This is a genomic window from Nonomuraea sp. B19D2 (genome assembly GCF_040137845.1).
Taxonomy (GTDB): Bacteria; Actinomycetota; Actinomycetes; order Streptosporangiales; family Streptosporangiaceae; genus Nonomuraea.
Genome location: NZ_JBEFAK010000016.1, coordinates 164764 through 220583, shown reverse-complemented (window position 1 = coordinate 220583; position 55820 = coordinate 164764). Strand labels below are relative to the sequence as shown.

The following is a 55820-nucleotide window of genomic DNA, read 5'->3' as shown; positions in this document are numbered from 1 at the left end:
TTAACGGGCCATTAGCTATCAGCTGAGATCTTCCTCTCCGCCTCCACTCGTGCGCTGAGAGCGTTCGCGATGCGTTGATCAGCGTCCTTGGTTGCGTGCTGATAGATCATTGCGGCCCGATCGCTGTCGTGCCTCATCCGTGCCTTGAGATCGGCCAGGCTCGCCCCTGACTGCGCGGCCAGTGTGTTCCCCGTGTGGCGAAGATCGTGAAAGTGCAGCCCCGTGAGCCCCATCTCCTTGAGCGCATCTCCCCACTTCGTGGCACGCCGGAAGTTGCCTCCGCGCAGGAACCCGCCCTTCGTCCCGAGGAACACGAACGCGTCGTCTTCGTGCGAGACGTACCGGAGATGACCATCACGGGTTGCCAGTGCCGCCGGTATACCCAGATGAGCCGCCACCAGGCCAGCAGCCGCCAGCCGATCCAGCGGGCGAAACTAGCCTGGTCGAGGAAGCCCCAGACGACCGTTCCGGCGAGCATGGGCGTGATGAGGAGCAGTGCGACGCGCCACCCGTAGAGAGCGGACAGTACGCACGGGACGTTGGCGATCAGCACGGCGACTGGATGCCGCCACACTGTGCGGACCAGACTCGCAACGGCTCGCCACCCGAATATGACGAGCGTGACGATCGCGGGCGTCTTGAGGACGGTCGGTTTGAAGACCACTGCCGTATCAGGTGTGGTCGAGACGATGCGATGTGGCTCTTCGCCAGGCATCTTCTTGAACATTAGGCTGGAGCCCTTCCAAGCATTTGGAGTGTGTGGAAGACCGAGGGGCCGCCGGAAGTTGCCGCTTCCTGCGGCCCCGCTTGCGTGTCAGACCGCCGCATCAGGGACGGCGCCTTTGGCCGACTGTTCGGAGTGCAGCCGCTCGCAGTCGGCGAGGTAGCGAGCGGCAGCGTCGAAGAGTTGGCGGGCGTTGTGGAGGTCGGCGTCGGTGACGTGGCCGGCCCCGGTGGTCGAGATCGCCACGTCTGCCTCAGGGGAGCAGATCTCCAGGTACGGGCGCGGCTTGTTGAGCACGCCGGCGCGGATGCGCAGGTCGGCCGTGTGGAAGGAGACAGCGAGGTGAGGCGCGGAGTCCGGCTTCATCGAGAGCGTCACGTAGGTGTACGGCCCGAGTGTTCTCATGCTGCCGTCACCCCGCGCCGATGGATCCGTTCCACACACCGCGCGAAGTCCTGCGTCTGCTTGGCAAGCTGCCGAGCGAACTCCACCTCAGCCGCCGTGACCCGGTCCGACGCCGCCGTGGTGATCTGCACCTGGACCAGCCCGAACGCCAGCGCCAGGACCGGAGTTCGAAGCTGGTAGGCGTGGTTCTCGGCGACCGCGCCGGAACCGGTGTTGAGAGTGATCACGCCGGTCGGCCGAGTCTGCCCCCGCCGCCCCATCACGCCGCGTCCTTCGCTGAGCTGGGCTTGCCGACCGGCCGCGGAGCCCGCATCTCGCGAACCCGGATCGAGTAGGCGAGCCTGCCGTTGCCGTTCACGTACGGAGTGGCGGTCATCTGGTCGAACTCGACCGGCGTGAACGGCAGCCCGGGCATGGGCGCCGGCGGAACAGGCTGCATGGGGGAGAGGATCTTCACCGCGACCGTCTTCTGTGCGGCCTTGACCGTCGGGTCCGCGTCCATGACCGAGACCTGCCAGACCAGCTCACCGGCCAGCTTGTCCCGTGCCTGTACGAACCGCCCGTTGGTCGAGGCGTCGAAGTCCTTGACCGGCTCGACCTCCCGACGATGTAGCAGCAGCGGCGCCGGCCCTGGACCAGGATGCTTCCCTTCACTCGTAATGAAGGGGGCTGGGGTTCGAATCCCCAAGGCGGCTCCAGGTTTGACCAGAAAAAATGCCTGGTTCGAGATCAACTCGGACCGGGCGCTCTTGATCGAATGCGATGAGAGTGCGATCGATCTTGGTTTTCAGGCCTCCGCCGACACCAGATCGACCACGTCCGCGACGGCGGAAAACGGCGGTATCGGGTCCCGCCTTCCCTCCCGGAACGGCTTCAAAAGATCGTCGAGCATCGCCACTGGCGAGTGCAGAGCGAACCAGGCGCGCTCGGCGAGCGCCTGCTCCCATACCTGTTGAAGATCCTTCCTAAGCTGGGTGCGCCACTCCTTCGCGATGTGCGTGTACCGGTGACGCATATCGCCCCGCTTCATCCCCGGCGACGCGTGCCCGATCCGGTCATCCCGCAGCCGCACCGGCGTCCCCAGCCCATCCAGCAGCGTCGAGTGGCCGTGCCGCATCCCATGCGGCGTCAACCACTCCTTGACCGGCATCCACGACGCCAGCGGCCCATCGTCGGCCTGACGGTGCGGGCGCACGAACCGATCCAGGATCTCCTGGCGCGTCAAAGCCTCCGCCACCGCCCGGCTCAGCCCCTCCTCCACCGCGAACGCCACCAACTTCTCCTTCGACGACGCCGCGTTCACCCCCAACACGACCGGCCGCGGCTGGTAGCCGCGTCCGACCGGCCGCTCGTACGACTCGCCCGGCACGGCCCGCGGCCACGTCGGCACCGGCTCACCCGGCCACACCTCGTCGACGACGACCAGCACCGGCTTGCCATCAGCAGAGCGCTCGCCTTGCGGGCCCGCATAGCGGCCGTCCGCCGCCGGGTTGAAGAACCGCCGCGCATAGTTGGCGTCCTTGATGTGCGCCCCGTGCGGCCCCAGAAACACGAAAGCGCCGCCCTGGCATGGCTGCTCCGGCTGCCCCTCGATCCGCACCGGCTTGCACGGGCAGCGCTGATCCGGGTGTGCGGCGATCTGGCGGGCCAGCAGATCCTGAAGGAACGGCGGAATGTCGATGTCGCGATTGGAGTCGTCCTTGGGCGGCAGCATGTACCACGTCTTCCGAGAATCTGCAGTTGCCAGTCGACACGGACAGTGCCGAGCCTGACATAGTTCCGCTGCAGCCCGAGAGCCTCGCCCAACCGCATCCCTGTGAAGTCGAGCAGCACGCCGAGCACGAACTCGTCATCGCGCCCGGACAAGATCGCGAACCTCTCGGCGACGAGCAGCCCCTCAAGCGGGGTGCTCCACACCTTCTCATCCTCGGGCGGCCGAACACCGGAGCGGCGCCCCCGGTTGCGCTGACACAGAGCGGGGTTACTGTCGAGCAGGCCCTCCACGACAGCGTCGCCGAGCAGCGTGCACAGCGCGGTCCGAGCAACCGCCGGGACCCCGCCACGCTTGTAGCCGGCACCGATGAGGCGCTGCTCCCAGGCGTTCACCTCGCTGGCGGTGATGTCGGACAGCTGCCAGTGTCCCCACTCCGGCAGGACGTAGACGCGGAACTTGTACGCGTACGTGCCGCGGCTGTTGAGACCGACGTCGAGCCCTTGCCACCATCGGGCAAACCACTCCGCGACGGCACGGCGGCCGCCTCAAGGGCCGGGGCGGCTATGGGTGGCGTGGGGTCTGCATAGTCGCGAACGTCAGGCTTCGTCGTCGTCCCACAGGTCGTAGTCGCAGGGCTCACCGCGGGCCAGGCGCTCGGCGCGTATCTTGGGGTGCCGTTAAGATGCTCCGCGGCGCCCTGGCGGCCCTCCTGGAACGTTTCCCCACCCCACGCCTCGCCACCCCCGCACCGCGCCAACCCGCCCACCCTGTCACCCGGCCGCCGCGCCGAAATCCTGCCCGTCGTCTGGTGACCCGGCTCTCCAGCGGCAAGTGCCCGGTATATGCCCTCCGAATGCCCTGGCCCGTGCTGATTCGCGACAGGAAACATGAGCATGGAAACGCGCCATCGACATGAGGGCAGGAGATCCATGCGAAGATTACTCTCCGTTTTGGCAGTGGTCGCTGCGGTCACTCTCATCGCTCAGCCGATTCCCGCCGGAGGATCGGCGGCGAGCCATCGCAAGCCGCTGTCAGGGTGCGACAACATAGAGGACAAAGACGCGGCCATCCGCGATTTAGCCGAGTACGTGAACAGCAAATGGAAGCTCGGCATCAAGGCCCAGGACTACGAGACACAATCGTTCGAAGCCGGCTGCGTCATTCAACCCAAGGGCGCCGCGCCGGTAGATCTTCGATCCACCGGTGGGTCGCTGACGGTCAGCGTCATGGAGACCCCTCCCGCGAATTCCCCGGACGACGGCGCGACCATCCAGCAGGAGGCCACATGGCGTGAACCCACCTGCCGCGAGACCTTCGACTCCGCGGGTATCGGAAAGATGCGCGCCTGCGGGCAGTGGGGCCGAATGGACTACGAGGGGGCGACGCATATCAATTACGCCTTCAGAAGCTACGCGTCATGTGGTGCGAGAGAGGGCGGCCCCATCGCCACGTATGTCTCCGAGTGTTACGTGGAGACCGATCCCCTCACACCGACTTCCACGACTCTCGTCTGGAACGATTGGAGCCCGAAGTCGACAGCTGAATTCAACCCCTGCGGGAGTCTCGGTCTCAACCTGGGAGTGGGACCGGTCTCGGCCTCCTACACCGTCAATACCTGTGAGAAGCTTATTCCGGCCTGGGGGACGTACGCCCCCGACTTCAGGGTGACCTGGAAGGGCAAGTCGTACTTCGCCGAAGACGTGCGAGAGACGGCTGCGATGGTCGGCTTCTGGAGCCGCGGCACCGGATCTCCCAGCATCTACTACAGACATGGGTACACCGTCGCCGCCGGTCCTCCGACTCGCTGAACCGCCGACGGATCTTATCCCCACCGCCTGAAACTACGTCACCGCCCGCGCCGCTCACCCTGACGTACGCGCCGAACTCCACCGCCGCCTGACCAGGCTCATCGACGGAGCCCCGCTCACCTGGCAGGTGGCGGCATGGCCCAGACGGGGTAGGGGCAGCCCGACAGGCGGTTGACCGCTACGAGCAGGGCCATCAGGAACGCGAGCTGGGCGGGCGTCTCACTGTCCGGCCTGCTCTTCCGCCGTCCGGTGGCCGCGAGGGGAGGAGGCGCGGTGGCGGTAGACGACGTAGGGGTGCCGTGTCGGGTCGGACCGGGGCGCCCTGCCGTGATTACTCCCAGTAGATCGGCCGAGAGGGTCCATCAGGTAGCTGATGCCGATTTCGTGCGCGGGGACAGCACGGTGGCCAGATGGTCGTGCAGGCGGCATGGCGGAACTGGTAGACCGGTCCGACCGCACGCAGCAGGCCCAGCCGGTGGGCGTCGTCGAGTAACGGCAACCGTGGTCGCACGCGGATGCCGTACAGCAGCCGAGTACAGCAACGCGGATGCACACGAGCACATGCCATCAGTCACCATCTGCGGCTTGACCAGGGCGAAGACTGCTCGACGGTGTGACTGGCTCCCGTTTGCAAGCAGGAAGTCGGGAGTTCGAATCTCCTAGGCTCCACACATACGAAAGCCCAGGTCAACAGCCTGGGCTTTCGATCTTTGTGGGGCCGGGTCTTCGGGTCGTGCCCGTTACGTTCTCGATGGCTTCTTGGTGATCGCACCACGGGCGAGGGCGTCAAGCCTGCGCGCCACTTCGCGCAACGTGGATGGAGTAGGCGTCGCGTCTGCCGCCGCGGGACCTTCGGAGGTCCCGAAACGGGGCAGCTGCCTGTCACAGGAAACCCTTGGCACCCTCCCAAACAGTGAATTTATTCCAGCCTCGTGTTGAGGCTTGCTGGTCACAGCGTGATCGAGAGCGTGTTGTCTGAGAAGATCGCTTTGCGCAGGCCATGCAGCCAACGACAGCCCCTTCTGGCCATCACTGCCGCGCCTGTTTGGGTTGCCGGGGCGAACAACGACGCGCGGGCCGCCTCGCCGTACCGTTCACTTCCCGGAAACCGACACTCGGGCCGTCAGCGGCATCTCGCCGGAGCTCTGCCCACACTCACCGATACAGAATCGACATACATCCGTTACTGACTCGCCATGATTTACTAGCGATCATTTTCCGACGGGGGGTGCCTGAAGTGACTGGAAGAGCACGGAGTGTAGATGATGCACCGCCCAACGCCTCCGGCCCGACCGGTTCCCTGGCCATCAAGTGGATCGTCATTCCGCCGAGCGCCACGAACCTTCCTTGTGGAGGACTCCGTGGAAGCTCGTGGACAGCATGGTCGCGCGCATTTGAGGCCTCCGATGGATGTGTTGCCCACGCCTCATAAAGGCCAACGCACGGCCCATTGCTGAGTCATTCCACCCAGCAACACCGTCGCCATTCTGCAGAAGGCTCGGGCAGTCCCTGTTCAGGATCAGGAATGCTGATCCGAATTTCCCATTAAAGATGTGATGAAACATGGTCAGACGCAAATCAATGAACCTGAAATTCGACGTTGTGGCGGAGTCACGGACAGCATCGGCGGGCGCATGTTGAACCGGCGTGGCATTCTCGCCGGACTCGCCGCTTCCCCCTTCATCGTGGCTCTGGGCGCTCCCGCCGGCACCGCTTCAGCCGCCACTCGCGCCCGATCGTCGGGCGCAGGCACAGCTGCCGAAACGATTGTGCGCGGCGGCGCGCGGCGGTGGCACGGCCCATTTCTCAGCCCCGGTGCCCGACTGCTGCTGCCGAGGGGGGTCAAAGCCACTCCCGTCGAGTACTACTTCACCAGTCCACAACTCGCGCGAACGGCGTATGCCTGGCCCCGAATGCCGGCCCTGGATGGCACGATGGTCGACGCGTCGATCATTCCAGACCATGGAGCACCGTCGCGTGTCGCGGTCCTCAGCGGCTTTGACGACGGCTGGTACGAGCTCATCAGTCGGGAAGGGAAGGCCACTCGCGTGACGTGGGATCACAGCGAGCTCCCCTACCTGCTGTTCGTCGGCGAGTTTGGCGCCACCAAGGATGTCGGCTTTATGGGCAAGTTCTTCACTCTTGCTCTCGAACCGTTCTCCCGCAACCCCGTCTTCCCGCATTCTCCCATCGCTAGAGGAGCCGCATAATGTCTCACCACACCGACATCCCGGAGTCGCAGCGGGATATCACTGATGTCTATTGCTTCGCCGGCGACAATGGCACAGTGTTCGTGATCAACGTCTCGCCGCTGCAGAGCTCGGGATTCGATCCTGAAGTTTATTATGAGTTCAAGGTCGACACGAGCAGTCCGCTTGATTACCTCGAAGACATCACCTGGCGCGTTACTTTTCCGGGCGGCGACGCTGTAAAGGTTGAACAGCTCACCGGTCCCAATGCCCGTGACCGCGATGCCACGGGCAAGGTCATTACACCGGCCGAAGCGAGGCTGGGGCAGGTTGTCACCTGCACGAACGGAATCAAGCTCTTCGCCGGCGAGCGCGGTGAGCCGTTCTTCAACGACCCGCGTTTCACTGTGGCGACGCGGGCCGCGTTGTCAACAGGCACGAGTCCCAGTTACACCGCGCTTTATCCCGCCCAGAACGCCTTCCAAAACACCAACGTCAGCGCGATCGTCCTTGAGGTGCCCAGCTCGATCACCGGCTCGGGAACCATTGGATACTGGGGAAACACCTCGGTCAAGGAGCATGGCGTATGGCATCAACTTCAGCACGCCGCAGGCCCCCTCGTCGGCTTCATATGGGACTTCTCCGGCGGCTCCGCCGGCATGGACTTTAACGCCAGTCATCCCAAGGACCACCTGAACGGCAGGCCCAAGAACCCTGGCAGCGATCCCGCCTCAGGGTTCTGGGGTCAGGTACGGGACGCCACGGCCGCCGTCGTCGCGGCACGGAAGACCTTCGACGATCCACCGCACGGCAAGGCCACCCCGAAGGCGTACGGCGCGTACGTCGCGGACACGCTCCTGCCCGACGTCTTGCGCTTCAAGGTAGGCACCTCCGCGCTCTGGGACCCCTGGAACAAAGAGATTCAGAACGGTAAGGGCCTCACCGAATGCGCCCCGGATTCCATGTATGACCTGGTGCTGAACGAAGAACTCACCATGGGGTTGACCTATAAGGACGCAACCGGCATCCTGCTCGACCACTTCCCGTATCTCAGCCGCCCGGTCACCGGCGGGTGATGCGGTCCTGAGCTGGGCGCTTTCTGTCCTCCAGAGTGGATTCTGAAGGGCCACCATCAGCAGGAAGAAGCTCCTGACCAGCGCAAACGCGAGGGTCAGGAGCCTTCTTCTTTCATGGTCGCCGACACCACCATGGCAGACGGTTCTCATCTGTCGGACTGCTGTATGCGCTGCTGCCCCCTGGTCTGGTCAAGACGTATGCCTGGCGCCAATGATCCGGATGACGTCACGTTGGCCGTCGACGACGCCGACACACCTCACCTGTACGCGGGCATGGCCGGGTTTCTGCCCGGACCGGCGCTCGCGCACCGGCTATGGGGCGGAGAGGCGATGACTGTCATCCAGGTACACGCCCTTGTACAGGCGGCCGATCGGAACATGCGAAAGGCCGTGGCGCTGGCGGAGATCCAGCAGGACTTGGCGGGCCGTCAACCCAGCTGTACAACGCGCGGTCCAGCAAGGGGCCGCTGTGAGCGCCCCTGGCCCGTCGGTTGCAAATGCGGCAGGCGGCGGCCGAGGGTCCAAGCCCCGGACGCGACCTCACGGGTGAGGAGCAGGCGCGGCGGCGAACCACACCCTGTGCCCGTCGCCGCGCCCTCATACGCCCGGCAGCCTTCCGCGGCCTCTGCCGGCGGGTCCTGCCCTTCCGGGCGGGCAGGGCCAACACTTTCCCTTGAACGTCCGGCGAGCGCAGCTGCCGGACAGGGCCGGGCTCGCGCCCGCGAGTGCGCAAGACGTCCTGCCGCTGTGAATACGAACTCTGCAGCGAGGGCGGTCAGTACTTCGTCCTTCGCCAGACCGCCGGCGGCGGGTACGAAGAGACCGCCAGGGGCTTGTACCCTCACGCCGCGAAGGGGTTCGCCGAACTCGCCTCGCAACGGGCGCCGCATCAAGCCGCTCCGCGAAGCCGACGACCAGACACCCGACAAGGAGATCATCTGTGAATGACGAGACCCTCGACCAGGCACAGGCCGCTGAGCTGAGGGACAAGTCCGCAGACGAGCTCATCGCGGCCGGGCACATCAGGTCGGCCCCGGTCGAGGCAGCGTTCCGCACGGTGCCCCGGCATGCGTTCGTGCCGGCCGACACGCCGCTGGAAATCACCTATCAAGCCGGCGATCAGTCCACCGGGGCGGCGGGCGATGTGCCAGGCCAGTGTGCGGCGGAACCGGATGAGAGATCGCGCCGTGGGGGTCTGTGGGGATTGTCTGCCCTGCCGGCAGGGCCCTGGCCTTGGCCTCGCGGTTGATTCAGGTCACGAAGTCTCTGATCCGCCTGTTCAATCCGTTGTTCTTCAGGGCTCCGGGAAGTTGACGGGCGGCCCGGAAGATCACAGACTCAGTAATGCCATCGATCTTCGCCTGCTTGAGCATGGGCACGCCTGTCACCCGCTCGAACACCTGTACCGACAGCTCGCGGCCGAAACCCCTTGTGTCGATGAACGGATGGTCGATGTCCTACGGCGCGATAATCATCCCCGACGGCAGAGTTCCGTCTGGAGACCGGTTCTCCTGAGCCCACTGGCAGACCGACATTGGCCGCTCACGTTTTCTGAGAAGCGGCATCCCGAGGTTATCTGGGCCTCTTCAGCAGACGAGCCCGCTGATGGATCCTCTCCACAAGCTCTGCGGCCCGGGCCTTGATGAACGCGACCCCCTCGGGGCCCCAATCGTGGGGCTTGGTGTCCACGACACAGATGGTGCCCAGGGTCTCCGCCCCGTCGATCAACGGGGCGCCCAGGTAGGCGCGAACCCCGATCTCGTCCACCACCGGATTGTTGGCGAAGAGGTGATAGTCCATCACTTCGTCCAACGCCATCGCATGTTTCCTCGTCACCACGTACATGCAGTAACCGTGGTCGCAGGCCATCGTCCGGAACGGATCCGTCTCCGGGTCGACGCCCCGGTCGCGCGAGGAAGGATACAACCCGGCGAAATACTGCCGTTCTGGGCCAATGATGTTGACCATGGCGAATGGCGCCTCTAGCTCCTGGGCCAGGGCCCGGGCGAACTCGTCAAACTCAGGGTCAGGCTCCTCCCGGATGCCCAGTTCCTGGAGCAGGGCAGCGCGGCGGGGCGCTTCCTGGTCTACGGGAGTCACTAGGCGGAAGGCGGGGGGAAGGCTCATCACAGGCTCCTGTCTGCTTACCTGGCCGTTCCTGTCGGATTGCGGCCATCCCGCTCGGAGGATAGCAAGGTGGTCACGGAACGGCGGCGGCGAACGGACCGGTCGGGGCCGGTCAACCTCCACGACCTCGGCCCCTTGCCTACTGCAGGTTGCGCAGCAGACCGGCGCCATATGAGCCGGTGCCTTCGATAACGGTGCGGACGTCGCCGGACGTGCGCTCCATCGCCTGGTAACCGCCTCGAGCGGAGAACGACGCGGTACCAGCACCTGGTGCCGACGCCGTCCATGCTTGGGGCTCGCCGCGGGCTGCAGTCCAGCCGCGGACTCCCGCATCAACCGCAAGCGCTGTCCCCCTGCTGACCGAATGCCGCATCACTTTAAGTGGCCGCAGGGATCGATATTGTGCTGATTGACTCAGTATGGTGACCCGTGTTGACCTATCACCCTTGTGCCAAGGACTCCCGATGTCTGCGCCTCCCCTGCCTCCCACCGCCCCCGAACGCCAAGACGCCGGAAGCCGTGGCAGGTCACGCGGCCGCGGCAAACGTCGTCCGATCAACGTGCATGCCTTCCATCTGTGCATTTCCATCCTTCCAGCAGCCCTTATGGCGTGCCTGGGGCTGATCGCCGTGACGGTGCTGACCATGGCGGGACCCTCGTCCCCGCAGGCTTGGCCGACACTGGCCGTCATTGCGGGGGGAGCGGTGGCCCTCATGCTCGTCGCGGTCGTCGCGGCGGACACGGCGACTCGGCGGGAGCGTCAGATATCCGGTCGTGCGGCCTCCCGCCTCAAGGACTTGGAGCCCCGGCTCGGCGACCTGGGTGTCTTAGTGTCCCGCGGTCGGCAAGAACTGCAAGGCCTGGCGGAGCGGATCGCGGCCGGCGAGGTTCCCGCACGACGGGGCGTCGACTTCCGGCCTGTAGCGACCGGCGACCCCATCGCGCACCTTGCGCAAGAATTCCAGAAAGCTCAGAACGAGGCCTGGAACGTTGTGATCAACGCGGCGAGCCGGAAACCCAGTGGCCGTCCCACACAGCGAGTCGAGATCTTCGTCAACCTTGCTCTGCGGATGCAGTCATTGTCCCATCGGGCGATGAAGGGACTCGACGAGCTGGAGAACCAGGTCGAGGATCCCGAACTGCTCAAGGGCCTGTTCAGGGTCGATCACCTCAGTACTCGCCTGCGCCGACAGGCCGAAAGCCTCGCTGTGATCGGTGGGGCCGTCTCGCGGCGCCAGTGGAGCAGGCCGGTAGCCACGTACGAAATTCTGCGCTCGGCCATCGCCGAGGTCGAGTACTACAGCCGGGTCAAAGTGGTGCCGCCGGTCGAAGGGCTCGTGGACGGCGGCGCGGCCGCGGACATCATCCATCTGGTCGCCGAGCTTGTCGAGAACGCCACTAAGTTCTCGCCGCCGCACACGCAGGTGCTCCTCCGGGCAGAAGCCGTAACTGCCGGCTTGGCCATCGAGATCGAGGACCGCGGCCTCGGCATTCCCCGAGAAACCCAGCGTCGGCTGAACGACCTTCTCACCGCTCCGGAACGAGTCGATGTCGAGGAACTGGTGCAGGACGGCCGTATCGGACTGCTCGTGGTATCCGCCCTCTCACGTCGGCACAAAGTCGTTGTCAGGGTGCAGACCAACATCTACGGCGGCACCCAGGCCATCGTCGTGATCCCGAATGAGTTGATCAGTTCAGAACCGCGGGAGACCGGCGTACGACAGGCAACGTCCCCCGAGCCCGCGAAACCCAAGCCCGCCCCGTCGGCCAGTACGCCAGGCTCGCTCTTCTCGCCGAGGCCTTCCTCCGGTTCCAGACCGGACACACCAGCGCTGAGCGGCCACGATGCCGGTGCCCGCCCTGACGACCCGTCCGAGGCTTGGAGGAAGCAGAGCGCCGGCGCGCCCGCCCGGCAAACGGAGAAGCGGACCGACTTCGGTCCTCCAACAGGTACCGGCCGACGTCCAGAACTGCCGAAACGTCGCCCTCAGGCGAGCATGGCGCCCGAGCTTCTCAACACTCCCGCAACCCTGGATGACGATACGGACCTCGACCTCGATCACGGGCTGATGGCGTCATTCATGAAGGGGATGCGCAGTGGTCAGGACGAAGACGTTGAAGACGGGACTGGTAACACCGATCTTTAGAACATTACAAACCTAGAAGGAGCGTCCATTGAGCGCCGTCTCGTCAAACAAGACTTCGGATCTCGCCTGGCTGCTGAAGGGTCTGTCCCAGGAGGTCCCTGCTATTCGTGGCAGTGTGCTGCTGTCCTCCGACGGGCTGGTGAAAGCCACCCACGGTCTGGACCGCGACAGCTCAGAATATCTCGCGGCACTCGCCTCCGGATTTTTTTCCATGGCACGGAGCGCCTGTGCCAAATTCGACGGCGGCAACGAAGTCCGCCAGGTCGTGACCGAACTTAAGTCCAGCCGACTGTTCATCTCGTGGGCCGGCCACAACTCGGTTATCGCGGTGCTGGCGGGGGGAGATGCCGACCCGGGTGTCGTCGGTCTTGAGATGGCTCGGCTGATCAAAGCCGTCCGTCCCTTCCTGGACACAGCGATCCGCCCGCCGGCAGCTGGTTCTGGTGACAGGAACCGATGAACATGGCCGGTGACGACGAAGTATGGCTTGATGACGAAGCCGGCCCCCTGATTCGCCCCTACACAGTGAACGCGGGCCGCACCCGCCCGACTGTGGAACTGGATATGCTCTCATTGGTGGTCACCACAGGTCGGGCCAGCCCGGACGTGGATCTGGAACATGTCAAGGTTCTCGAACTGTGCCGTACGCCGGTCTCGGTCGCGGAGGTGGCGGCGAACATACGACTCCCTGTGATGGTCACCAAGGTCCTCCTCGCGGATCTGGTGGACTGCGGAGCCATAGCCGCCTGGGCATCGTCTTCTTCGTCTAGCCACGTCACCGACCGAGTTCTCTTGGAGAAGCTGCTCGATGGTTTACAACAAATCTGAGGTGTTCCCCACCCAGGTCAAGATTCTGGTCGCTGGTGGATTCGGCGTCGGAAAGACGACCTTCGTCGGCGCGACGAGCGAGATCGAGCCACTGAATACGGAAGAACTCATCACTGCGGCTAGCATAGGTGTCGACAATCTCAGCAGGACAGAGAACAAGTCCACAACCACAGTTGCATTTGACTTCGGCCGTATCACCATCCACCAACATAATATCGTGCTCTACCTGTTCGGAACGCCTGGGCAGGAGCGCTTCTGGTTCATGTGGAACGAGTTATCCGCAGGAGCGCTCGGTGCCGTTGTGCTGGCCGATACCCGTCGGCTGCAGGAATGTTTCGCCGCCGTCGACTTCTTCGAGAATCGGGGCATCCCATTCCTCGTCGCGGTCAACGTATTCGACGATGCGTTCCCCTATGAACCGGAAGAGGTGCGAGCCGCACTCGAACTCGACTCGCGCGCGCCGGTCATGTTGTGCGACGCACGGGATACCCGTTCCGCGATGTCGGTACTCCGGTCACTGATCCAGCATCTCCTCGCCGTCGCTCCGATCTGACCGGTACGCAGTGAGGGCGATCTGCAACTGGTTTCTTGTCCCGCTCACCGCTGCCGACCAGGCCTAAGCGCCACGCGAACTCCGGGTGGCGCCCAAGACCATCACCCGGCGCGTCGACGATTACGCCACCCAAGCTTGACTTCTCCGGGCGTCGTGAAACTTGACAAAAAGCTACGGAAACCCACGACCATGGATCGCTAGCTGAGGGAGTCTCATAACCGCGCAGGCAAACCGGGGCCGCCCGCGTAAGCGGTTCCAGCGGACGCGCTGCGTATCCGTGGGAACGAAGATGATCCGTCTACCCTCCGTGCGGAGAGCACCCTGATCACCGGTGGATGGAGGTCATGGTGTCCCCGTCCCGCGTCCTGCCGTGTGCTCAGCGCTGTACAGCAGAGAAGTACAGCAACGAGGTCTTACACGATCACACCCTGCCACTCGGGAACTGCTCTCTGAACTACGCAATGCGGGCGTAGGTGGTAGCTGGCTCCCGTTTGCAAGCAGGAAGTCAGGAGTTCGAATCTCCTAGGCTCCACCAGCAAAAACGCACCCCCGCTAGTGATCGCTTGGCGGGGGGCCTACCAGGCGCGAGATGTCCTCGATTGGAATTCCCGAATCTGACAGGATCGACACGAAGCTGTGGCATCGACGCGTCAAGCATGTCCGGCAGCAGCCGGAAGAAGCAGCAGCCGGTCAACGAGCGAGGCAACGCTCTGCCAGGAAGCCGTAGCGACGGCCGAGCGGACCCCCACCATCGCCGCGTTTAGTCATCGTCGGAGAAGACCAGTTCATCGCTCGTCGCCACAAGTTCGGCAGGAGGCGGCTTGATGTCGATCGCGTCGCCCCAGCCGGAGAACCGCACATCGGCGGTCTTGAGACTGCGGTCTTTGACGTTCCAGGGGGAGTCGGGCTCGTCATAGCGCGTCTGGCACCTGCGTATGAGCTGGTCCGTGCCGAGCCACAGCCGCCATTTCACGGGGAGCTTGGCGTAGCTCGCGTACTGTCCGGTGGGCTTTTCGAAGTCGCCCACCTGCAGGCGTGGATTCAGCTTGTACAGCTCGCCGATGGTGGTGCTGCCCTCGTAGAGGGTGGTGCGGGTGCCGTCGTAGACGCCGGCGGGCCGCTTGGTCGCCGTGGTGGCCAGCACGTGCCGGAGGGTGGCGGGATCGCTCAGCCTGATCTGCCCGCACGCCAGGTACAGGTCGTTCTTCTTGGTCTCCAGGATCCAGGACTTGCCCGCCGGCAGGTAATCAGGGTGGTCGCGCTTCCAGCCGTAGGCGCGGTCGGGGAAGACGATGCTCCGGGAGTCGCCGGATGAGAACTTCGAGTAGCGGAGGTCCATAGCCATGATCTCACCGCCACCGAACTCGTGGACGGCCCGCGATCGGATGGTGACGCGTTCTTCCTTCTTCGGCCCCCAGACGCTTCGATACACCGAGGTCTCCCGCACCCCGCCGTGACCGTTGAGTTGCCGCTTCAGCGCCGCAACCGGATCTGGACGGGTGGCTGCTTCGGCGTGCTTGCCGGTGATCGAGACCCATGCTGTCAGCACGAGAGCCAGCCCGATCGTCCATCGACCCATGCTCATGCGTTCCCCGCTCGATTCCGTGCCGTCCGGAACGGAGGCTGGGGGAGATCTTCGCGTGTGAAGATCTCAACGCTGTCACGGCCGGATTTCGGCGGAGCCCGGCGAAGAGAACCGTGGGTGGTGACGTCGCCGGACGTGCCGGTGGCGGGGCTGCAGCAGGTGGGACCCGACATCCTGCACAAAGCACAGCCTGCACGAAGCCTGCACGAAGCACTGTCAGGACTCAGGACCTGTGCGACAGATCCGGCTCGGGAGGCGGGTGACACTCCGGCTAGATGATCTGTTGTTCTCCGACGCCTATCGAATCAGAAACTTGTAGTCCGAGGTTGTGGTCATATTCCGACGAGACTTCTCGATAAGCGCTGAGCCGCAGGTGAGCTGAGTGCTGGGGGTGGCGATGCCCTAGCCAGCTTTGTCCAGGCCCGCAAGCTGCGGCCGATCAGGTTCTGCGCGAGATGACCATGATGTATTCGCAGGGAGCGTTCGTTCGGTTGGCGAAGCCGTGGTCCGCGTCGGCCTGGAAGAACAGGGAGTCGCCTGTGTTCAGGGTCTCGTTGATCCCGCCGATCGCGACGGTGAGGGTGCCTTCGAGCACCACGAGTTGTTTCTCTGTACCCGGCGGATACGCGGGCAGCAGCCCGGTAGAGACGTGCGCGGGGAGGTAGTGGACGACCATCTCGGCTCCTCCCGCGCCCGGGGCCGCTGACACCATGTGCCGCTCGAAGCCGGTTTCCGGGTCACGGAAAACGGGGCGATGGTTCTTGCGCATGACAACGGCCACACCAGACGCGGCAGCAGCTGGCGCACCGATCAGGTCCGAGAGCGACGCGTCGAGCGCGTGGGCGATCCTAGACGCGACGCCGATCGTCGGGCTCTTCTCACCACGTTCGACCTTGGACAGCATCGCCCGGCTGACCGACGACTGTGTGGACAGCTGCTCCAGCGTCAGGCCCGCCTCCTCGCGGCGTCGCCGCACGTTACCGCCGAACGCGCCGGCCAGGTCGTCACCGTGCTGTGGTTCGGCCGCGTTTCCGTCTTGCTCGACCACCGTGCTCCTCGATTGATGGGTACCTCGCTGCCCCACAGTGTAGTGTTTCTTCTAAAGAAGATAGAGTCTTCTATCGGAGACACGCGATGTGCGCCCAACACGACGGAGGTTCCATGCGTTTGATCTCGAGTGGCCAGCACCATGCCACGTTCGAATTCGGCGATCTGCAGGTGATCTCGTTGCGAGACGGGTACATCGACATGCCGCCGACACGGCTCCGCGACGAGGATGGGCGCACGCTCGATGAGCTGCCGGCCGCCGTCCCGCTGGCCGGCGACAACTTGCGGTTGTCGGTCAACGCCTTCTTCGTCACCGACGGCACGCGGTCGGTTCTCATCGACACCGGCGCGTCCAACGTCTGGCACGACCCCACCATGGGATTGATCTACGACGCGCTCGACGAAGCGGGAATCGACCGCGCGCATGTCACCGATGTGGCCATCACCCACAAGCACGAAGACCACGTGAGCGGCCTGATCGCGCCGGACGGTTCAGAGGCGTTCACCAAACTTGAGCGCGTGTGGATTGGCGCGGGCGACACCTCGGTGTTCACCGGGCGGCTCGAGCCGATCCGCGACCGGGTCGTACCCGTGTCGGAGAAGGTCGCGATCAACGACTGGACCACCGCGATCCCGACACCGGGCCACACACCCGGTCACACCGTCTACGAGGTCAGGAGTGGTACCGGCCACCTTCTCGTCTGGGGCGACACCGTTCACGTTCCCACGCTCCAATTCGATCAGCCGAACGTGTCCTGGGAGCTCGACGGCAACCAGTCCCAGGCCCGCGCCGCGCGAGCGGCGCTCCTCGAACAACTGACCCAACCACACCACTTCGTAGCCGGCGCCCACCTCGACTCACCTGGCATCGCCCGCGTAACCGCCTCCGGCGACGGTTATGCGCTGGAGTACCTCGCACCACCGATCGGCTGATCGAGCCTGTCGGCTCCGGGCCGCGCTCGCGATGGCAGCCAAGGAGGGCAAGCTCGTCTGGCCCGGCTGGTCGCCCAAGAACTCGACCACCTGCTATCCGGCGCTGCTGTGATGAAGAGTCCCGTCTTCGCTGGCCAGACGTCGGCGGCATGCCGTTGACGTGAGTGGTCGATGGGTGTGGCGCTTTTGCAGTCACAGGCTGAGCTGGGCGTTCGCTGTCCTGGCTGTTTGATCGTGAAACCGCCTTCTACTGTGGGTGCAGGCGCGCGAGGCGGTGGTGGCGATGGGGTCGTTGCTGGAGGAACTGGCGCGGCGGCAGGCCGAAGCCCCCCAGCGGATCGAGGAGCTCGGCCGGCAGCTGGCCGAGGTGCAGGCGCGGCTGGAGGCCGAAAAAGGGGCTGTCTCGGCTGCTGGTCGCCTCCGAGATGGTGGAGGAAATCCTGAGCGGGCAGGGCAGTAGCGGGGATGTCGCTCCTATGGACGCCAGGGTCGTCATTTCCTCAGGTCCAGTCACCGGGCGCGAACTGTCGCAACCAATCGCGGAATCGGGCGCCGAACTCCTGTTCAGCGCGGTCGAGCATGCTGTCCGGGTCTTCCGGCGGCGCAAGCCCGAAGTTCTCCTCCAACCATTCGAGGTACGCGCTGTGGCCATCTGTGTGGCCGTCCTCGGTGTCGTAATAACCCTCGTCGGGACCTTCAAGGTCGAAGCTCTCACTGTCGAGAGCGAGGAGTTCGAAAAGCTCCCGCAGGCCCCGCGCAACGACGTCGAGGTCGCCCTCGTCACCGAACCGGATCACAGGCAGCGTGGCGAGATCTTCCCGGTCGTCGCACTTCCACAGCGCGAAGAAGGATCCTGAAGTGCTGGCCTGAGCGAAAGGGATCAGCCGGTCGAGGAACTCCAAGTCGCGCGGATCTTTCAGGTCGAGCCACTCGGCTAGCCCGGGATCATAGCCGAAGTCCCGCAACTCGAACCCGCCCGAGTAGTAACCCGGGGACCGATCCTGGAGCTCTTTGAGGAGGTTCAGCTCACGAACGGGTGAGTACGCGTTGCTCATGGAAGCCCTCTCCGTGTGGCGTGATGATCTGGTGGTTCGGCATCTTGCCAGTGACTTCAAGTCTGGAGAACAAGATCCGGAATCGTGCCCGTTGGCAGGGGTATCTACGGGGACTCACGGTCGCTTGCGGGAAGATCGGCCGGGGAGCGGAGGCCAGGGATCGCCTGGTCAGCGATCACGGGTGTGATCGGCTTTGCAAGCAGGAAGTCAGGAGTTCGAATCTCCTAAGCTCCACCAGCGGAAACACCCCGCCACTGATCTTGTGACGGGGTGTTCGTGCCATTAATGTGCCATTAGCTTGCGGGGACCAGCACTCCCGCGCCGTCGTCGTCATCTCCCCTCTTGCGCTTCTTCTTCGCCTCCTTTCGCTCGGCCTTCACCCGCGCACTGAGCGCATCGGCGGTTCTCTGGTCGGCGTCTCGGGCGGCGTGCTGGTAGATCAGCGCCGCCCGGTCGCTGCCGTGCCTCATCCGCGCCTTGAGATCAGCAAGGCGTGCCCCTGACTGTGCGGCCAGCGTGTTCCCCGTGTGTCGGAGATCGTGAAAGTGCAAGCCCTGGAGACCCATCTCCTTGAGCGCATCCGCCCACTTGGCCGCACGGCGGAAGTTGCCGCCCCGGAGGAAGGCTCCGCGCTTGCCGAGGAACACGAGGCTGTCTTCGGCCTCGTTGACGAATCGGGCGAAGTGCTCGACCAGCGACGGGATGATGACCGAGGGAATGCTGACGGTTCGTCGGCCAGCCCGCGACTTGAGCGGGCCCAGGCGCATCTCCCCGCCGTCGAGTTCAAGACGGCGGCGCGCCGCGCCGCCGTACCCGGCCCTCCGCCACCCCGCCGGCCGCGCATGCGGCCGGTCCCGGCCCGGCGGCGGCCCGGGTCGTATGCAGTCCCGCACCCCGCCGTTGACCGAACGAACCTGCCGACCTGGGCGCCACGCCGCCGTCTCGCCGTAACCCCTGCACCCGCTGCCCGACTTTCCGGGGCAGACAGAACCCGTCAAGGACGACTGTTCACGCAGGACAACCAGCACAGGCGGAAGGTCACCGGGAACATGGAACAAGCGAAGCCGACCTTGACGGAACCCGTCTGGCAGTCCCGGAGATGGGCAGCTAGCGGGAGCAGGGGGAGAGGTGGCGCAGTCTGGAGCGGTGTTACTTCCAGCCGAACCGGATGTCGTGACCTCTATTGACGGGGAAGGTGTTCATGTTGAGGAACGCATCCTTCATGTCCTTGCTGAAGACACTTGCCGCTGCCGCGGGAGCGGCCGTCAGGACGAACATGGCGACGGTGGTGAGCTGGTTGCCGAGGAACTCCGCCACCACGCGCATCGCGGGGATGAAGGACAGCGCCGCGTGCGCGACCAGCGCGGCAACCGTGATTGCCGTGGCCACGTACGCGAACTTGTGCAGTGCGTTCAACTGCTCGATCAAAGCCGCGAGCCGGTTGGACATCTCGGTAGCGAAGTCCGCCAGGTCGATCCCGCCGTGTATGAAGCGGAAGATACGGTTGTCCGCCTCGTTTTTGGCCACACCGCTCCAGTTGGCCATGGCGAGTTCCTTGAGTGCCGGGAGATCGGCCCCGAATATTGCGCGCGCCCTGGCAGCGACCTCTTCCCACCCGTGCATGGCCCGGTTGAGATCCTCATCGGATGGAATGGTGAGCAGCTCCCACACCACCCCGGCCGTCAACGCCATCAGGGAGAAGCGCTTGGCGAAGTGGAGCCGGCTCACTGTGGAGTTGCTCAGCACCCCGGACTGCGACTTCACCACGACGGCCCGCAAGGTCTTGGCCTTACGGTCATACTTTTCGAAGTAGGTGTACCCCTTGGGAATGGGGGACTCGCCTGTCACCATCGCAGCGCGGACCTTCGGGTTTTTCATTCTCAGGCCCGGGGTGCTCGTCATGGCGGCTTTGGCCGCAGCGCTCGCCTGCTTCCACTCCGGGTACCGCCGCAATGCCCACGCGTTGAACCCGAGCCCGAGCAGGCCGGTGCCGAGCAGCCCGCGAAATGCCCACGTCCCATCGTTGTCGGCATACCTGTCCTGATGAGACAGGTCCAGCTCGGGTTGCTTCTTGAACTTCCCGGATGAATCGGGGTTCCAGCCAACCGTGTACAGAAGATCGTTCAGCCTCGCGTTCTCCGTACTCAGGTAACCCCGGTCTGTCTTAGCGGACTTCTCGGCCAGCTCCCGGGCCTTGCCCATGGCGAACTCCACCTCTCCGCGCCAGGTGGAGACGAACACCTCATACTGCTTCCGGCCGCCCAACTCCGCAGCCCACCCCAGCGCTCCCTGAGGAAGTCGGCACTCCGTCTCCAGTACCCGGACGATCTTGCCGAGTTCGTCATCGACCTCATCCAGAGCGACGGCAGCACCTGCCATCGTCCCGAAGCTGTACTGATACCCGTCCGATGTCGCCACGTCTACCCCGGGGTCCATAGCTTCGTAAAGATCGCGTGCCATGGTAGTAGCACCCGAGTTGCCCGCCCAGGGCGTTGGACGCGATCACCAGCATGATCCGGAACATGTGCGGAATGATCTTGAGGTGAAGGTGTAAGGAATGCGGCTGCACGGCAGGTCAGGGGGTGGAGGTCAACGGGATCAGCGATGCCCCTGTGAAATCGTCGGCGCTTCGCGGGCGTGCCCGTTGCGTGCCTGTCAGGGCGGACAACGAGGGGGAGTCGCGGGAAGTTGCGGACAAGAGGACCCCCGTATTGACCTGCACCGCAGCAGGTCCCGAGATCGTGTGCCGAAATCTTCCAACCTGATGGCCAGGCCCGGAGGCATGTCTCCTCAGCGAGGATGACCATATGGAGCATGCGGAGATCGTCATCGGCCGAGGCAGGAAGTCCGATCATGTGCTGATCCAGGTTCGCGGTCGTATGCATCCTGGCTGTACCGACTTCTGGGACGGGAACTGGCTGACCTCTCCCATCCACGTGCAGGTCGGCGGGTTCACTGCCAAGATCGATGCAGGGCTTCGAGCTGAGGAGCTCCGCGACTTCCGGGTGGCTCTGGAGCGCATCCATGCAGACGTCAGGGGAAGCGCCACCCTGTCCTCCATGGAGCATTGGATAGAACTCACCGTCGAGTGTCATCCCACAGGCTCTCTGTCGATCTCCGGGGCCGTGGCTGATCACCCTGAGAAGCGGAACACCCTTCACTTCGCGATCGAGAGCTTGGACCAGACGGACGTCCTGCCGCTTGTCGACGCGCTCATTGCCGTAGAGGAGCGATTCCCCATCCTGGGACACGGATGACCGCTTCCTGGGAGCCACCTTAGGAGCCACTCGGACGGATGATCACGAACTCTGCCGGACGGATCTGAACGGTCGGGGCCCCGACGAGCAGCAGGGCGAACGGCTCTGAACGATCCTGGAGATCGTTTGGGGACCTACGGATCAGATGTTCCGAGCGTGTATCGCGTGTAGTGGTCGCCGGGAGAAGTGAACTCGATGCCGTTTTCGTCGAGGGCGTTGTAGATCGTCACTTGGCCGTTCGGGAAGCCGAACCCCAAAGACGCGATCGTTCCCTCTACGAGATCCCTGTTTCGCCACATCAGCAGCTCCACTGCCGAACAAGGCTGCCCGACCAGTGCAGTGAGCTCGTCTAGTGCGTCATCTCGCCATGCCAGGTGGAAGTCCGGCCAGTTCAGCGCGCGCTTCGGATCGATGGTGTTCCAGGTGATGGAGACCTCGTCGAACTTCCAGTGGTTGATCTCGACCTGTTCGCCATCGAAGCCCAGGAGGATCGGGCAGTCGGTGAACCACTGGCATGACGATGAACGATAGAACCTTAAGTTTGCTTGAGGTCAAGGGCATCAATCGTGTCCGTGCGGGCCTTGGCGTAGGCTTTGTTGATCTTCGGGTCGTAGAGATCTGGCTTGTCCACCCCGGTGCGCAGATTGTCCGGCACCAGCCGGTGCGGCGCCCCGCCGAAATAGCGGAAAGCTTCCACGTGCGCCTCGGTCCAGGCGTGCTGGTCCAGGTGCACCACCGGCCGGACGAACATGTGCCGTGAGCACGGCAGCACCATCACGAACGCCCAGATCCGATGCCGCTTGCCGGCGCGCGGGTTGCTCCACTGGCCGAGGAAGCCGTAGTCGATCTGGGCTTCGGCAGCAGGCTCGAACTGCCTGCGCAGCACCGTGACACGGGAGCGGCTCATCTCCTCCGGCAGCGTGGCGTGCACCCACCGGCGGAACGCTGAAATGGACACCTTCAGCCCATGCTCGTCGCGTAACCGCTGGTGAATGGTGGTGACTGTGACCGTCCCCAGCAGCCCTTTGATGTAGTCGCGGTGCTTGTCGATCTCCGGCCAGGTGATCTGGCGCAGCGTCGAGTCGGCCATCTCCGGGAACCAGCTCTTGATCAGCTTGGCCCAGTCCTCGGTGCTCATCGGCGGCCCGCCCGGGATGATCCCGGCAGCCTCCGCTGCGGCCAGGTACTTCCTGACCGTCTTGCGGTCCACTCCGAGCGAAGTGGCTACCGCGCTCTTGGAGCGGCCCGCGTACCAGTGGACGTAGATCTCGGTGATATCGACCACGGTGAACGTTCTCCTTGCCATTCAGGCGTCCCTCGATCTGTTGACCACTGATCGAAGGAAGCGTGCCGTTACTCGATGGCCAAGGCCACGCCCTCCGCCTCCGTCATCCCCATGGGGAATTATGCGATCGCGGGGGTGGGGAATTACGCGAAGCTAGCACCGCCTCAGGTGGGGAATTTCGTGATCGTCGACACACGCCTCGACATGCAACCCGAAGCTCTCCACCACCCACCACACCGACTCATCGGCTCCCACCGCCCGCTCCGGCCGGTAGAACCGAGGCAACACACCTGACATGCCTAAAGACCCCTGAATACTAGTGAGGCAAGTACGCGCCAACCTTACTTACCACACATGTCTGACTACTAAGAGTCATACAAGATAACCGTAGGCCCCGCTGTTGTTGACCTCGGCTATCCAGCCGACGACTCTGCGCTCAGCGCACGCCTGGCGAGCGGCGCGACTCCGCGCGCTGCCGCTTCCAGCCCCCCTCAAAGGGCGGGGACGGTGTCAGAGCTGCCGATTGGAGAGTGGGCGTTGCGATCTTTTCAAGGTCGCCGGATTCTGCCGGCGGTAAGCGCCGGGAGCGATGCCGAAGTGCCGTTTGAAGGCGGTGGCGAACGCGTACTCCGAGCCATAGCCGATCTTCCGTGCCACCGTTTCCAGCGGCTCATCGGACTCGCGGAGCGACTGAGCCGCCGCGTTCATCCGCACCCAGGTGAGATAGCTGAGCGGCGGTCGGCCGACGAGCGTGGTGAAGCGGCGGGCGAATGCGGATCGCGACAGCCCCGCCTCCGCGCCGAGGTCGTGGACCGTCCACGGTCGGCCAGGGTCGTTGTTGATGCGGCACAGCACGTGACTGATTGCCCGATCGTTCAATGCAGGCCCCCAGCCGACCAGGGCGCCATGTTCGCCGTACCAGGCGCGTAGCGCGAACAGCAGCAGTGCGTCGAGCAGCGAGCCGATCGCCGATTCCGTACCGATGCCCGGCTTGTCCAGCTCCGCCCCCAACAGGTCGATCACATGGCGCAACGGCGGCTCGTGGCCCAACTGGGCCGGCATGCGGATGAGGTCCGGCAGGTCGTTGACGATCGGATGGCAGCGGTTGTCGTCAACGGGGAACATTCCGCTCAGCACCACCGCAGAGACCGGCCGGCCGGAGAATCCCAGCGGCACGGTCTGCGGTTCGAGCCGGAAATCCTCGCCCCTCGTGAGTGGAATGTCTTCCGGCTCCGTACCGGGGCTGTCGGCCAACTCGTGACCGTGCCCGTTGGGGAGCAGCATGACGTCGCCCATGCTCAGCGCGACGGGATCGCCCGCATGGGGAATCAGCGTGCAGGCCCCCCGCAGCAGCACGTGGAACGCCACGCCCCCGACGGGCCGGAACCGGCCTGCCCACGGAGCATGCCCCGCAATGCGGGCGAACCGCGGCCGGCCTGAGCGCATGGAATCGATCACTTGACTCAGCACGTCCACCGACGCAGGGTACCGGAGTCCTTCGTCAGGCGGCAGCCGAGGACGATGACGTATTTATGAGGGAGTCTTACGCATGGATCATCTCGGTCACTCTACGTACGCTGGCACCGCCGGCGTCAGATGGCCGGCCCTGAACATGAAGCGAAGGGCAATCTAATGATCAAGGTTGGCATCATCGTGGCGAGCACTCGCCCCGGACGCGTCGGCGATTCGGTGGGCCGCTGGGTCCTCGACGAGGCGAAGGGGCAGGGCGGTGCGCAGTTCGAGCTGGTGGACCTCATGGACTACGACCTGCCGCAGCTGGACGAGCCGGTGCCCGCGCTGATGAGCGCGGACTACAGCCGACCGCATACTCGCCGCTGGGCCGAGAAGGTCGGCTCGCTGGACGCCTTCGTCTTCGTCACCCCGGAGTACAACCACAGCTTTCCCGGCATTCTGAAGAACGCGCTCGACTTCCTCTATCACGAGTGGGGGAACAAGTCGGCGGGCTTCGTCGGATACGGCATGGAGGGCGCGGGCCGGGCCATTCAGCACCTGCGCAGCACGATGGCCGCACTCGGAATCGCCGACGTCCGCCACCACGTGGCGCTGCAGATGCACCACGACTTCATCGACTTCAAGGAGTTCAAGCCACGGGTCCATCAGAACGACGCGGTAGGCACCATGCTGGAAGACGTCATCGCCTGGGGCCGCGCGCTGAGGCCCCTGCGCGATAGCTGACCTCCGAAGAAGGTCTTGCTCCCAACCTTGCCACCTGACGACCGGGTCGGCCGCGATCCGGATCGGGGGAGTGTCTGTTGAAGGAACGCTCAACGAGACACGTCTCACCACTGGTCGGTGGCGACGCGACCTGCGGCGACGTCGTCTCACATAGGTGGTCCGCGAAACTGTCCGGTGATGGGGGGCTAAACGGTACGATCGGCGAATGGGAGAACTGATCGGCTACGCCCGATGCTCGACCGTCCTGCAAGACCTCACCGCCCAGCGCGAGATCCTCGCTTCCCTCGGCGTCGCCGACGACCGCATCTACCTCGACAAGGGCCTGACCGGGACCAACCGCAGCCGGCCCGGCCTCGACCAGGCCCTGGCAGCCGTACGCGCCGGCGACACCCTGGTCGTCCCCAAACTCGACCGCCTCGCCCGCTCGGTCCCCGACGCTCGCGACATCGGCGACACCCTCCTTGCCCGCGGCATCCGCCTCTCGCTTGGCGGCAACATCTACGACCCCGCCGACCCCATGTCGAAGATGTTCTTCAACATGCTGGCGGTCTTCGCCGAGTTCGAGGCCGACCTGCTGAAGATGCGCACGCGTGAGGGCATGGCGATCGCCCGCTCCAAGGGCAAGCTCAAAGGCAAGCAGCCCAAGCTGTCGGCCCGCCAGCAGGCCGAACTGGTGCGCATGCACTCCTCCGGCGAGTACAGCATCGCGGACCTAATGGAGGTCTTCACCGTCGGCCGCGCGACCGTCTACCGGGTCCTGGACCGGGCCAGAGCCCAGCAGAGCGCATGAGCGGGAGCCGGCCGACCCCGGAGCAGTGGGAGGCGGCGCTGTATCGGCTGCGGCAGCTGAGTGATCAGGGCAGGTCCGTCACGGCCGAGGTCAAACGCCGACCTGCTGCAAGGGTGGGCGGGCGCGCCGCCGGTGGCGCTGCGCTCGTTGTACCGGGCCTTCGCCGAGGAGCTCACGCCGGCGTTCGTGGCCGGGGTGAGCGGGCCCGGCGGGCCAAGCTGGTCTACCTGCAACGACCGGCGACTTTCCGCAACCAGGTGTGGGAGGGCGATCACAAGAGCCTGCCCATCGTGGTGCTGCCTCCCCGCGGCAAGGCCGTCACCCCGTGGGTGACGATGTTCCTCGACGACGCCACCCGGCTGATCATCGGGTGGGCGATCGCGCTGGCCCCGCACGCCGGAACGGTGCTGACAGCGTTACGCATGGGCATGCTTCAGGATCCTGCCACCGGGCCCGCGCACGGTGTCCCCGGCCTGTTGCGTCTGGACCAGGGGCTGGAGTTCGCCGCCGCGTCCGTGCAGGCGGCGACCGCGGCGCTCGGGGTCGAGATGTCGCGCAGCTGTCGCCCTACCTGACGGCGCACATCAGCCGGTTCGGCCTGTACGCCACCGACGTGCTGCGACTGCGCCCCGACGATTTCGACCCCGACCTGCCCGAGGTCGACTTCACCACCCTGGCCGAGGCGGCGTAGCACTCCACCTTGCGGGCTGGAAGGGTTCGATCTCGATGGTCTTGTCGATCGGTGTGGGCGACGCCAGACAAGGTGTCGGTAGCGGCTGATATGACCGGCGGACGGAGCGCTGGGCAGGCCAGTGAGGATCTCGTTGGCCTCGGCCATGTTGCGGGCGAACCGGTCAAACGTGGTCACGGTGAAGACGCTGCCGTCCCCACGCGGCGGCGAGGGACCTGGTTGGCTGTGCCGGTGCCGTACGACACCGAATGCCGATCACTTCGACACCGCCCAAGATCCGGGGCGGGGCGTGTCGGCGAGTTTCGACGCCGGGTGCGTGATGTTCTGGTTCTCAGGGCTGTGTGACGGGCTGGTTTGCGATCGCAGAGGCTGCGCAGGAGGCAAGGTCCTCGCGTAGCCGGCGCTGCCGCTCCTGCGACAACGGCGCGAAGATCTGCCGTTCGACGGCGCGCACGGCGACACTGGCCTCGCGCAGCGTCGATTGTCCGGCTCGGGTGAGCTCGGTGGGCAGTGCACGCCCGTGAGCGGCGTGAGCAGGCCGGGTGAGCAGGCCCCGCTCTTGTAGCCGGCGAAGGACGACGTTCATCGACTGGCGCGTGACGAAGGCGCGGCGGGCTAGTTCGGAGTTGGACAGTCCCGGATGCTGACCGAGCAGTTCGAGGCATGCGTATTGGGCGACGGTGAGACCCAGTGGACGCAGCACTTCATCCATCGCGGTGTGCAGCGAGGCTTGCACCTGCTTGAGGACGTAGCCCACCGACTGGTCAAGGTCGCCAACGGCCTCTTCTTGCATCATGTCAGTAGTATGACATACCTTGTATGTCAGAAAAGCTGACATACAGAAGGGGTAAGCCATGAATGGGCAGGTCACCTACTTTGAGCTGCCGAGCAGGGACATCGAAGCAACCCAGCGGTTCTGGGGCTCGTTGTTCGCTTGGACGTTCTATGAGGGCAACTTCCCGGGTTACTCGATGATCCAGGGGCCCGAGCCCATGGGCGGAGCGCCGCACGATGATTCGTCACGACACCCGCGCATCTTCTTCGCCGTCGACGACATCACCGCCGCTGTCGCTCGGGTGCGCGAACTCGGTGGCACGGCAGAAGATCCGGTCACCATCCCGTCTGGTGCCTACGCCCACTGCAAGGATGATCAGGGCGTGGAGTTCAGCCTGTCCCAGCAGGCCGGACGTCAGGATTGACTCGCACCGAGACCACCGGGTCAGGACCGACGGGGTCCGGTCACCTCCTCAGGCCGCTACTTCCGCTGGCGCTGGCCGCCTTCGCGGTCGGCACCGACGCGTTCGTGATGGCCGGTCTCCTGCCGGCCATTGCCGCCGACCTTGAGGTAGGTCTGCCGGCCGCCGGCCAGCTGGTGACCGTGTTCGCGTTGACGCTGGCCGTCGCTGCGCCGGTACTGAGTTGGCTGTTGAGCCCACTGGATCGTCGCAAGGCCTTGCAGCTGGCGCTGATCGTGTTCATCGTCGGCAACATCGTGACCGCGCTCAGCCCGACCTACCTGCTGGCGTGGCTGGCCCGGATTCTCACCGCAGTCGGGGCGGCCACCATCACGGCCACCGCGTCGGGCGCGGCTGTCGCGATCACGCCTGCTGAACGGCGGGGACGTGCCATGGCGCTGGTCATCGGTGGGCTGACCTTGTCAACCGCGCTGGGCATGCCTCTCGGCAACTTGATCGGCAGCGTCGACTGGCGCCTGACGCTCTGGGCCGTCGCGGCCCTGGGCGTCGTTGCCGCGATCGGCATCTCGGTAGCGTTGCCCAAGGTTACGCTCCCGGCGACAAGCCTGACGGCCCGCCTGGCACCGCTGCGCCAGCCCAAGGTGCTCACCATTCTGGTGGTGACCCTGCTGGTGATGGCCGGACACTATGCCGTCTACACCTACATCGGAGCCGTGACCGCGGGCGCCACGACCGGATCCGTTCCCCAGGCCATCACCATGATCCTGTTCGTCTGGGGCGTCGGGGTCCTGGTCGGCAACTTCCTCGCCGGCCATCTCGCCGACAACCTTCCGGGACGCGGGATCGCCCTCGCAGCACTAGCCGGCGGCACTGTGCTGCTCGCGATCAGCCCACTCGCAGTCAGCCACCTGGTTGTCGCGTGCGTATGGGCCGCGATCTGGGGCACAACCGACGGGATGGTCTCCGTCGTGCAGCAACACCGGCTGGTGATCCTCGCACCTGCCTCGGCACCAGTTCTCCTTGGCCTCAACTCCTCCGCGATCTACCTCGGAGTCGCGATGGGTGGTGGACTTGGCGGTCTGGCTCAAGACTGGCTGCCGGTCACCATGCTCGGCGTTCCCGGTGCCGTCCTGGCACTGCTCGCCACCACCATCACTCTCGCCGAGGGGAGAACCGACACGGCGAAGGCCGCAGTCAGGGCAGCCGAGAACCGCCGCTGACGCAGCCAAGGGGCTGTCCAAAACTCGGCGTGGCCCGAGCCCACGTTGCCCGGGAGGCTGGTGTTCCGGTTGAGGATCTCCTTACGGAACACCAGTTCCTTCCGCCCTGTCTCCCTCACGGGGAGTCGTCTCGTAAGAGAGATGCGCGCGATCTACCGCGGTGTGGCTGGTCAGTCAGGTGAGTGGCTGATAGGGAACGCGGACGCCAGATGTGCAGGTCACCGGTGAGGTCGGCTGGGTCGAAGTCCCTTGCTGATTCGGGTGCGCAGGGAGTGCAGGGCTTGCCTGAGTTCGGCCGGTTCGATGTCTGTGATGTCGGCGTCGAAGGTGAGGAGCAGTCCTGCCAGTCCTGGCCATGACCATGCGCCGAGTGTGAGTCGGCACGTGGTTTCGGTGTCGTACCGGACTGTTGATCCGCCGGGGGCGAACCGGGCGACGGTGGAGGCGGGCAGGGCGAGGATGGCTGAGCCGCGGCATGGCCATTCGGCGGCGGCGTCTCCGCGGTCGTGTGCGGTCATGACGAAGGCGACGGGATCGCCGTGCGGGACGTCACGTCGGTCGAAGGGGGTGTGCGTGGGCATGTGTGCGGTGATGCGGTCCACGCGCATCGCGCGCCATCGGTCCGCATCCGGCTCGAAGGCGACCAGGTACCAGCGTGCGGCCCAGACCACGAGATCGTGCGGCTCCAGCGTGAGCGTGACGGGTTCACCGTCACCGGTGTAGTCCACGCGAACGAGGTGCTGCCGGTTGATCGCGCTGCCAACGGCGCGGACGATCTCGGCGTCGATCGGTGGCGCGGGGAACTCCCAGTAGTTGCGGGCCGAGGAGACGGTGAAGGCTTCGGCGTGCAGGCGGCTGCGCGTGGGCATCGCCTGGTGCAGCGTGGCGAGAGCACGGGCTGCGTTCTCGCGGATGCCGGAAAGGACCGTCGGCGCGGTCTGGAGCGCGACGGCCGTGGCGACGGCCTGATCTTCATCGAAGAAGACCGGCGGCAAGCGGGTAGCGCGACCGAGCCGATATCCTCCACCCGCTCCGCGGACGGCCTCGATCTCGTACCCGAGGTCCCGGAGCGTATCGATATCGCGACGCACGGTTCTCACCGACGCTCCGAGCCGGGCGGCGAGTTCCTCAGCGGTCAAGGTCGCACCGATCCCGAAGATCGACAGCAGCTTGAGCGTCCGCGCGGAGGTAGCAGCCATGATTCTCCGATTCTCTCCCCGATAGCGGTCACTCGATGGCAACTATGCCCGACATGGTGACCGACATGACCCATTCACCGAGCCCCCGAGAGGGCACCCGCACCGCTGAGGCTTCTCCGACACTCATCGCCGGCGCCGGCGCGACCACGGCGCTGCTGGTGGTGCTCTTCGGTTCCTTCATGGACCTTCTCGACGCGACGATCGTCACCGTCGCGACCCCGGCGATAGCCCGAGATCTGGGTGCCGGCGACGCTCAGATCCAGTGGACGATCGCCGCCTACACCCTCACCCTGGGCGCGGGCCTGATCACCGGTGGACGGCTCGGCGATCAGTACGGCCGCAAGCGGCTGTTCATGATCGGGCTGGCCGGGTTCATGGTCACCTCGGCGCTGTGCGCGCTGGCCGTCGATCCGGGGATGCTCATCGGCATGCGGGCCGGGCAGGGACTGACCGCCGGGATCATGGTTCCGCAGGTGTTCGGGATCATTCGGGCATCATTCGCTCCGGGCGAGCGTGCCAAGGCGTTCGGCGCCTACGGAGCGGTCCAGGGCCTCGCCTCGGTCGCCGGCCCGCTGCTGGGCGGGCTGCTCGTCGACACCAACCTGTTCAGCCTGGGCTGGCGCACGATCTTCTGGATCAACGTGCCCGTCTCGATCCTGGCGCTCATCATCGGCGCGAAGGTCCTGCCGGAGTCCCGCTCCGCCTCGACCGCGCGACTGGACCTCCCCGGCGCGCTCCTCGCGGCCACGGGCATCCTTCTCCTGCTGCTGCCGATCATCCAGACCGAGACATGGGGATGGACCTGGGCCAGCTACATCCTCCTCGCAGCCGGAATCATCGTGCTCGCGATCTTCCTCGCCTACGAGCGCCGCCTCGCCGGACGCGGAAACGAACCTGTCTTTGACCCGGCCCTGCTGAGAATCCGCGCCTTCGCAGTCGGCCTGAGCGCTTCGGTCCTCTTCTTCGGCGGCATCGGGTCGTACTTTCTCACCCTCTCGGTCTACCTCCAGAACGGAACCGGCCGAACCGCATGGGAGACCGGCCTGGTGATCCTCCCGTACGCGCTCGGCTCGATCATCACCTCCGGCCTCGGCGTCGCTCTCGCCGCCAAGGCGGGCAGAACGCTCCTGATCACCGGCTCGCTCACCATCGCGGCATCGCAGCTCGTCCTGTGGTCCATCGTCAAGGACGGCAACGATCCCGGATACTGGCTCCTCGCCCTCGCACTCTTCATCGGAGGCCTCGGGCTCGGTCTCGCCGCACCCATTCTCGTCAACGTCGTCCTCGCAGGCGTCCCCGGACGCAACGCAGGCGCCGCGGGCGGGGTGCTCTCCACCGTCAACCAGATCGGCGGCGCCGTCGGCATCGCCGTGCTCGGCACGATCTTCTTCACCTCCGTCACCGGTTCAGCCATCGGAGCACCGGCCCTGCCCGACTACAGTCACGCGCTCAGCATCGTCCTGATCGCCTCCGCCGCGCTCTACCTGATCACGGCGCTCGTGATGCTCGCACTCCCGAAAGCCGCAGTCGAGCACGCCGAGTAGAGAACCCATGCCGCCCCACGTCACGAGCGCTGCCGTATAGATGCCAACGGCCAACCCACCGCGATCACGCTCACCCCCGATGTCGCCTTCAGCCTAAACATCCCCATCGATCTCCACGACACCCTGCTGCTCGACCCGGAGACGTGATGTGACAGGCGTCACTGACAGTCTCATGGCAGAGGACCGCTGACACTCTCGTGGCAATTGGCAGCACGACAGACTGTCCGATTGTGGACTAGGGTGCCGTCGATGAAGACCGCCTCGCCACCCTGTTTGGCGATCTTCTCCAGGATGCGGTCCAGGCGCGGCGCGCGGGCGGCGAGCAGGTCGATCGCTTCCAGCGCCCAGCGGCGAATCGCGGAGGCCGACACCGCGTCGCCGCCGGCTATATCGGCCAACCGCTGGTCATGGCGCAGAACGGCGAACACAATGAGGGCGATCTTGGTGGGCCGGAGTTTCCGCCACCGCGAGCCGATCGCGTTGAGGCGGCCCGTGTTTCTACGCTCGACCAGGCCCATCAACGTCGGTGGGGAGCCCTCGGGGAAGGCCAGACCCGTGAGCGGGCTCGTTAAGCAGCCGGGATGATTGGTCTCGTACGGGCGTCGTCGAAGAAACGAAAGGGCTGCCGAACTTGAGTAACGAGCGCATCGCCTTGGTGACCGGGGCGGCCGGGGGAATCGGACAGGCGATCGTGGATATGCTGCGGCAGAAGGGATGGCGGACGGCGGGCGCCGATCTGAAGCCATCAACCGCTGATGCGCACTACCCGGTGGACCTGAGTGATCACAGGCAGGCGGCCGCGCTCATCGACGTGGTCATATCGGATATAGGACTGCCAGCCGCGTTGGTGAATGCGGCGGGGATCTACCGCGGAGTACACCTTCCGGAAACCGGTGACCAGTACATCGAAGAAGTCATGGCCGTCAATCTCGTGGCTCCACTTGTGCTGTGCCGTGAGTTCATTGGCAGGCATGTCGCGGGCGGTAGCAGCGCGAGCGTCGTGAACGTGGCGTCCGTCAGCGGGGAGATGGGCAGCCCTGATCCCTCATACGCGGCCTCCAAGGGCGGGCTGATCGCCATGACAAAGGGGCTTGGGCGGGCATACGCCGCACAGGGCGTCAGGGTCAACGCGGTCGCTCCCGGGGTCATCGACACTGAGATGGCCGGGCTGATCCCCGCGGATCGCCGTGAGCAGTACCGCCGGTCGATTCCCAGCGGCAGGTTCGGGGCCGCGGAGGAGGTCGCCGCCGCGGTCGCGTTCCTGCTCGGTGACGAATCGTCGTACATGGTGGGAACGGTGCTGGACGTCAACGGCGGCCTCTACTGATGGGCACGGTGCTAGGGATCCAGCGGCGGGTGCTGGGTGCGGAGCACCCGGACAACCTGACCGGCTATGTCGCACCGGCCGCTGGCGTGGCGCTCTGGCTCATGTGAGCGCGTGCGGCTCCGCCGAGCCGTACTCCGCTCCGGGACCACGATCGCGTGGACGTAACCAGCCTCACGAAGTCCGCGCACTGCTACGGGGCCTCGTACCAGCGCAACCAGCGCCGCGAGCGGCCCGGGTCGACCTGCTCAGCGGCGCTTGCGGCCCGCTCCGGAGCAAGGCATCCGGTCCTCGGCCGGCGGACGGCGCCCCTCGTTTCGGGGGTCTTACATGGTGTAGGCGCCGGAGGCGAGGGCGATGACGCCGACTACGGTCATCAGCAGTGCCGAGCCGGGGTGCATGGCGATCGAGATGCGGATGTCCTGCTTCTTCCAGGCGAGCCAGACGCCCGGGTAGAGGAAGACGAGTTTCGACAGGACTGTCCAGGGGGCCCAGAAGTGGTACACCGAGAAGAAGAAGGTGTTGAAGAGCGGGGCCCACTTGCCGAGCTGTGGGAGGCGGGGCAGCAGGAAGCCGCGGAAGTAGTACTCCTCGAGCAGGGGCAGGGTGAAGCCGGTGAACGGCGCGCAGATGAGCAGGGTGGTGAGCACGATCTCCTGCGGGTAGCCCTGGAGGTAGGCGGTGCCGTCGGGGCCGGCGCCCTGGTAGTCGACCCAGGTGAAGAACCAGTCGTAGACGATGTTGTCCAGCGGGGTCAGCGAGAGCGAGACCGCGCTCATCCACACGAGGCACGCGGCCCCGAGCCAGAAGACCTTGCCGGGCGGGAGTGGTTTGTCGCGGTAGTGGACGACGCCCTTCATCGTGAAGCGGCCGGTCTGCTTTTTGCCCAGCCACAGCAGGAACAGCTGGAGCGGGAAGAGCACAATCGCGAGGGCGATGGCCCAGGCCAGGAAGATCGGGTAGTTCATCGCCCGGACCAGGGGGGCGGCGATGAAGGCGTACACGGCGACGATGACGGCGCCGGGCACCAGGTGCAGTGCGATGGAGAACGGGACGGAGTGACGGTCGGCGAGGAGCTTGGCGACGAAGCCTTTCGGCTGGGTGCCTTGGGTGCCTTGGGTGTCGGCCGGGGGCCGCATTGCTGTATCCATGCCGAGAATGGTGGCCCGGCGACCCTACACGGAGCTGACATCGCTCTGATACGGCTTCGAGTCGCCGTGAAAGGCGCTGGTTAAGGTGGGCGCGGACCGGGCGGGAGCTATCGGGTCGCTCCCGCGTCGCGGGTTCGACGGGGATCGGAATTATCTCCAGGAGTTGCTGTACGGCGACGCTGCCCCGGACGCCGAGACCGTATGGCAGACCACCGCAGACGACAGCGCTCCGGTCACTGACATTCAGATCCGTGCAAGCCGTTGACATTCTGTCCGCGCCGCGGAGAAGGTGTTTTGAATCCCCGTGAAGTTGATCAGGGAGCATGGGTCGGGACGGGCCCGCCTGCTTGTGCGGTTTGGTAGCCGACCAGGTCTGCTTGCGGCACACCGCCGCTGCCTTGATTGCCGCCGAAGTCCGGAGAATGTCCGATCAGTGACCTGGTCAGGCGCTTTTCCGTAGGCCAAAATCAGTGCGGTGTTTAGTCCTTGCTCGCGCCCCATCAGCCGAGAGCAATCCGGCGCAGGTTCACGTTCGTACGGATCAGTGCTTGACGTGTGGACCGACGGGCCTGCAGGCGCTCCGCCTTGACCCGTCAGGTCGATCTCTCCTGCTCATACGGCGATGAGTTTCGCCGTGGTTTCCAGTCTGAATCCACACACCCGATCAACCGCACTCGAGGAGAGCATCATGACCGCTACCTACACCTGGGACGTCTTCTCCACCCTCGACGGTTACGGCTCCTACGCCGAGGGCGCTGACTGGGGCGGCTATTGGAGCAAGCAGGGCCCCGAGCTGCTCAAGCACCGCGCCGCCCTGTTCGCCACCGAGCAGCGGATGGTCTTTGGGGCCACCACCTTTCGGGAGACCGCTCAGATCATGTCCTCGGGCATCGATCCCAACACGCTCGATGAGTGGAACGTCCGGACGATGCGAATGCCGGCGACGGTGGTGTCCTCCACCTTGCAGGACACCCTCGGCTGGCCGGACGCGACCATCGTGAGCGGTGACGCCGTGGACATCGTCGCCCGGCTCAAGGAGGAGTCGGACGTGCCGCTGCGCTCGCAGGCCAGCCTGTCGCTGAACCGGGCACTGATGGCCGCTGGCCTGGTCGACCGCCTGCAAGTGACGATCTTCCCCGTTATCTCCGGACGAACCGGGACCAGCCCAATTCTCGTGGGCGCGGGCGACTTCGACCTCGAGCTGCTCGAGAGCCGGACGCTCGACGGCCACATCCAAGAGCTCATCTATCGGCCCACCCTGCATGTCTGACATATTTGCCGCGCTCAACAGCTGGGACGTGGCTGAGGGCGAGCGGAGCCGCAGGACCTTCGTCGGGCCCCACGGCATCGAAACACGGCATGGCGTTCTCCGTGGAGGAGTTGTTGATGGCGGTGCGGGGCGATGATCAGGCCAGCCTCGTCCGAACATCTCGTGCTCATACCGTCGTACCGAGCGAAACATGAGCGGCGGTGGCGTCATCGCAGGTCTTGCCCCGAGGCCGGTGTTCGCCGTGCGGGTCGGAGCGGCGCTTCTTGGCAGTGCCGGGCTTGGGGATCAACCGCTCTCGAACCGGCAAAGGTTGAAAGGAACGCGAGCGCAACTGCTCGCGTATTCCGTTCAGGAACTCCGCTTCGCCCCACACGGCAGGGATATCGCGACCTTCACCTCCAGCCCTTGGCCTGCTTCCCTACCGGGCGGGACGACGGCGACGGGACGATCAGTCAGGGGAATGCGTGAGGAAATGCAAGGCTTTCCCGAATGTTGATCGAAATGGCATGCTCTCCTCGTGACCACGTCGAGGAAGAAGTGAACCGTGCTCCATACAACGCCACCGACGGAGCGCGAGAAGCTTGACACCGTCCGCACCTGGGGCAGCGTGCTCATTGCTGTCGGCCTCACGCTCTGCGTTGGTGCACTTTTCTGGGCAGGCGGAAAGCCCTCTTGGCAAGTTCTCGGCGTCTTCGCACTCGTGATCCTGGTTGGCTTGGGCTTGCGCATCGAAGGGGCCATACGGCAACGCTGACGCCAAGCATCAGGATCCCGCTCGTTGCATTCCCCGTTGCAGTTCCAGGGAGTCTCACGCGATTCAGAACGGACCACGATGGTCTCTGACCTGCATTGAACTACGCGGAACCGGCCAAGATCGAGCTTTTATTCGTGGGTTCCAGCGTCGACTCGCTGCCGTTGCACAGGAGTGACGCCCTCCGGTGCTATCAGCGTCCCCGGCGTCGTGCCCGATCGCCTGCGGCCTGACTCACCAAGCTGTACTCATGCGAGGTGGTGCGGCGCAATGCCGAAGACCGTCCCCACGAGGGGATCGGCCGTACCCGTCGCGTGCCCGATCGGACGGGAATCGAGGGGCAACAGCGGGGAGTCACGGATTACATGGTCCGCACCATGAGCTGCGTTTCCGCCGGTCGAGCAAGATCGGCACGCGTCTTTGCAAGCAGGAAGTCAGGAGTTCGAATTCCTAGGCTCCACCTCAGCTCAAAGTGACTTCGATGTCGCTGTGGCCGACGATGTCGCGGACGACCTGAGGTGGAACGCCGAGGTTGAGCAGGAGCGTCACGCAAGTGTGGCGTGCGCGCAGGCGCGTCTTTCAGGTGCAAGCGCTGCGAGCAAGGACCCCGACCTCATCGCCGCAGGTAGTCCGCCATCAGTCGGGCGACCTCCTCCGGACAGTCGGTAGTCAGCGCGTGGCCGCAGCCGTCGAGTTCGCGCACCTGCACGGCGGGCATCCGGCGAGCGAACTCCTGAGCCTGCCACACCGGGTTGACCGTGTCCTGGCGGCCCCAGATCACCAAGGTGGGCGTGGTGGTGGACGGCATGGCAACCAGGGTTTCACGCCAGTCCAGGCCGCGTTCGAGCAGGACCTGGCTCTCTAGGTTGTCGGGGAAGGTGCCGGGTGCCCAGTACGCGTCGACGTCGTCCTCGGTGACCATGCTCTTGTTGACGTGGATCCGGTTGAGCGCGGCGCGTGAGCTGGACCTGTCGGCGTAGTACCAGTTGTTCCACAGCTCTCCGATGACCGGGTACTTCATGAGGTCATACACCCAGGTGTCGCGGATGCTGGCGCCGGAGGGGGCCAGCAGGAGCAGGCTGCTGACGCGTTCGGGGTGGCGCTGGGCGTAGGCCAGCGCCCACCCGCCGCTCCACGACAGCCCACCGAGCGCGGGACGCTCGATGCCCGCCGCGTTCAGGAACACACCGATCGCCGTGGTCATCCCCTTCAGATCCCAGGTGAAGTCGCGGTCCTTCAGCCGGGTGAACCCCTGGCCGGGGAGGTCTACTACGTAGACCGTGTGGTCGCGGGCCAGCTCCGGCACCTGACGGCGCCAGCCGTACGTCCAGGAAGCCCCGGGCGACAGCAGCACGACCGGCGTGCCGGAGCCCTCCTTGACGTAGTGAAAGCGAGCGAGCGGGGTGTCGAGGAAGCGTGCATTCGCCGGCGGCCCGTAGCCGGCCGCCGCTGGACGATAGCCGTACGCGCCATAAAGGGCGGCGCCGACGGCCAGGGTGAGGATCAGGCTCAGGACCACGAGCGCGCGAGGTCTCATGGATGCTCTCCGTTCTGTGGGATTCCACCAGAAGGAGGCGAGCGAGCCTCAGGAGGTTCCTCCCGACTGCCACGCCTTGCGGAAGCTCCGGCGGGCGCGGTGCAGGCGCGATTTGACCGTCCCTTCCGGTACGTGCAAGAGCCGTGCGGCCTCCTCCTCCGGCAACCCCTCCAGGTCACGCAGGACCAGCACCGCCCGATGTTCGGGTGACAGCCGCTCGAGCACATCCCGGATGTCCACCGCGCTCTCGACGTCCTGCCTCGACGGCAGTTCGGCGAGTTCCACCGCGTGGTGCCGCCGTCTGGCAATCCTGACTGCCTCCCGTACGGCTATCGCCCGGGCCCAGCCGTGGAGCGCCTGCGGATCGCGCAGGCTCTCCAGGTTCCGGAAGATCGCGATCAGTGCCTCCTGGACGGCGTCGGGCCCGTTGTCGAGCGCGATGGGCCCGCAGATCCGGCCAAGGTACGGCGTCAGCTCGCTCAGCAGGTCGTTCATGGCCATCGTGTCGCCGCCTTGCGCAGCGCGCACCAGATCGGCGCTCATCGCCGTACGACCCTCGCCTCGAGCCTGGCCAGCGCCTTCTCTCCCGCGGCCCGCACGCCCACGGGAACCAGCGCCGCTCGGCCGGGAACGCGGACTCCTCCCGTCTGCGCGACCAGGGTTCCTCCCGGTACAGCAGCCGCCGCGACTCCGACGATCAGGAACCTGCTCTGCATCCAGCACCAGCCGGGCCGCAGCTCGACGTCGAACCTGGCACGCATGCCGTACTTGCTTCGCGCCTCAGCCACCAGGCGCTCGCTCCCGTGCCCGGACACGATGGTCAAGTGGCGCATGTCCGGCTCGAAGGTGCCGAACTCCTCTTCCAGGGCGCTCACCACGGACCAGACGTCCACGAACGGGGCGGGGATGACGCGTTCGGCTACGTCCGCCCCGGGGATGGCGGAGGCGAGCACCCGCAGCCTCCGTACCGGGTCCAAATCAGCAACAGGCCAAGTCATATCCATCCAGAGGCGTCGACCGCGGCGAAGGTTCCATGGAACCATCGGCGATTTCCGCTCCTCCTGCCGGGCATGAGAATCTCACTCCCGGCGGCCTTCGTCGCCTCCGTCCTCCTGCTCGACGCCTTCCTTCACCTTTCCTGGTTGGTACGGCCGGCCGCGGACCCGCGAGCGCTCTCCCTGGCGGTGCTCAACTTCGAGACGCCCTTCACGGCGCGCGTCCTCGTGCCCCTGATCGCCATGCTCACCGTCGCCGCCCTCTCAGTGATCGCCGTCTCCCTCGGGCGGGGCGGTCGGCTCGCCAAGGCGGTCACGCTCGCGCTGGGCGGCGGGCTGCTCGTGCGTGCGGAACTCGGCCTCGCGTGGGCCTTCGGGCTGGGCACGGACACCGGCACCCCGTTCTACTGGCTCAACCTGCTGCTCTACAGCCCGCTGTGCGTGGCGCTGGGGTTCGCGACAGGTGCCGTGCTGATGCGGGCTTCCTCGTCGGGGTTCGAAGCATGGGGTGGGAGCGGCGCGACGAGGGCAGCCGGCCAGGCCGCACCAGCGGCGAATCGGCCGAGCTGACAGGCGGTCTATCACGATTCAGCAGCGTCATGGCCAGTTGCTGGATGGACGGGGCGAACCCGGGGGTCGTCCAGCCGGGCTCGTCCTGTGGATCAGATCGCCGTCGAAGCCGCACCATCTGGCTGAGGTGGATTGGTGTTCAGCACGTCCTTGCTGTACAGCAGCCTGGTACAGCAACGCCGACGTGCTACAGCAGCTCCACCTCGGGAAACGCCCCGCAACCGATCTCGGTTCGGGGCGTTCGTGCCATTAACGTGGCATTAGCCTTTGGCGATCTTCTGTTGTTCGGCCTACCACGCGGACGCTGAGGGCGTCGGCGATTCGCTGGTCAGCGTCACTCGTGGCGTGCTGGTAGATGAGCGCAGGCCTGTCTCTGTCTCACAGAAGGCGAACCGCATGCAGCACTTCTGCGACACATGGGGCAGAAGGTAATGAAGTACAGCACAATTAATGCATGGGATACCCTCGGCAACCAGGCCTGCGGGAATACCCCGGTGTGGTTTCTGCTCTGGTCGTGATCCTGGCAGTGCTTCTGCCGGGCGGCCTCACGTTCAGCGTGTACAAGTACCTCAGCGCCCCCGACCCGAACACCGCCGCGGCTTCGCCGACCACAGACCCCACACTCGAGCCCAAGGAGCCGAGCCCCAGCGAGAACGAACGCCCGGACTCACCGATCGACGCCGACGAATACGGCGACTGGAACTTCCGTGCGGGCAGCGTCACCTTCAAGGCTGAGAAGGTGGGCGGCTGGACGTACGACTCCTGTGCGCCGGTGGACAGGCACGGTGTGCTGGCCAAGAACAAGTGCGAGCGCGTCGTTCAACTAGCCTATGCGGCCTACCGAGGGCATCTCACGGCGGTCCAGGTCATCATGTCCTTCCCCACCGTGAAGGCTGCCAAGGCCACGGCCATGCACCTGGCGAGCTCCTCCCGGGCTGTGAAGTGGCGCCGGGACAAGCTGCTCGACAAGTACGTCTACGCCAAGCAGCGGGTGGCCTCGACCGAGAGGTACGTCCTCCTCACGGTCGTCGCCGCCGACAAGACAGCCCAGGTGAAGGCCACGCGGTTCCACCACTACCTGCACACTGATCGCTCGAACAGCTTCCTCTTCCGCGACTCAACCGCTTCAGACTGAGCGGCTTCCCGTCGTCGTAGAACGGTTCGAATCCGGCGTCGCCGGCGGTGCTATCAGCCCGCATCAGGGCCTCGCGCCGGGCCGTTGATCACCAGGATTCCCGATACGCGCAGCAAGGTGACCCTTGAGTGCAGGAGGCGGAGATACTCGCGGTCACGCCGCTCACGTCTGAATCGTCCGTAAGCTGAGCGTGTGTCCCCCGCTTGAGGGCCATGCTCGGCGAGGAGGTCGAGGGCCTGGCACAGAGGGTCTCAACAGTCCTGTTGAACCATGCCACGGTCAGCTCGATCGGGTTGCGGTGAGTACGGCGATGTCACGGTCGAAGCAGACGATGATGTGGCCTTGTGGGGTGGCAGCGACGGCGTTGACTGAGTCGAGGAATTCGATGTCAGGGCTGATCTTGTCGAAGGTGGTGAGGCTCCATGCCGCCACCGTTCTGTGGCTGGCGGCAACTGCGATGGGGTGGCCGTCGATCGTGGTGGCGGCGAGTGCGACCACGGTTCCCATGGAAAGCTGGCCGATCTGCTGAGCGGTGGCGACGTCCCATACCTTCATCGGTCGGTCGCGCCAGTCGTCGTTCGTGGTGATGGCGATGGCGCGTCCGTCCACGATGGTGGCAGCCACGAGGCGTACCGGTTTGCCGTTGCTACCGGTGGTCTGGAGTCCGGTGTCGCGGTTTACGGTGAGGTCACGGACCCGGAAGCCGCCGCCCCACCGTCCGAGGACGGCGACGGGCTGGTCGTCGAGCGTGGTGGTGGTGAGGTCTTGTACCCATCGATGGTCGCTCTTGCGTGGGTTTCCGGTCTCTTCGCCGGTGCGGAGATCCCATACCCGGATGGTCTTGTCGTCGCTGGCGGTGATGGCCCGGGGTGGGTCGCCCGTGTTGTCGGCCGCGACCGCGGTTATCGGGAGGCGGTGGGTGGTCAACGGTGCTCCGGCCGCTTTCCCCAGTGCGAGGTCCCAGAGGTGGACATTGCCGTCCTTGCCTCCGATGATCGCCACCGCGCGACCGTCCACTTGGGTCGCGGCCACGGCAGTGACGGCGCCGGTGTGGTCCGTGAGTGGCTGGCACACCTGATCGCCGGTGTCCAGGTCCCATACTCGTACGGTTTCGTCATCGCTGCCGGTGACCGCCACCGGTCGGCCAGCCACTGAAGTGGTGGCCACCGCCGTGATCGCGGCGTCGTGGCGAACTGGCTTGTCGGCCGGTTGGCCGACGACCAGATCGGACACCCGGACCGACCCGCCGTCGCAACTCGACACCACCACCTGCCGGCCGTCCACCACTGCCGTCGCCACCGCGTGCACCGTGCGGGGATGCTGAGGGAACAGCTCACCGACCAGCTCGGCCGTTTTCAGGTCCCACACCTGGATGGTCGGCTCATTGCGGTTGCAGGTGATCGCCACCAGTCGGCCGTGTACGACCGTGGTCGTCACGGCCTCCAAGTCCGCAGATCGGGGGAAGTCACCGACCGGCAGTCCGGTGGCTAGGTCCGACACGCGTGTGGTCGTCTGGTAGCCACCGGAGACGACCACCAGATGGCCGGCAGTCAGCTCCGCTACCGCAACCGCGCTCACGTGTCCACTGTGGCCAGTGAACGGGCTGCCCACCAGATCACCGGTATCCAGGTCCCATACCCGGACCGTTCGGTCGCCGCCCGTGACAGCCACCCAGCGGCCGTCCAGCACCGCGGTCGCCACCGCGTACACCGGGCCGGTGTGGCCGCGGATCGGTGCCATCACCTCCTGCCGCGTTTCCAGGTCCCATACCCGTACCGTCGTGTCGTAGCAACCGGTGACCACCACCTGGCGGCCATGGCGTTCCGCGATCGCGAGGGCCATCACGTTGTCAGCCTGAAGGTTGAACGGCTCGCCCACCGGCCTGCCGGACGCGAGTTCCCACACCCGTACGGTGTCGTCGTCACCACCACTGACCACAACGGGGCGACCGTCCAGAACGGACATCGCCAGCGCCCGCACCGCGTTCGTGTGACCAGCCCATGGGGCGCCGACCCGCTCGCCGGTTGACAGATCCCAAACCCGTACTGTTCTGTCGCCGCCCCCGGTGACCGCTACGGCACGGCCGTCGAAGACCGCGGTCGTCACCGGCGACACCCAATTGGTGTGGCCGTCGGTGGCGCCCAGCGGCGGGCATGACTTCACGCCCTTCGGCAGCAGACTGGTCCAAGTTGGCTGCACACGCCAGGCAGCAGGACGAACAACCGGTACCTCATGGCGGGACAGAGACGACATGCCGCGCATAGTAGTTGCTGGCACCGGGACGCGTCTCCAAGAAACCCGGGGCGGTCGTTTTCCCGGGTTGGCGGTGCGTGGCCTGGGGCGATCGACGGTCCATGGCTTTGCTCCTCAGACTCCGCCCACTGGGCAGTGTCGGACCCAGGGCCGTAGGAGGAGGCGTATTGAGGCGTGATCGCCATGCCATTGAGGGCGGTGAACAGCGGTGAGGAGGTGGTCAAGGCCTTTGAAGTCCGTAGGGTTGCATGTGTAAAGGGGCAACCGGTTGGCGATAGCCACGCACGCGATCATGAGGTCTGCGGTTCGGGGACGAGGTTTGCGCCCTGAGGCGATGACAGCGGTCCACAGCCGGCCGTACTCGCGAGCAGCAGACAGGAGGCCGGCTTCCGTCGCTAGGCTGAATTCGCACGTGATGGACAGGAGGCTGAGGTGGCCAAGACGACGCTGACCGAGACGATGGTGGCCGAGGTGATGGCCGAGCTGGCCGAGCTCGAGGACCCGAAGACACGCGAGGTGAACGAGAAACACGGTGACGATCACGGTGTGAACCTCAGCAAGCTGCGCGCGCTCGCGAAGCGGCTGAAGACGCAGCAGGAACTCGCGTGCCGGCTCTGGGGGACGGATGACACCGCGGCGAGACTGCTGGCGATCCTGATCTGCCGCCCGAAGGCGTTCGAGCGTGACGAGTTGGACGCCATGTTGCGCGAGGCGCGCACACCCAAGGTGCACGACTGGCTCGTGAACTACGTGGTGAAGAAGAACCCGCACTCCGAAGAGCTGCGCCTGGCCTGGTCCGCCGATCCGGATCCAGTGGTCGCGAGTGCCGGATGGGCGCTGACCACCGAACGCGTGGCGAAGAAGCCCGAGGGTCTCGACCTCGCAGGGCTGCTCGATGTCATCGAGGCGGAGATGAAAGACGTCCCGGCTCGCCTGCAGTGGGCGATGAACCACTGCCTGGCTCAGATCGGGATCGAGCATGCTGAGCACCGCGCCCGTGCAATCGACATCGGTGAGCGCCTGCAAGTGCTCAAGGACTACCCGACTTCCCCGGGCTGCACGTCTCCTTTCGCGCCCATCTGGATCAATGAGATGGTGCGCCGACAGCACGGGTCGAGGCGGCCCACTTGACACCAGCCACCTAGGCGACGTGGAAGGTGGTCGTATCCCCTGTCGGCGTGGCACCATCGGCAGCAATGGCTGAATTCGCGCCCACAAGCCATCCGGCACGATCCACAGGAGCTGCTCGCCTTTCCTCGCACCGTGATCGACTCGTAGACGATCACCACTATTTCTAAAATCGATGCTGATCCTGCTGGTCGTCGGCTGCTCATCCGCAAACCCCCGAACCCCCGATCATCGTGCCCTCTTCCGACACGCCGAGGCCTGGCCCGAGACGCGGCGGGACGGGGCTGTAGAGGAGGAGACGGCGGGCGGTCTGTCGCATACGGGCGTAACGGCTGTACAGCAGCGCCGTACAGCAACATCGCCTTTCGCGATCGCGTACCGCCGCACCGCAAGAACCTCGTGAGCAGCGCGGGATTTCTTCGATGAGGCTCTTGCCTTGCCCCTACGGATCGGCAGGTTAGGGATTCGCGTCCTCTCGGTCGCGCGTAACGGAGGCCCTGGTTGGCTCAGCGATGACCAGGGCTTTTCGCTCGTAGATCATGTTTCGGCGTCCGGCGGTTGTCGGACGATGCCGGTTCCTTGTTGGCGCAGGTTAGAAGGGGCCGCTCTCCGGATAGCCAGCCTTTATGACGGCCTTGCGGGTCTTCGCGTTGAGTTTCTTCTCGCTGATGACCTTGCCCGCCGCCGGTGCAGTGATCTTCACCTTGGCGCCCCAGTTCGAATACTTGGTATCGGTGTGGAAGACCATCTGGTCATAGGCCGAGGTGTCGCCGTCCGGGTAGGTTGTCGTGTCGACGACCGTGCGGGTGAGCAGGTTGTGTTCATCGAAGTACAGGTGGAACTCGACGTTGCCTTCCCCGGCGGACTTGTCGTGCCGGAAGTCAGCGAGTGTGGCGGTGCCGTGATATTCGCCGGTCGCCACTTCTGATGCGTTGGCCAGCATGAACTGCAGTTCCGCTGGAGTGACCCCCATGTCGAGAACAGCGTTTTCGTGCCCACTGGCCTTCGACTGGATCCAGGAACGACCGGAAGGCAGCGCCTTGGCGATGCCGGCGTTGGTCACGTAAGCGTTTCTGCCCTCCGCGATGACCCGGTAGGGAGGGTTGAACCCTTTCTGGCGTGCGGACATGCGGACACGGAGGTCGGCAGCCGCTACGTTGCCTTTGCCGAAAGCCAGGGTGCCGGCCGTATGGGTGTTCACCTGTACCTGCATAGCCCGGTCGTCGGCGGTGAAATCGAGGGTGATGCCGCTTGATTCGGTGATCTTTACGCCTTTGCCCGGGGCCAGTTGGGCCTTCAGGGATTTCACCGGGTCCACCGGAGCGGCCTGCACGGATGCGACGGATGCCGCCTGAGCGGGTACGGCCACCACGCAGACGGCCGCGGCCGCGGCCACGAGGCCTGCGGAAAAGAGCTTCATTAGCGTCCTTGCTTGAGTGGATATAGCAGGGAAAAGAGTAAGAGGGTGGTGTTGGCGAAATAAGGGATGTCTTGTAACGATTCTGCGCAGACCGGGGATCCCCAGTGGTGATAACCCTCGATGCAGGCGGACGGGGTCGTCCTTGCGTCCGCTCTCGTATTTTCGGGTTAGGGCTGGCAGAGGTGGCCATCTCCAGGAAGGCAAGCCGCTGTCCGGCACGCTGCGGTGAGACATCCAAGGCGCTGGTGGGGCCTCACGATGGCCGAACGTGAGGTTGGCCGCTCGACGAGTTGGCCGTTGATGAAGGTCGCGTCGGCGCCCCTGCTGCGCTGATGGTGAGCGTTCAGGCGATGCGGGTGTCGTACTCCTCGCGATTGGTGAGTACCTCGTCCATGTGCGCCTCGGCCCACACCTTGATGCCGCGCATCACGTGGTGGAGCGAGAGACCGAGGTCGGTCAGCTCGTACGTGACCGTGACCGGCACCGTCGGCGTCACGGTGCGGGTGACCAGCCCGTCGCGCTCGAGGGAGCGCAGCGTCTGGGTGAGCATCTTCTGGCTGACCCCGGCCAGCCTGCGGGACAGCTCGGAGTAGCGCATCGACCGCGACTCACCGGCGCTGTCGCCTCCGGATTGGTGCGGGCCGTCGCTGCCGAGCGCGGCCAGGATCAGCGCGACCCACTTGTCGGAGATCCGGTCGAGCAACTGGCGGCTTGGGCACTCCGCCAGGAACGCGTCGTAGTCTTCCTTCGCTTGTGCCCGCTTCTGGGCCGCCGTCGTCGTTGGCATCGACCGCACCTTCCTACCGGGGGGTGACCTACGCACTTCGAAGTGCCTACTTCCCGCTGGAGAGCTACCCACCCATAGTGAAGCAAGCCAACCGTCGAACACAAGCCACGAGGCGAAACCATGAGCATCTCTACCTTCCGCACGGCCGCCGTCCGCGCCCCGAGCGGACCCGACTCGATTGAGATCATCGACGTTCCCGTCGTCGAGCCTGGGCCCGGCGAGGTCCGGGTGAGGATCGCCGCCGCGCCGGTCAACCCCGTCGACCTCGCAGTCGCCCGCGGCCTCTTCCACGCCATGGGGCTGATCAACCAGCCCGAGCGCACCGGCCTGGGCTGGGACTTCGCCGGGACCGTCGCGGCCACCGGCCCAGGCGTGGACCTGGCGGCCGGCACCCGGGTCGCCGGCCTGGTGGTCGGCTTCGACCGCGACTTCGGCACCTACGCCGAACAGCTCGTCGTGCGGGCCTCCGACATCGCTGTCGTTCCCGACGGGCTGGACCTGATCGCGGCGTCGACGGTGCCGCTCAACGGGCTGGCCGCCGCCCAGATCCTCGATCTGCTCGGTGACGCACCTGGAGACGGCAACCAGCTGCTGGTGACCGGGGCGGCCGGCGCGGTCGGGGGGTACGTCGTCTCGCTCGCGCAGGACCGCGGCTGGCAGGTGACCGGTCTGGCCAGAGCCGAGGACGAGGAGTTCATCCGCGGCCTCGGCGCCGAGTTCACCACGCACGCGGAGCCGGGCTGGGACGCGGTCGCCGACGGTGCGGCGCTGCAGGAGCAGGGCCTCGCCTTGGTCCGCGATGGCGGGGTCTTCGTCGGCGTCCAGCCGAGCGCCGAGCCGGCCGCGGAGCGCGGGATCACCGTACATGTCGTGGTCGCGCATCCCGACGGCGCTCGACTGGGCGACCTGCTCGCCCGCGCCGCGTCCGGCGAGTTGCCGACCCGAGTGCCCGCGGTCATGCCGCTGGACCAGGTCGCCGAGGCCCACCGCGCCATGGCCAAGGGCGGGGTGCGCGGTCGCTACGTGCTCCAACCCTGACCAGCTCGCCCAGCCCGGCGCTCGCGCCCTTCACCCGCGCCAAGACCTGGGGCCCATGTCAATCACCTCGCCGACGTCAGAATTCGCCGACACATCCCCATAGCAACAAATGGAGCGACCATGATCTGGACAGCCGGTTTCCGCACCGCAGTGATCAGTCCCTACGAGCAGATCCAGCTCACCGAACCGCGCGGCTTCGCCGATCAGACGGTGCGTCAGGTGCTCCACATGGCTGGCGGCGGAGAACGCCTCCGTGTAAGCCTGACGAACCGTTACGGCCGCGCCCCCTTGACCATCGCCGCCGCGAGGGCCGCCACCGAGCACGGGCAGGCCGGCCTCACCTTCGACGGTGCCGAGAGGCTCACCATCCCGCCGGGAGAAGAGGCCGCCAGTGACCCGATTGATCTGCCCGTCGCCCCCGGCGCCGACCTACTCCTCAGCCTCTATCTCCCTGAGGAGACAGGCCTGGCCACCTATTCCCACATGCCCATGGAGACCGCTCACATAGTCGGCGGTAACCACCTCACGTCTCCCGCACTCCCTGATGCTGAGCAGGTAGAAGCCAGGTTCTACGTCTCGGGCGTCGACGTGCTCGCCCCGGACGACACCGCGATCGCCGTGGCGTTCGGCGACTCCTGGTTCGAAGGGGTCGGCTCCACGACCGGCGCGAACAACCGCTCCGTGGACTTCCTCAACCGGCGCCTCAAGCGGGGATGGGTCGTCAACCAGGGCATCGCCGGAAACCGCCTACTGCGGGACGAGGTCGGCGAGCACGCGCTGGCGCGCTTCGACCACGATGTTCTCTCGATTCCCGGCCTGACCCACGTTCTGGTGCACTTCGGCATAAACGACCTCGGCCTCCCCGGCATGTCCGGCGAGCCTCCCGCCACCTCCGACGCCCTCATCGAGGGCTTCAAGGCCCTGGCCCACCGCGCCCACCAGGCCGACCTGAAGATCCTCGCCGCCACCATCGGCCCCTTCGCGGGCGCCGTCTACCCCGGGATCAGTACCCCCGAGGGCCTCGCCGCCCGACGCGAGGTGAACGACTGGATCCGTACCACCGACACTTTCGACGCCGTCTTTGACGTGGCCCGAGCTGTCGAGAACCCCGAAGCTCCCGACTACATCGACCCCGCCCTGGACAGCGGCGACGGCATGCACCTCAACGACAAAGGCGCCCAAGCCATGGCCGACGCCGTGAACCTGGAAACCCTCGCCCTCTAGAAACCTCTTCCTTGCCCGCCTTTGTGACGAGCCCGAACGGCCGGGCTCCGAGCGCCCAGCCCGCCGACGGTTGGGCGAACCCCGAGCGTGCGCACACCTTCAGCGACAAGCAGCGCACCAAGCCGCCAGGACGTGGAGTGTGACGCGTTCGTCCTCGTCTTGAGTGTCCGGGAACACCAGATCACGACTGCTCCACGAGGGGCGATCTTGCGCCCATGCAGCATCAGAACGACTGTCCCGGCGTACTGCCACGATGAAATTTCTCAACGTTCCAGACAGTCACTCAACTGTTTATATGGGTAATGTCGACGACAATCCGCATAATGGGACATGTCCTAAATTAGGGCTCTTGTCAAGATCTGATAACTTATGTACGATCACTTCCATCGAGCCTTGGCGAAATTGGGATCGCCTGGGATTTCGTGTTCGGAGGTGTCCGTGGCTTCGAAAATCAGAGCACGAAAAATGCTCATCACTGCGGCGATTATTGCTGCCGGAATCACATTCGCAAGCCCGGCTCATGCTGTGGCCGAGACGTCTGGCGGAGGCCAGGTCACTACCAACGGTTACACGTGGTCCAATTAATATCATTAGGTCGTATTGTCGCGAGTCGACAGCTCATCGGCAAGCTTTGCGAACAAAGCCTGCCGGAGACGCAATACAGAAGGCCGTTCCTTGATTGAGATTTGCTCGCCCGCCGCTCACCTCGCCTGGAACGGGTGTTACGGGTGACCGAGCGTGCCGGCTACCCTGCCCGGTGCTGGACGGCACGCTCATCCCATTCCGGCAAGCGTAAGAAGCACGGGATGGAAGTGGATCTTCGGTAGCCAGGCGTCCTGGAGCGCCTTCGCCCAGACGCGCCGGTGGAGCAATGCCCACGAGCTGTACGAGTCCTGGGTGAGTCTGCTGCAGGACTGTGCCCGCCGCTGCGGAATGCTCGTCTGGAGCTGAAAGACGACAGAGGGCCCGGATCGCGTTGATCCAGGCCCTGCGTCGTTCGGCGTCGCGGGTCAGCCAGTGACCGGGATGTTGGTCTTCACCGGCGTCGGGGTAGGCGCGGGCTTGGGCTCGTCCTGCGGCTGCGCGACGTTCTCGTCCCACTTGATCCAGTCGTGGGTCACCGTCACGCTTTCACCCTCACTGGGGTGGGTGGGGGTCGGCGTGTTGCTCGACGTCGGCGTCGAGGTGGGTGTCTGCGTGGGAGTGGGGGTCACCGTGGGCGTGGGCGTCTGGGAAGGCGTCACCGTGGGCGTGGGCGTCTGGGAAGGCGTCACCGTGGGCGTGGGCGTCTGGGAGGGCGTCACCGTAGGGGTGGGTGTCTGGGAGGGCGTCGGCGTCGGCGTGGACTCACACTTGACCCAGAACGCCTTGTGCTTGGGCGCGCCCTTCTTCCCCTCGAAGGTCCAGAACAGCTTGTAGTGCCCGCCCGGCAGGGTCATGTCGACGGTACGGCCATGCCCGCGCTTGTCGAGGACGAGCGTGCCGCTCTTCACCGTGGTCCGGTTACCCGTGCGCGGCCAGGACTTGATCTCCCAGCTCACCTTCTGGCCCGCGTCGAAGTCGAACCCGACCAGATAGAACACGCAGCAGACCTGCGGATCGTCGCGCCGGTTGTCCTCCGGCGTTGTCCAGTTGTGCACCTTGACGGTGCCGTTGTCGCCGGGCGGCGTTCCCTGGACCGCTGCCGCCGAGGCTGTACTGGAGATGGCGAGCGCCGTGAGCGCTGCCACGGCGAGCATGAGTGCCGCTGTGAACCAGCGACGGACTGAAGAAAGTCTGGGGGGTAACACGACAGCACCTCGGATGTATGAGAGAACTGGAGCCTCACAGGGCTCATCTGTGTAAAAATGTCACACCTGCTGGCCAAAGAGCTTCAAACGTTCCAAACCGTTATCTAGCAGGCCAGACGGTTACGCGTTGTGTCGTCTGTGTCACAGAACATCAGGAGCCGATCGTGCCGCTCGATGCCCCCCGCCGACTCATCGGTGCCGCGCTCGTCGCCGTGAGCCTCGTCGCCTCGACCCCCACCGGCGTTGCCGCGTCGCCCGTCACCCTCGCCGCCGGCGCCGCGGTCACGGTGACCGCGCTCCCCGATGCCACCACGTTCACGGAGTTGAGCGGCCTGCCGCAGGACACCGACACGTACGGCAAGATGAGCGGCGTGGTGGTCCACCCCGCACGCACGGTGGCCGTTTACGCCCAGCCCGGCGGCAAGCCTGCGGCCACTCTTCCGGCGAAGCAGCTCGGCAGCCAGACCTGGGTCCCGGTGGTGGAGGCGCGCAAGGGCTGGTACCGCGTGCTCCTGCCCAGCAAGCCCAACCACGTGACCGGCTGGATCAAGGCGAAGGGCCTGAAGAAGGCGCGCAGCCGCTACCGCGCCATCGTGAAGCTGGGAAGCAGGCAGCTGACCGTGATGAACGCGAGCAAGAAGGTCGGCACCTGGACGGTGGCCGTCGGCGGCCCTGAGACGCCCACCCCGGTGGGCAGGACCTTCCTGCTGGCCCTGATGTCGCCGAAGGACAAGGCCTCCTACAGCCCGCTGATCATGCCTCTCGGCACGCACTCGCCGACGCTCGACACCTTCGGCGGCGGTCCCGGCACGGTCGCCTTCCACGGCTGGCCGGACCCGAAGGTGTTCGGCAAGGCGGTCACGCACGGCTGCATCAGGGTGCCTGCTCGCGCGCTCAAGGTGCTGGCACGACTGCCTCTTGGGACTCCGGTTCTGATCGCTCCCTGAGGATGAGGGCGGCGGCCAACCGATCTTCGCCGTGTGCCGACGCGAGTTCGCCGTTGAGGTTGGTCCGCTAGAGCCAGCCGCGTTCCTGGGCCACCAGCGAGGCCTCGCCGCGGCTGCGGGTGCCGGTCTTTCCGATCGCCGCGGAAAGGTGGTTGCGGACCGTTCCCTCTGCCAGATGAAGGATCTTCGCGACGTCGGCGATGCTCCTGCCCCGGCCGACGGCGCTCAGCACCTCACGCTCGCGCTCGCGGTCCACGGCCAGCGTGGCGATCTGGTCGCGCGCGTGCCTCAGCTCATTGTTGACGTCGAAAAGCCAGGCCAGTAGGCCGATGGCCACACTCACGGAGCCGAGCACGACCAGGTTCGGCAGCGCCTCGGCGAGGCTGCCGGTCGCCAATCCCGCCAGGACGACCCCGAGGAGGGCGAGGGCGACGACGGTAAGCGCGACCGTCCTACGGGCGAAGGCGAGGATGACGCACAGGGCGAACATCAGCAGCCAGGCGTCATCCAGGCCCATGAGCACGACCAGAGCCGTGCCCAGGGCCATCGTGGCGACGCACAGCAGCGCGCGGGGCAGCCACGCCTCCAGACGTCCGATCAGCACGAACGCCATGTACGCGGCGGCGTAGGCCACCCCGATGACCTTCGACCAGGCCGCCGTCCCGGGATCGAGCTTCGACAGTGCGTCCAGCCAGCTCGGCACCATGAGGGCGGTGAACAGCAGGCTGAGGCCGACCGACAACAGCAGGGAACGCCGGTCGGTGAACGGCGAGGCGGGCAGGAAGAGCTGCCTGACCGTTCTCATCAGCCCGTGCCCGAAGACGCCGTCGGCCAGCTTGACCACTCCATGTCGATCAGTTGCGAGCGGAGTCGTGACGGTAGCGCCAGATGACGGCGCCTGCCAGCATCACCGTCCATGCTAGGAGGATCGCCGCCGCCCGCATAGGGTCGCCGCCCATCTCCACTCCGGCCCGGCCCAGGTCGGTGAGCCAGTAGCTGGGCGTGGCACAGCCGATGTAGGCGAACCACGGGGGCAGCGCGTCCAGCGGGATGAAGATGCCGCCGAAGATGGCCAGCATGAGCATCCCGATGATGATGATCTGCTGGGTGTTCTTCTTGTTCCCGAGTTGACCGATCAGCAGGCCGAGGAGCGCGAACGGCGTGCCGCCCAGCGTGGTGAGGAGCGTCACGAAGAGCCAGCCACCCAGATCCAGGCGCACGTCCCGGAACAGGGCCGCGGCCAGGGCGACGACGATGGGAGGCGGGATCGAGACGAGCATGCCGACCGCGACCTTGCCCAGCAGGTAGCCGCTGCCGGTCAACGGTGTCAGCCGAAGTTGCCGCTGCCAGCCCGCTTCCCTCTCGTTCACCACACGGGCGCCGACCAGCATCCCGGAGATGAGAACGCCCCAACCAGCCATGGCCGGCAACAGGACGGCTCCGGGGTCGATCGCCGACTGCGGAGGCCACTGGGACTCGAAGATGACCGCCTCGAGCAGGTAGAAACCGCCGGGAAACCCGATGACGAACAAGAGGGTGCCGGGCTCGCGCAGCACCCTGCGCAGTTCCAGCGCCAGGTAACCGAGGTTCACGACCCCGCACCTCCGCTCGTACGAGTTCTGCTTGTCAGAGCGAGGAACGCCTCGTCCAGGCCCACACCCACCACCTCGACGTCACGCGCGTGCGGAAATCTGGAAAGGAGCGCCCGGAGCGTGGTGTCGGAATCTGAGCTGAGGACGGCGACCTTGTCATGGCGGATCTCCACGTTCACCACGGAGGGGAGCGCGCGCACCGCGGGTTCGTCCACCCCGGCGACCGTGGCGCGCAGCGTGCGGCCGGCCGCCAGCGACCGCACCTGGGCCACCGAGCCGTCCGCGACGATACGCCCGTCGCGCAGGAACACGACCCGATCGGCGAACTCCTCGGCCTCCTCCAGGTAGTGCGTCGCGAACATGACGGTCCGCCCGGACGAGGTGAACTCCTGCATGGAGTGCCAGAACTCGTGTCGTCGCCGTACGTCCATCCCGGCCGTGGGTTCGTCGAGCAGCAGCAGGTCGGGGTCGGCCACCAGGGCGACGGCGAACCGTACCCGTTGCTTCTGCCCCTGCGACAGCTTGGTGGATCTACGCCCTGCCAGGTCCTCGATGCCCGCCTTGCGCAGCGCCTGCCTGACCGGCATGGGGTTCTTGTGGAGGGACGCCACCATGCCCACCATCTCGGTCACGGTGGCGTCGTCCAGCAGCGCGCCCTCCTGGAGCATGGCGCCGATGACGCCCTCCAGGACGGCCTGCCGGGGCGGGAGCCCGAAGACCTGCACGGTGCCCGAGTCGGGCTTCGTCAGCCCGACGATCATGTCCACCATGGTCGACTTGCCGGCGCCGTTGGGTCCGAGGAGCGCAACGACCTCACCCGCCTCGATGGCCAGGTCCACCCCCTTGACGGCGTGAACCTCGCCGTAACGTTTGCACAACCCCTGGACGCGGACCGCGGTGTCCCGCCGTCCCGTCTTGGAACTGAACGTCTCGTCCATGCATGACAGGGTTCTTCATCTGGTTGAGGATTTCTCGGCCTCCTGTCATGACCTGGCCGTGATAACTGTCATGGAAGGGCGAATGCTTCCAGCGCCCCCAGAACGGACAGCAAGGATCACGGATCTCGATCACGCGGTTCGCCCTGTCCGCGGCTCAGGCAATTCCTGCGCGCTGTCGAGAAGCCAGTAGGCCGTCGAGCTCGGCTTGTTGCTCGCTGCTGAAGGCGCGCCTGGGAAGGAAACCCGTGAACTGTTTGCCCACGAAAAACAGCCAGAACTCGGTGCCTGTCACGATCCGCCCGAACAGCGACCACTGCATCGTGATCGTGGACTGGTCGGTCCGGCACTCGTACCCCTCGTCGGTGATCCGGAGGGTGGTCGGCACGCAGAGGTAGGCGAGCTGCCGTTTGCCGGTCCGCCGGATCGACCAGGTCAGAACGAGCGGGAAGACGGCTGCTCCGACGAGCATGCCGATGCCCATGGATGTGGCGTCGACCAGGATGCAGACAAGCCCCGCCACGACCAGGACCACCGGCAGCGCCAGATAGGCGATCTTGAGTTGCTGTCGAAGGCCCTGCCCGAGCGCTCGCGCCACTTCGTCAGGAGAGGGTTCGTATCTGACTGAGAAGTCCACCATGCCGCCTTCGTTCGTATGATGACCCATCCTTCAGGGCTCCGGTACGAAGTCGCAACGCCGGCTGAAGTAGCCGACGTGCGACGTCGCCGGCGTGTGCACGTCGAAGGGGTTGTGCGGGGTCAGCGCGTACGCTTGGCGGATCACGTAGTCCGACCGGTGGATGGTCCCGCCCGGGAGCCCTGTCCCCGGGGCGTCACACGGACCATCAACCGGGTCGCGGCGGCGGCGCCGCTGGTTCCCGAGCTCGCCGCCGACGGCACGACTGCGGGGTGGGCGCCGCCGGTGCGGGCACGGCAAGTCCTGTCGACGCTGGCGCGGGAGATGATCGACCTGCTCACCGACGCCTACGCCGACGACGTGTGCCTGATGCCACCGTCACCAAGCGCGTGCCCGATGGTTCCACCCTGTGTGAGCTGTTCCCGGCCCAGCATGAGCGCGGAGGTCGAGTCGTCTCACTACACCTCCGAAGGAGTCGTGCGCTATCTGAGATGCGCCTGCGGACAGCGATGGGTGTCCTGCGGTAGATCCTCAGCGCTTGGCGTCGGCCTGCTCCTCTGACCGGTGGGACGACGGCGACGGCAGGACGGGTGCGCGCGTCCGCACTGGGAACAACGGCTCATCGTCTCGTTCAGTCCGCCTCCGTGGCGTGGACCGCGGTGAAGGCAAGGAGGGGGGTGGCGGTCCGCGGCGGATCCTCGAGTATGGGTGAGTGTCCGAGACCGGGCAGCAACTCGATTCTCGCGCCCGGAACTGCGCGGTAGTCGGCGGCGGATGAGGATCGCCATCTCCGGTCGTCCTCGCCGAAGATCACCAGCAGTGGCTTGCCGAGGACCGTCAGCCGATCCGGGAGCGGTCGCTGCTCCAGGTACTCGCGGGTGGCCTGCATCGTCGCGGTGAGCGTGTGGTAGGTCATAGCGCGCATCTCGCCCAGGAGCTCTTGTGGGACCTGGTAGCCCGCGCGGCTGAAACCGGTGCTCGCGAACTGGCGGAGCTGCTCGTCGGTCGGCGGCCACTGCGAAGGTGTGATTGCGGCGGACTCCGCCGGTGCGATGAAGGCGTCCATGCTGGGTCCGGTGTTGATGAGCGCGAGCGCGGTCACCAGGTCGGGTCGTTGCTCGGCAAGGGCGGTGGCGATCACGCCGCCGCTGGAATGGCCGACCACGATGGCGTGCTTGACGCCGACAAGGTCCAGTGCCATTCCGACCCGGCGTGCCTGCTCCGGGGTCGCGTAGCTGCGGTCGTCCGGTTTGGCCGACCGGCCGTGCCCGAGCAGGTCGATCCGGATGACGCGATGGCATCCGGTCAGCAGCGGAACCAGCGGGTCCCACGAGCGGGCCGAGGAGGCGGACCCGTGGATGAGCAGGAGTGCGGGGGCGTCGCGGGGGCCGTCCTGGCACACGTAGATGTCGCCGTCGTCCGTAGGCAGGGTCGAACTCTCGGCGCCGCCGTTCACGTACGGCCCGCTGTCAGAAACAGTCATGAGCCCACTGTCGCCGCCGGTGCGTGCCGGCGTATTGGACAAATGTTCCCCTCCCTCGGCTCGCCTGGCATGCGGGCCGGCCCGCACGAACGTGAGGATGCGGCTTCCGGCACATCGGCGGCCACGGCAGTGACGTGCCGCTGCTCGGGATCTTCACCGTGATCGCGGTCGCCGCGCGGGGCCGCGGCCCGTCCGGACAACGACACCTGAGCATCAAGAGGAGGCAGTCATGAAGGTTCTGGTCGCCGGTGCGACTGGGGCGATCGGTCGCCCGCTGGTTGCGG

Annotated in this window: 59 protein-coding genes (1 of these 59 running past the window's edge); 28 read left to right on the top strand and 31 right to left on the bottom strand. The window is 65.7% G+C overall.

Annotation, left to right across the window (positions count from 1 at the left end; genetic code table 11):
* Positions 1–11 precede the first annotated feature (11 nt).
* The 5 genes from ABN273_RS28775 to ABN273_RS28755 form a co-directional block, all read right to left on the bottom strand.
* Complete coding sequence (locus ABN273_RS28775) at positions 12–398, bottom strand: tyrosine-type recombinase/integrase (RefSeq protein WP_349452153.1); 387 nt, start codon at positions 396–398, stop codon at positions 12–14.
* Between the two features lie 416 nt (positions 399–814).
* A complete protein-coding gene (locus ABN273_RS28770; RefSeq protein ID WP_349452152.1) occupies positions 815–1129 on the bottom strand; it encodes a hypothetical protein in 315 nt (104 codons plus the stop codon).
* Positions 1126–1392 (bottom strand): hypothetical protein, encoded by a 267-nt coding sequence (locus tag ABN273_RS28765; RefSeq protein ID WP_349452151.1) that lies wholly within the window; start codon positions 1390–1392, stop codon positions 1126–1128. The genes ABN273_RS28770 and ABN273_RS28765 overlap by 4 nt, the downstream gene beginning before the upstream one ends.
* The gene (locus ABN273_RS28760; RefSeq protein WP_349452150.1) at positions 1389–1817 is read right to left on the bottom strand and encodes a plasmid replication, integration and excision activator; all 429 of its coding nucleotides are present in this window, start codon (positions 1815–1817) and stop codon (positions 1389–1391) included. Before ABN273_RS28760 ends, ABN273_RS28765 begins: the two co-directional genes overlap by 4 nt.
* A 99-nt stretch (positions 1818–1916) precedes the next feature.
* The gene (locus ABN273_RS28755) at positions 1917–2843 is read right to left on the bottom strand and encodes a site-specific integrase (RefSeq protein ID WP_349452149.1); all 927 of its coding nucleotides are present in this window, start codon (positions 2841–2843) and stop codon (positions 1917–1919) included.
* A 26-nt stretch (positions 2844–2869) separates the two neighbouring features.
* On the opposite strand from ABN273_RS28755, the gene ABN273_RS28750 reads away from it, so the two are divergent.
* The 5 genes from ABN273_RS28750 to ABN273_RS28730 all read left to right on the top strand — a co-directional run bounded on the left by ABN273_RS28750 (position 2870) and on the right by ABN273_RS28730 (position 9165).
* Positions 2870–3430: a hypothetical protein gene (locus ABN273_RS28750; protein ID WP_349452148.1), complete on the top strand. Its 561-nt coding sequence runs from the start codon at positions 2870–2872 to the stop codon at positions 3428–3430.
* A 342-nt stretch (positions 3431–3772) separates the two neighbouring features.
* Complete coding sequence (locus ABN273_RS28745; RefSeq protein WP_349452147.1) at positions 3773–4651, top strand: hypothetical protein; 879 nt, start codon at positions 3773–3775, stop codon at positions 4649–4651.
* A gap of 1553 nt (positions 4652–6204) precedes the next feature.
* Positions 6205–6861, top strand: a complete 657-nt coding sequence (locus ABN273_RS28740; RefSeq protein WP_349452146.1) for a hypothetical protein — start codon at positions 6205–6207, stop codon at positions 6859–6861.
* Positions 6861–7916, top strand: a complete 1056-nt coding sequence (locus tag ABN273_RS28735; RefSeq protein WP_349452145.1) for a DUF4331 family protein — start codon at positions 6861–6863, stop codon at positions 7914–7916. Before ABN273_RS28740 ends, ABN273_RS28735 begins: the two co-directional genes overlap by 1 nt.
* Before the next feature lie 940 nt (positions 7917–8856).
* Positions 8857–9165 (top strand): hypothetical protein, encoded by a 309-nt coding sequence (locus tag ABN273_RS28730; protein ID WP_349452144.1) that lies wholly within the window; start codon positions 8857–8859, stop codon positions 9163–9165.
* Position 9166: 1 nt separating this feature from the next.
* Here the strand turns inward: ABN273_RS28730 and ABN273_RS28725 are convergent, their stop codons facing one another.
* On the bottom strand, positions 9167–9316 hold the full coding sequence (locus ABN273_RS28725; protein ID WP_349452143.1) for a hypothetical protein: 150 nt from the start codon (positions 9314–9316) through the stop codon (positions 9167–9169).
* Between the two features lie 172 nt (positions 9317–9488).
* Positions 9489–10043, bottom strand: coding sequence for a GAF domain-containing protein (locus ABN273_RS28720; protein WP_349452142.1), 555 nt, complete (start codon positions 10041–10043; stop codon positions 9489–9491).
* A 464-nt stretch (positions 10044–10507) separates the two neighbouring features.
* On the opposite strand from ABN273_RS28720, the gene ABN273_RS28715 reads away from it, so the two are divergent.
* The 4 genes from ABN273_RS28715 to ABN273_RS28700 are packed head-to-tail and all read left to right on the top strand — an operon-like array spanning position 10508 to position 13571.
* Positions 10508–12190 (top strand): sensor histidine kinase, encoded by a 1683-nt coding sequence (locus tag ABN273_RS28715; protein ID WP_349452141.1) that lies wholly within the window; start codon positions 10508–10510, stop codon positions 12188–12190.
* Between the two features lie 28 nt (positions 12191–12218).
* On the top strand, positions 12219–12650 hold the full coding sequence (locus tag ABN273_RS28710; RefSeq protein WP_349452140.1) for a roadblock/LC7 domain-containing protein: 432 nt from the start codon (positions 12219–12221) through the stop codon (positions 12648–12650).
* 2 nt (positions 12651–12652) lie between these two features.
* Positions 12653–13018, top strand: coding sequence for a DUF742 domain-containing protein (locus ABN273_RS28705; RefSeq protein ID WP_349452139.1), 366 nt, complete (start codon positions 12653–12655; stop codon positions 13016–13018).
* Positions 12999–13571, top strand: a complete 573-nt coding sequence (locus ABN273_RS28700; RefSeq protein WP_349452138.1) for a GTP-binding protein — start codon at positions 12999–13001, stop codon at positions 13569–13571. The genes ABN273_RS28705 and ABN273_RS28700 overlap by 20 nt, the downstream gene beginning before the upstream one ends.
* Positions 13572–14331: 760 nt before the next feature.
* On the opposite strand, the gene ABN273_RS28695 is transcribed toward ABN273_RS28700, so the two are convergent.
* Together ABN273_RS28695 and ABN273_RS28690 are read right to left on the bottom strand one after the other, a co-directional pair.
* A complete protein-coding gene (locus tag ABN273_RS28695; RefSeq protein WP_349452137.1) occupies positions 14332–15156 on the bottom strand; it encodes a hypothetical protein in 825 nt (274 codons plus the stop codon).
* A gap of 439 nt (positions 15157–15595) precedes the next feature.
* Positions 15596–16204, bottom strand: coding sequence for a helix-turn-helix domain-containing protein (locus ABN273_RS28690; RefSeq protein WP_349452136.1), 609 nt, complete (start codon positions 16202–16204; stop codon positions 15596–15598).
* Between the two features lie 113 nt (positions 16205–16317).
* On the opposite strand from ABN273_RS28690, the gene ABN273_RS28685 reads away from it, so the two are divergent.
* Together ABN273_RS28685 and ABN273_RS28680 are read left to right on the top strand one after the other, a co-directional pair.
* Positions 16318–17136 carry an MBL fold metallo-hydrolase gene (locus ABN273_RS28685; RefSeq protein ID WP_349452135.1) on the top strand — a complete coding sequence of 273 codons (819 nt, stop codon included), beginning with the start codon at positions 16318–16320 and terminating at the stop codon, positions 17134–17136.
* A 256-nt stretch (positions 17137–17392) separates the two neighbouring features.
* Positions 17393–17596 carry a hypothetical protein gene (locus tag ABN273_RS28680; RefSeq protein WP_349452134.1) on the top strand — a complete coding sequence of 68 codons (204 nt, stop codon included), beginning with the start codon at positions 17393–17395 and terminating at the stop codon, positions 17594–17596.
* Positions 17597–17636: 40 nt separating this feature from the next.
* Here the strand turns inward: ABN273_RS28680 and ABN273_RS28675 are convergent, their stop codons facing one another.
* From ABN273_RS28675 to ABN273_RS28665, 3 genes are all read right to left on the bottom strand, one after another.
* Complete coding sequence (locus ABN273_RS28675) at positions 17637–18191, bottom strand: hypothetical protein (RefSeq protein ID WP_349452133.1); 555 nt, start codon at positions 18189–18191, stop codon at positions 17637–17639.
* Between the two features lie 293 nt (positions 18192–18484).
* A complete protein-coding gene (locus tag ABN273_RS28670) occupies positions 18485–19084 on the bottom strand; it encodes a tyrosine-type recombinase/integrase (protein WP_349452170.1) in 600 nt (199 codons plus the stop codon).
* Positions 19085–19340: 256 nt separating this feature from the next.
* A complete protein-coding gene (locus ABN273_RS28665; RefSeq protein ID WP_349452132.1) occupies positions 19341–20651 on the bottom strand; it encodes a hypothetical protein in 1311 nt (436 codons plus the stop codon).
* A 347-nt stretch (positions 20652–20998) separates the two neighbouring features.
* On the opposite strand from ABN273_RS28665, the gene ABN273_RS28660 reads away from it, so the two are divergent.
* Positions 20999–21448 carry a WapI family immunity protein gene (locus tag ABN273_RS28660; RefSeq protein WP_349452131.1) on the top strand — a complete coding sequence of 150 codons (450 nt, stop codon included), beginning with the start codon at positions 20999–21001 and terminating at the stop codon, positions 21446–21448.
* Between the two features lie 134 nt (positions 21449–21582).
* On the opposite strand, the gene ABN273_RS28655 is transcribed toward ABN273_RS28660, so the two are convergent.
* The 3 genes from ABN273_RS28655 to ABN273_RS28645 all read right to left on the bottom strand — a co-directional run bounded on the left by ABN273_RS28655 (position 21583) and on the right by ABN273_RS28645 (position 24209).
* Positions 21583–21759, bottom strand: coding sequence for a hypothetical protein (locus ABN273_RS28655; RefSeq protein WP_349452130.1), 177 nt, complete (start codon positions 21757–21759; stop codon positions 21583–21585).
* Between the two features lie 224 nt (positions 21760–21983).
* On the bottom strand, positions 21984–22733 hold the full coding sequence (locus tag ABN273_RS28650) for a hypothetical protein (protein WP_349452129.1): 750 nt from the start codon (positions 22731–22733) through the stop codon (positions 21984–21986).
* Positions 22734–23243: 510 nt separating this feature from the next.
* Positions 23244–24209 (bottom strand): AraC family transcriptional regulator, encoded by a 966-nt coding sequence (locus ABN273_RS28645; RefSeq protein ID WP_349452128.1) that lies wholly within the window; start codon positions 24207–24209, stop codon positions 23244–23246.
* A 156-nt stretch (positions 24210–24365) separates the two neighbouring features.
* Here ABN273_RS28645 and ABN273_RS28640 point away from each other — a divergent pair, with 156 nt between their 5' ends.
* From ABN273_RS28640 to ABN273_RS28630, 3 genes are all read left to right on the top strand, one after another.
* Positions 24366–24929, top strand: coding sequence for an NADPH-dependent FMN reductase (locus tag ABN273_RS28640; RefSeq protein ID WP_349452127.1), 564 nt, complete (start codon positions 24366–24368; stop codon positions 24927–24929).
* A 205-nt stretch (positions 24930–25134) separates the two neighbouring features.
* The gene (locus tag ABN273_RS28635) at positions 25135–25719 is read left to right on the top strand and encodes a recombinase family protein (protein ID WP_349452126.1); all 585 of its coding nucleotides are present in this window, start codon (positions 25135–25137) and stop codon (positions 25717–25719) included.
* Positions 25716–26294, top strand: a complete 579-nt coding sequence (locus ABN273_RS28630; protein ID WP_349452125.1) for a transposase family protein — start codon at positions 25716–25718, stop codon at positions 26292–26294. Before ABN273_RS28635 ends, ABN273_RS28630 begins: the two co-directional genes overlap by 4 nt.
* A 447-nt stretch (positions 26295–26741) precedes the next feature.
* On the opposite strand, the gene ABN273_RS28625 is transcribed toward ABN273_RS28630, so the two are convergent.
* Positions 26742–27206, bottom strand: a complete 465-nt coding sequence (locus ABN273_RS28625) for a MarR family winged helix-turn-helix transcriptional regulator (RefSeq protein WP_349452124.1) — start codon at positions 27204–27206, stop codon at positions 26742–26744.
* A 58-nt stretch (positions 27207–27264) separates the two neighbouring features.
* Here ABN273_RS28625 and ABN273_RS28620 point away from each other — a divergent pair, with 58 nt between their 5' ends.
* Complete coding sequence (locus ABN273_RS28620) at positions 27265–27609, top strand: VOC family protein (protein WP_349452123.1); 345 nt, start codon at positions 27265–27267, stop codon at positions 27607–27609.
* Positions 27606–28826 (top strand): MFS transporter, encoded by a 1221-nt coding sequence (locus tag ABN273_RS28615; RefSeq protein ID WP_349452122.1) that lies wholly within the window; start codon positions 27606–27608, stop codon positions 28824–28826. Before ABN273_RS28620 ends, ABN273_RS28615 begins: the two co-directional genes overlap by 4 nt.
* A gap of 218 nt (positions 28827–29044) precedes the next feature.
* Here the strand turns inward: ABN273_RS28615 and ABN273_RS28610 are convergent, their stop codons facing one another.
* Complete coding sequence (locus ABN273_RS28610) at positions 29045–30025, bottom strand: helix-turn-helix transcriptional regulator (protein WP_349452121.1); 981 nt, start codon at positions 30023–30025, stop codon at positions 29045–29047.
* Positions 30026–30090: 65 nt separating this feature from the next.
* On the opposite strand from ABN273_RS28610, the gene ABN273_RS28605 reads away from it, so the two are divergent.
* Complete coding sequence (locus ABN273_RS28605) at positions 30091–31569, top strand: MFS transporter (protein ID WP_349452120.1); 1479 nt, start codon at positions 30091–30093, stop codon at positions 31567–31569.
* A 170-nt stretch (positions 31570–31739) separates the two neighbouring features.
* Here the strand turns inward: ABN273_RS28605 and ABN273_RS28600 are convergent, their stop codons facing one another.
* On the bottom strand, positions 31740–32087 hold the full coding sequence (locus ABN273_RS28600) for a hypothetical protein (RefSeq protein WP_349452119.1): 348 nt from the start codon (positions 32085–32087) through the stop codon (positions 31740–31742).
* Positions 32088–32224: 137 nt separating this feature from the next.
* Here ABN273_RS28600 and ABN273_RS28595 point away from each other — a divergent pair, with 137 nt between their 5' ends.
* Positions 32225–32896 (top strand): SDR family NAD(P)-dependent oxidoreductase, encoded by a 672-nt coding sequence (locus ABN273_RS28595; RefSeq protein ID WP_349452169.1) that lies wholly within the window; start codon positions 32225–32227, stop codon positions 32894–32896.
* 323 nt (positions 32897–33219) lie between these two features.
* On the opposite strand, the gene ABN273_RS28590 is transcribed toward ABN273_RS28595, so the two are convergent.
* Positions 33220–34044: a CPBP family glutamic-type intramembrane protease gene (locus ABN273_RS28590; protein ID WP_349452118.1), complete on the bottom strand. Its 825-nt coding sequence runs from the start codon at positions 34042–34044 to the stop codon at positions 33220–33222.
* Positions 34045–34732: 688 nt separating this feature from the next.
* On the opposite strand from ABN273_RS28590, the gene ABN273_RS28585 reads away from it, so the two are divergent.
* Complete coding sequence (locus tag ABN273_RS28585) at positions 34733–35314, top strand: dihydrofolate reductase family protein (RefSeq protein ID WP_349452117.1); 582 nt, start codon at positions 34733–34735, stop codon at positions 35312–35314.
* 1364 nt (positions 35315–36678) lie between these two features.
* Here ABN273_RS28585 and ABN273_RS28580 read toward each other — a convergent pair.
* The 3 genes from ABN273_RS28580 to ABN273_RS28570 are packed head-to-tail and all read right to left on the bottom strand — an operon-like array spanning position 36679 to position 38555.
* A complete protein-coding gene (locus ABN273_RS28580; RefSeq protein WP_349452116.1) occupies positions 36679–37602 on the bottom strand; it encodes an alpha/beta fold hydrolase in 924 nt (307 codons plus the stop codon).
* 48 nt (positions 37603–37650) lie between these two features.
* Positions 37651–38145 carry an RNA polymerase sigma factor gene (locus ABN273_RS28575; protein ID WP_349452115.1) on the bottom strand — a complete coding sequence of 165 codons (495 nt, stop codon included), beginning with the start codon at positions 38143–38145 and terminating at the stop codon, positions 37651–37653.
* Positions 38142–38555: a hypothetical protein gene (locus tag ABN273_RS28570; RefSeq protein ID WP_349452114.1), complete on the bottom strand. Its 414-nt coding sequence runs from the start codon at positions 38553–38555 to the stop codon at positions 38142–38144. The genes ABN273_RS28575 and ABN273_RS28570 overlap by 4 nt, the downstream gene beginning before the upstream one ends.
* A 117-nt stretch (positions 38556–38672) precedes the next feature.
* Between ABN273_RS28570 and ABN273_RS28565 the strand changes: the two genes are divergently transcribed.
* Positions 38673–39167 (top strand): hypothetical protein, encoded by a 495-nt coding sequence (locus tag ABN273_RS28565; RefSeq protein WP_349452113.1) that lies wholly within the window; start codon positions 38673–38675, stop codon positions 39165–39167.
* A 514-nt stretch (positions 39168–39681) separates the two neighbouring features.
* On the top strand, positions 39682–40302 hold the full coding sequence (locus tag ABN273_RS28560) for a hypothetical protein (RefSeq protein WP_349452112.1): 621 nt from the start codon (positions 39682–39684) through the stop codon (positions 40300–40302).
* A gap of 279 nt (positions 40303–40581) precedes the next feature.
* Here the strand turns inward: ABN273_RS28560 and ABN273_RS28555 are convergent, their stop codons facing one another.
* On the bottom strand, positions 40582–42465 hold the full coding sequence (locus ABN273_RS28555; protein WP_349452111.1) for a WD40 repeat domain-containing protein: 1884 nt from the start codon (positions 42463–42465) through the stop codon (positions 40582–40584).
* Between the two features lie 564 nt (positions 42466–43029).
* On the opposite strand from ABN273_RS28555, the gene ABN273_RS28550 reads away from it, so the two are divergent.
* A complete protein-coding gene (locus ABN273_RS28550; RefSeq protein WP_349452168.1) occupies positions 43030–43686 on the top strand; it encodes a DNA alkylation repair protein in 657 nt (218 codons plus the stop codon).
* 589 nt (positions 43687–44275) lie between these two features.
* Here ABN273_RS28550 and ABN273_RS28545 read toward each other — a convergent pair.
* The gene (locus ABN273_RS28545) at positions 44276–45103 is read right to left on the bottom strand and encodes a hypothetical protein (RefSeq protein ID WP_349452110.1); all 828 of its coding nucleotides are present in this window, start codon (positions 45101–45103) and stop codon (positions 44276–44278) included.
* Positions 45104–45446: 343 nt separating this feature from the next.
* A complete protein-coding gene (locus ABN273_RS28540; protein WP_349452109.1) occupies positions 45447–45890 on the bottom strand; it encodes a winged helix-turn-helix transcriptional regulator in 444 nt (147 codons plus the stop codon).
* A gap of 120 nt (positions 45891–46010) precedes the next feature.
* On the opposite strand from ABN273_RS28540, the gene ABN273_RS28535 reads away from it, so the two are divergent.
* Together ABN273_RS28535 and ABN273_RS28530 are read left to right on the top strand one after the other, a co-directional pair.
* Positions 46011–46928: an NADP-dependent oxidoreductase gene (locus tag ABN273_RS28535; RefSeq protein WP_349452108.1), complete on the top strand. Its 918-nt coding sequence runs from the start codon at positions 46011–46013 to the stop codon at positions 46926–46928.
* 120 nt (positions 46929–47048) lie between these two features.
* On the top strand, positions 47049–48152 hold the full coding sequence (locus ABN273_RS28530; RefSeq protein WP_349452107.1) for a GDSL-type esterase/lipase family protein: 1104 nt from the start codon (positions 47049–47051) through the stop codon (positions 48150–48152).
* 1010 nt (positions 48153–49162) lie between these two features.
* Here ABN273_RS28530 and ABN273_RS28525 read toward each other — a convergent pair.
* Positions 49163–49891, bottom strand: coding sequence for a hypothetical protein (locus tag ABN273_RS28525; protein WP_349452106.1), 729 nt, complete (start codon positions 49889–49891; stop codon positions 49163–49165).
* Positions 49892–50106: 215 nt separating this feature from the next.
* Here ABN273_RS28525 and ABN273_RS28520 point away from each other — a divergent pair, with 215 nt between their 5' ends.
* Positions 50107–50889 (top strand): L,D-transpeptidase, encoded by a 783-nt coding sequence (locus tag ABN273_RS28520; protein ID WP_349452105.1) that lies wholly within the window; start codon positions 50107–50109, stop codon positions 50887–50889.
* A gap of 67 nt (positions 50890–50956) precedes the next feature.
* On the opposite strand, the gene ABN273_RS28515 is transcribed toward ABN273_RS28520, so the two are convergent.
* The 4 genes from ABN273_RS28515 to ABN273_RS28500 form a co-directional block, all read right to left on the bottom strand.
* Complete coding sequence (locus ABN273_RS28515) at positions 50957–51733, bottom strand: helix-turn-helix transcriptional regulator (RefSeq protein WP_349452104.1); 777 nt, start codon at positions 51731–51733, stop codon at positions 50957–50959.
* A 10-nt stretch (positions 51734–51743) separates the two neighbouring features.
* A complete protein-coding gene (locus tag ABN273_RS28510) occupies positions 51744–52481 on the bottom strand; it encodes an ABC transporter permease (protein ID WP_349452103.1) in 738 nt (245 codons plus the stop codon).
* Positions 52478–53419 (bottom strand): ABC transporter ATP-binding protein, encoded by a 942-nt coding sequence (locus tag ABN273_RS28505; RefSeq protein WP_349452102.1) that lies wholly within the window; start codon positions 53417–53419, stop codon positions 52478–52480. Before ABN273_RS28505 ends, ABN273_RS28510 begins: the two co-directional genes overlap by 4 nt.
* 154 nt (positions 53420–53573) lie before the next feature.
* Entirely contained in the window at positions 53574–54014 is a 441-nt protein-coding gene (locus ABN273_RS28500; protein WP_349452101.1) for a YcxB family protein, read from the bottom strand.
* Between the two features lie 135 nt (positions 54015–54149).
* Between ABN273_RS28500 and ABN273_RS28495 the strand changes: the two genes are divergently transcribed.
* Positions 54150–54614, top strand: coding sequence for an ABATE domain-containing protein (locus ABN273_RS28495; RefSeq protein ID WP_349452167.1), 465 nt, complete (start codon positions 54150–54152; stop codon positions 54612–54614).
* A 70-nt stretch (positions 54615–54684) separates the two neighbouring features.
* Here ABN273_RS28495 and ABN273_RS28490 read toward each other — a convergent pair whose 3' ends face one another.
* On the bottom strand, positions 54685–55536 hold the full coding sequence (locus tag ABN273_RS28490; protein ID WP_349452100.1) for an alpha/beta fold hydrolase: 852 nt from the start codon (positions 55534–55536) through the stop codon (positions 54685–54687).
* 229 nt (positions 55537–55765) lie between these two features.
* Between ABN273_RS28490 and ABN273_RS28485 the strand changes: the two genes are divergently transcribed.
* Positions 55766–55820 carry the start of an NAD-dependent epimerase/dehydratase family protein gene (locus ABN273_RS28485; RefSeq protein ID WP_349452099.1) on the top strand. It continues 278 nt past the right edge of the window, so only the first 55 of its 333 coding nucleotides appear in the window; the start codon lies at positions 55766–55768; its stop codon lies off the right edge, out of view.

What these genes read in the sequence shown, in the direction of transcription:
- ABN273_RS28770 (WP_349452152.1), bottom strand. Translation starts at nt 1,129, where the DNA reads ATGAGAACACTCGGGCCGTACACCTACGTGACGCTCTCGATGAAGCCG.
- ABN273_RS28755 (WP_349452149.1), bottom strand. Translation starts at nt 2,843, where the DNA reads ATGCTGCCGCCCAAGGACGACTCCAATCGCGACATCGACATTCCGCCG.
- ABN273_RS28745 (WP_349452147.1), top strand. Translation starts at nt 3,773, where the DNA reads ATGCGAAGATTACTCTCCGTTTTGGCAGTGGTCGCTGCGGTCACTCTC.
- ABN273_RS28735 (WP_349452145.1), top strand. Translation starts at nt 6,861, where the DNA reads ATGTCTCACCACACCGACATCCCGGAGTCGCAGCGGGATATCACTGAT.
- ABN273_RS28720 (WP_349452142.1), bottom strand. Translation starts at nt 10,043, where the DNA reads ATGAGCCTTCCCCCCGCCTTCCGCCTAGTGACTCCCGTAGACCAGGAA.
- ABN273_RS28715 (WP_349452141.1), top strand. Translation starts at nt 10,508, where the DNA reads ATGTCTGCGCCTCCCCTGCCTCCCACCGCCCCCGAACGCCAAGACGCC.
- ABN273_RS28705 (WP_349452139.1), top strand. Translation starts at nt 12,653, where the DNA reads ATGGCCGGTGACGACGAAGTATGGCTTGATGACGAAGCCGGCCCCCTG.
- ABN273_RS28700 (WP_349452138.1), top strand. Translation starts at nt 12,999, where the DNA reads ATGGTTTACAACAAATCTGAGGTGTTCCCCACCCAGGTCAAGATTCTG.
- ABN273_RS28695 (WP_349452137.1), bottom strand. Translation starts at nt 15,156, where the DNA reads ATGAGCATGGGTCGATGGACGATCGGGCTGGCTCTCGTGCTGACAGCA.
- ABN273_RS28685 (WP_349452135.1), top strand. Translation starts at nt 16,318, where the DNA reads ATGCGTTTGATCTCGAGTGGCCAGCACCATGCCACGTTCGAATTCGGC.
- ABN273_RS28675 (WP_349452133.1), bottom strand. Translation starts at nt 18,191, where the DNA reads ATGAGCAACGCGTACTCACCCGTTCGTGAGCTGAACCTCCTCAAAGAG.
- ABN273_RS28665 (WP_349452132.1), bottom strand. Translation starts at nt 20,651, where the DNA reads ATGGCACGCGATCTTTACGAAGCTATGGACCCCGGGGTAGACGTGGCG.
- ABN273_RS28660 (WP_349452131.1), top strand. Translation starts at nt 20,999, where the DNA reads ATGGAGCATGCGGAGATCGTCATCGGCCGAGGCAGGAAGTCCGATCAT.
- ABN273_RS28640 (WP_349452127.1), top strand. Translation starts at nt 24,366, where the DNA reads ATGATCAAGGTTGGCATCATCGTGGCGAGCACTCGCCCCGGACGCGTC.
- ABN273_RS28635 (WP_349452126.1), top strand. Translation starts at nt 25,135, where the DNA reads ATGGGAGAACTGATCGGCTACGCCCGATGCTCGACCGTCCTGCAAGAC.
- ABN273_RS28630 (WP_349452125.1), top strand. Translation starts at nt 25,716, where the DNA reads ATGAGCGGGAGCCGGCCGACCCCGGAGCAGTGGGAGGCGGCGCTGTAT.
- ABN273_RS28625 (WP_349452124.1), bottom strand. Translation starts at nt 27,206, where the DNA reads ATGATGCAAGAAGAGGCCGTTGGCGACCTTGACCAGTCGGTGGGCTAC.
- ABN273_RS28620 (WP_349452123.1), top strand. Translation starts at nt 27,265, where the DNA reads ATGAATGGGCAGGTCACCTACTTTGAGCTGCCGAGCAGGGACATCGAA.
- ABN273_RS28610 (WP_349452121.1), bottom strand. Translation starts at nt 30,025, where the DNA reads ATGGCTGCTACCTCCGCGCGGACGCTCAAGCTGCTGTCGATCTTCGGG.
- ABN273_RS28605 (WP_349452120.1), top strand. Translation starts at nt 30,091, where the DNA reads ATGACCCATTCACCGAGCCCCCGAGAGGGCACCCGCACCGCTGAGGCT.
- ABN273_RS28600 (WP_349452119.1), bottom strand. Translation starts at nt 32,087, where the DNA reads ATGGGCCTGGTCGAGCGTAGAAACACGGGCCGCCTCAACGCGATCGGC.
- ABN273_RS28590 (WP_349452118.1), bottom strand. Translation starts at nt 34,044, where the DNA reads ATGGATACAGCAATGCGGCCCCCGGCCGACACCCAAGGCACCCAAGGC.
- ABN273_RS28585 (WP_349452117.1), top strand. Translation starts at nt 34,733, where the DNA reads ATGACCGCTACCTACACCTGGGACGTCTTCTCCACCCTCGACGGTTAC.
- ABN273_RS28580 (WP_349452116.1), bottom strand. Translation starts at nt 37,602, where the DNA reads ATGAGACCTCGCGCGCTCGTGGTCCTGAGCCTGATCCTCACCCTGGCC.
- ABN273_RS28575 (WP_349452115.1), bottom strand. Translation starts at nt 38,145, where the DNA reads ATGAGCGCCGATCTGGTGCGCGCTGCGCAAGGCGGCGACACGATGGCC.
- ABN273_RS28565 (WP_349452113.1), top strand. Translation starts at nt 38,673, where the DNA reads ATGAGAATCTCACTCCCGGCGGCCTTCGTCGCCTCCGTCCTCCTGCTC.
- ABN273_RS28550 (WP_349452168.1), top strand. Translation starts at nt 43,030, where the DNA reads ATGGCCGAGCTGGCCGAGCTCGAGGACCCGAAGACACGCGAGGTGAAC.
- ABN273_RS28545 (WP_349452110.1), bottom strand. Translation starts at nt 45,103, where the DNA reads ATGAAGCTCTTTTCCGCAGGCCTCGTGGCCGCGGCCGCGGCCGTCTGC.
- ABN273_RS28540 (WP_349452109.1), bottom strand. Translation starts at nt 45,890, where the DNA reads ATGCCAACGACGACGGCGGCCCAGAAGCGGGCACAAGCGAAGGAAGAC.
- ABN273_RS28535 (WP_349452108.1), top strand. Translation starts at nt 46,011, where the DNA reads ATGAGCATCTCTACCTTCCGCACGGCCGCCGTCCGCGCCCCGAGCGGA.
- ABN273_RS28530 (WP_349452107.1), top strand. Translation starts at nt 47,049, where the DNA reads ATGATCTGGACAGCCGGTTTCCGCACCGCAGTGATCAGTCCCTACGAG.
- ABN273_RS28525 (WP_349452106.1), bottom strand. Translation starts at nt 49,891, where the DNA reads ATGCTCGCCGTGGCAGCGCTCACGGCGCTCGCCATCTCCAGTACAGCC.
- ABN273_RS28505 (WP_349452102.1), bottom strand. Translation starts at nt 53,419, where the DNA reads ATGGACGAGACGTTCAGTTCCAAGACGGGACGGCGGGACACCGCGGTC.
- ABN273_RS28490 (WP_349452100.1), bottom strand. Translation starts at nt 55,536, where the DNA reads ATGACTGTTTCTGACAGCGGGCCGTACGTGAACGGCGGCGCCGAGAGT.